We start from the raw sequence: 57538 nt of genomic DNA, 5'->3' as shown, positions 1-57538 counted from the left end.
TCATCAACTCTAATGAAAAAGTTGCAGAAAAGGGACATAAGACTGAAGAAGCTATCAATACCATTGATGAAAAATTGACTCGTTACCTCATTAGTTTATCTGGTGAAGCTTTGAGCCAAAAAGAAAGTGAAGTCTTAACCAATATCCTTGACTCTTCACGAGACTTGGAACGTATCGGAGACCACGCAGAAGCCCTGCTCAATCTTAACGATTACTTGCAACGCAAGAATGTTCAATTCTCTGAGGCTGCCTTAGAAGAACTAGCAGAGATTTATCTTAAAACTAGTGATTTCGTCAAAGATGCTCTTGAGAGTGTTGAAAATAATGATCTTGAACAAGCTCAAGCTCTTATCGAGCGACACGAAGACATCAATAACATGGAACGTGTCCTTCGTAAGACTCACATCAAACGTCTAAATAACGGAGAATGTTCTACCCAAGCAGGTGTCAACTTTATCGATATTATTTCACACTACACTCGTGTATCAGACCACGCTATGAACCTTGCTGAAAAGGTTTTGGCAGAACAAATTTAAAACGAAAAAAATGCTTTGATTCTTTCGAATCAAAGCATTTTAAATAGTTCTCCAATCATAAAGGCAGATGCAGCAGAACCTCTGTACTTGGCTTCTTCTCTTTTGATAAAGCGGGCCAGATTGACCAACTCTGGCGCTGGGGTCTTGGGATTCTTGAGAAGTTCAATAGTGACCAGACCCGATAGCCGTACTGCTAGCAAGCGCTCATTGGTACTGGGCAATTGCTTAGCAGTTTCTAGGAGCGCAGCCACTAGATCTTCACTCAGGTTTTGACGGGCATTATTGTAAAGATCCCGTATCAAGGTTTCTAGGTTTGGTTCTTCCATCCCTATTCCCTCCGTCATTTCTGTTTAATAATTTTTGATTAAATCTACTGTAGAACGATCCAATTTTTTAACCAAGGCTTGTAAGAAAGCTTGTGCTTCAAGGAAATCATCCATTGCATAAAGGGTTTGGTGAGAGTGGATATAACGGGCACAAACACCGATTGTTGTTGATGGTACTCCACCATTTTTCAGATGAGCTGCACCTGCGTCAGTTCCACCTTTTCCACAGTAGTATTGATACTTGATTCCAGCTTCTTCAGCAGTTGTCAAAAGGAAATCCTTCATACCTGGGAGAAGCAAGTGACCTGGATCGTAGAAACGAATCAAGGTTCCATCACCAATCTTACCTTGACCACCATAAACATCACCAGCTGGGGAGCAATCTACAGCAAGGAATGCTTCTGGGTCAAATTTGGTTGTTGAGGTATGGGCACCACGGAGTCCGACTTCTTCTTGGACGTTAGCCCCAAGATAAAGTTCATTTCCTAGTTTTTGACCTGATAAGTTTTCTGCCAATTCACTCACCATGAGAACTCCGTAACGGTTGTCCCATGCTTTTGAGATGATATTTTTTTCGTTAGCTGTTAGGATTGCGCTACTATCTGGAACGATGGTATCTCCTGGGCGGATACCAAAACTTTCGGCCTCAGCCTTATCCGCAAAACCACCATCAAATACGATATCTGAAATAGCTGGCATGGTTGGCCCGCCTGTCCCACGAGTCAAATGCGGAGGTACTGAACCTGAGATGACCGGAATTTCACGTCCTTGGCGCGTAAAGAGTTTAAATCGTTGGCTGCTGACAACCATCGGGTTCCAACCACCGATTTCAACTACTCGGAAGGTTCCATCTGGTTTGATTTCACTTACCATAAAACCAACTTCATCCATGTGAGATGCTACCAAAACACGAGGTGCATCGACTGCTTCTGAATGTTTGATACCAAAAATACCACCTAGGCCATCTGTTACTACTTCATCCACGTGAGGAGTTATCTTCTCACGAAGATAAGCGCGTACAGGTGCTTCATGACCTGAGATAGCAGAAAGTTCTGTTACTTCTTTGATTTTAGAAAATAATGTTGTCATTTCTATCCCTTCTTTCTTTCAACCATTTTACCACTTTTTATAGGAGAAGGGTAGTGAAAATCATCAATCTATAGATCTATCTACACCAAAAAAGAATCACGACTGTGATTCTTTTTATTTTGAATTTCTCTTTAAAGAAAAGTGATCTGGTACGGGGTCCTTACCTATTTCAGACCAAGGATGACATCGTAAAATCCGTGCCAATCCCATCAGAACCCCCTTAAATCCATGTTTTTCAATAGCCTGGATCATGTAGTTTGAACAAGTAGGCTCAAATCTACAAGAAGGTGGGAATGCAGGGGATATAAAGCGTTGGTAAAAGCGCACAGGCGCAATTAAAATTCGTTTCATTATTTGTTAGTTGTTACAGCCATGGTGTGTAGTTGGCTGATTTCTTTTTTGTTAAGACGACGGGATTCACCTGGACGGAGACCTGTCAAGTCTAGGTGTCCAAAACGTGTCCGAGACAACTTATCCACTTGAAGTCCAACTGCTTCAAACATCTTTTTAACCTGGTGGTTACGTCCTTCATGGATGGTCAACTGTACAACCGAACGGTTTTTAACAGGATCTACTTTGAGAATTTCGTAGACGGCCGGCTTAGTCTTCTTGCCATCAATCTCAAGTCCACGGGTCAAGGGGCGAAGGTTTTCCTTGTTAGCAATTCCTTTCACACGCGCAACATAGACCTTATCGATTTCATTACGTGGGTGAATCATCTCGTCTGTAAAGTCACCATCATTTGTCAAAATCAAGACACCTGATGTATCCCAGTCCAAACGTCCTACAGGATAGATACGCTCTTTCACATTAGGCAAAAGATCGACAACCGTCTTACGTCCCTTATCATCTGTTACACTAGAAATCACTCCACGTGGCTTATTGAGCAGATAGTAAACCTTTTCTTCGTTATAGATGGGTTGGCCCTCAACTTCTACCTTATCACCAGACTTAATGGTTGTCGCTAGTTCACGCACTACCTGACCGTTAACAGTCACCAAGCCTTGTTTGATCAACTCTTCTGCTTTTCTCCTACTGGCCACACCTGCGTGGGCAATATATTTATTGATTCTCATCTTCTTCTATCCTTTCACCAAATAATTGGCTTTCTTGTGCTTGAATTTCAAGCTCATCAATCACAGGCAATTCTTCCAAATGGTTAATACCCATGTAATCTAGAAAATAATCCGTCGTTACATAGAGATTAGGGCGTCCAAGTACCTCTTTTTTCCCGTCTTCTCGTATCAAGTCAAAGGCCTGTAACTTTGCCAAAGCTCCACTCGAATTAACCCCACGAATAGCATCAATCTCAATTCTTGTGATAGGTTGCTTATAAGCAATAATGGACAAGGTTTCAAGCGCAGCCCGAGATAGACTCTGGTTAATGGGCGCCTTAGAATATTCTTTTAAAATATCAGCAAATTGAGGCTTGGTCACCAATCTGTAGGCCCCTCCTGTCTCAATTAGTGCCAGACTAGAATCCTGGTCTTTTTCATACTTTTTGGCTAATTTTTCTAAGCTTTGCTGAATTCCTGTTGGCGGAAGTGATAGAAGCTCAGCCAACTGGCGGACTCTAATCCCATCTTCCCCCGCTACAAACAGGAGCGCTTCTATTTTTGCTAAAGTACTCATACTTCCTCTCTATCAAGCCTGACTTTGCTCTACTTGATTTTCCTCATTCTTTTTTATGAGATAGATATCTCCAAAACTCTCTTTTTGAATCAAGAGAATTTCTTGGGTTTTAATCAACTCCAAGGTTGCTAAAAAAAGTGTAATGACCTCTTGTAAATCCTTGGTTTCTTTAAACAAATCCTGCAGACATAGTTGTTGCCCTTCTACCAAGGCTTCCCGAACGATGACCATCATATCCTCAATTTTATACTCATCTCGTAAAATGGTTGTATGGTTTTTCGAGAATTCTTCCTTTTTCTTGGTCAATAAAGTTGAAAAGGCTAAGAAAAGATCGATCGTGGTCTTATCATGCACGAGTTCTGCATCTTCGTAAATTAACTCTGTCGGTGCTTTTGAGTAATATTGAGCTCGTTCTTGGTGCTTGACTTCCAACTGCTCTCCCAAAAGTTTAAACTTACGGTATTCTTCAATCTGAGAAAGAAGATCCTGCTCTAGGTCATCCTCTAAATCAGACACTTCCGCAACCTTTGGCAAGAGCTTACGACTTTTGATCAGCATCAGTTGGCTAGCCATTACCATATATTCACCTGCCACTTCTAAACGCATGGCTTGTAAGGTTGATATGTAGGCTAGATACTGCTCAATAACTTCTGTAATCGGTACATCATAGATATCCATCTGATACTTTGAAACCAAGTGTAAGAGCAAGTCCAAAGGCCCTTCAAAATCTTTTAATTTAATATCCATTATCTATATTTTTCTAAGGTCATAACTGTTTTTAATCCCAATTTTTTGGCGATTTCGTACAAGTCAACCTTCTCTTCAATTTGTCTCAGTATAAACTGTTCTCTCAATCCTTGAGCCGATAAATCTGCAAAGCCTTTTTCCTTTAGAAAGGCTTCTAACTGACGAAAGGCCCATTGACGAGAATATGGCTTACCAGTTTTTTCAAAGAGGTAGGTCTGTCCCATCAAGGGTTCTAACTCTGCAAGTAATTTTGTGGGAAGACTCAAAATTCTTTGCTGAGAGGCTTTATTGATTCTCAACACTTGAAAATCTAGATTCACATCACTTATTTTTATGGCTAGAATTTCACTAGGCAAGAGGCCCAATTCAACTATCAATAAGGCTATTAAACGCCCTTCTGGATAGGTACTTTCTTGCCAGAAAGAACTCAAGTCTAAAAGCTCTGACTGGACTTGTTTTTTCTCAGCCTGTTTCGGCAATTCCAAACGATAAAAGGTGCCAATCTTTCCTTTCTGGTATAAAAAGTAAAGAAATTGATTGCAAGCAGAAACTTTACGCTTTTGGGCACTAATTTTAAAATTTGATAGTTGAGCTTGGTAGATTTTTAAACTTGTCTCAGAAATTCGTTCTCCAATAAGATCTAAAAACTGCTCCAAGTCATATTTATAAGACTGTTTAGAATTACTAGAAAGATTTTGCTTTTCTTCTAAAAATGTTAAAATCCATTCTCTCATTTGCTTCGAATAACATATTCCTTACTAAAATCATGCAGGAGGGCATTGACAGCCTTGAGGATTGACTTTCGCGTGATAATTCCTTGGAAAATACCATCCTTATCAACGACTGGCAGGAAAGACTCATCCACTAGCTTATGCAATACATCCGTCAATGTATAGTCTGGATTAACTACCGCGACATCCTTCTTTGTCATGTGAACAATATCCATATCCGCCATAATTTCCTGACTCAAACCCTGCTCCATTTGATATGCAAAAATATCTCTAAGCCCTATGGTCCCAACAAATTTTTTCTCAGCAGTCACTACTGGAACTCGTGTATAAGTCATCTGGCTAAGGAGGAGAATTGCATGATCTGCATTGTGAGTATCAATGAGCACAGCCAAATTTTCAGCAGGAGTCAAAAAGGTTTCCTCTTGCTCCAGCAAAAAGAGTTCAAATTCTTTGGCAATCATCGAGCAAACTCCTTGGATAAGCCAGGATAAACCTCATGATTACGTGTTAGAAAGTCCACTTTGAAATAGCTGTCATCAATTTCCACACGAGCGTAGAGGCATTCTCTGATGGTTCCACGTGGTTGGCTAATAGAACCTGGATTTAGAAAGAGGGTCTTCCCTTCCATCCAAGCATTTGGCACATGCAAGTGACCATAGAGACAGATATCAGCATCTTCCTCTTGGGCCCAGAAATCTAGTTTTTGGAAATTGAAGTTAATGTCAAATAAGTGTCCGTGAGTCTGGATAATCTTGGTAGGACCCAGTTGAGTCACTAGGCGTTCTGGATAATCTGAATAGAAATCCATGTTTCCTCTAACTACCTGAATCCCTTCCCAGAGTGGTGAATCTGGGCGAAGCTCCGAGTCACCATCGTGAAAAATGGCATCAACTTTCCCAAGATAGCGATCACGTATTTCTTCTACAATCAAGCTATCTCCATGGGAGTCGCTCATTACAATGATGGTTTGCTTTGCCATGATGGAAATACCTCCAAAAGTTTCTTAACGGCTAAGGCACGGTGAGATTGACTATTTTTTTCTTCAAGGGTTAATTCAGCTGATGACTTGCCTGTTTCTCCTACTAGGAAAAGAGGGTCATAGCCAAAACCATTTTCACCCTTAGGTTCAAAGTTAATGTAGCCTGGCCAATCAGCTTCGACCACCAAGCTTTCCTTACCGGGACTAGCTACGACCAAGGTTGTGTGGAATTGCGCTGAACGGTCCTTGAGTTCAAAGACCATGGCCAATTCGTGCAAGAGTTTGGCATTATTTTCTTGGTCACTTGCTCCAACACCTGCGAAACGAGCAGACCAGACCCCTGGCAAGCCACCAAGAACATCAACTTTAAGCCCAGAGTCGTCTGCCAAAACCATCTTACCTGTTAACTGTGAAATGGTTTCTGCCTTCAGACGAGCATTTTCTTCAAAGGTCATGCCTGTTTCAGCTACTTCAGGCAGGTCTGGATAATCATTAAGGTTCTCCACATCATATCCAAGTTTGTCAAAGATAGCACGAAATTCCTTGGTCTTCCCTTCATTACGAGTCGCTATGAGCAAGGTTTCTCTGACTTTGCTAGTTTCAAAGAAGGCTTCAACATCTACTCCTTCTTTAGGTAATTCCACATGCAAGAGTTGCCCATTTTCAACTAAGAGTAAGGCACCTTGGCGTTGAATGACTTCCAAGTTTCGACCGGCTTCTGCATTTAAAATCTCAACGATAAAAGATAGTAAGCGGAAGTTGGAAGACCAGCGCATTACCGTAATCGTGATTGGAAAACCATTTTCCTCATCACGGAAAATGCGAGCCAAATCCATAAAATAGAGATCATGAGGATCTTTTATGAGGCTATAGATTCCACCGTAGACGTCCCAAACACCTACATACCAGTCCTGGTCATCCTTGTATTCATAAATTTTGTTTGTCATAATGTTACATGCTCCACATGAATCTCTTTTTCAAGCCATTCCGCTCCAATTTGGGCAAAACTATGGCTATTTGCAGTCGTATAAAAACGGTGTTGTAGAGGGCCAGCATCCCGGCTACGATTAATCTCGAAATAATTGAGTAAGACAGAGATATCCCGCACGCACTCTGCGCCACTATCAATCAGTTTCACTTCTGGTCCCATCACATTTTGGATAATGGGTCTGAGGAGCGGATAGTGGGTACAGCCCAGAATCAAGCTGTCTACCTTGCCCACTAATGGACGCAAGGTTTCATAAACTACTTTCTTGGTCACACTGGTTGAAAGGGCCCCAGACTCAACCAAGGGAGCAAACTTAGGGCAGGCCAAACTTTCAACTTGCAAATTTGGATCTAGGTCATGAATTTTTTGACGATAGATATCTGATTGTACTGTCATCGGTGTTCCAATCACACCGATTCTCCCACCCTGACTTGCTTTGATAGCAGCTGAAGCGCCCGGTAAAATCACTCCAAGAACAGGAATATCGAGTTTGGATTTAATTTCTTCCCAAACAACTGCTGTTGCAGTATTACAAGCGATGACAATCATCTTGACATCCTTAGTCAAAAGAAAGTTGACCAACTGCCAAGTATATTCACGAATTTGCTCAGCAGGACGAGGCCCGTAAGGCGCTCGTGCCGAATCTCCAATATAGACGATTTCTTCATGAGGAAGCTGGCGCATGAGCTCACGTACAACAGTCAAGCCCCCAACACCCGAATCCAAAAAACCAATTGGTCGATTATCCATACAGTCTTCTTTCTAGTCTTATTTTTCTGATTGATAGTTCATTATCATTACATTTCTTACTGAAATTTCTGACAGACTGGTAAACTCCAGACTATCTCCCTCTTAATCATAATCAAATATCAATAGAATGCAAGGAAAAAGTCTTATCCTTAAATATCAGTTGAACATAGTGAGAAGTCTGGAATTTTCATCCCAGACTTTTCCTATTTATTTCTTTTTATTGTTAGCAAGGGCTGCTTTTTGTTGGCGAATGATTTGGTGGTACACTTGTTGTACCTTAGCTTCGCTTGGCTTTTGACCATTTGCACTCAACAGAGTACGAACTGCTTCTGCATTCAAACGTGGGTTATCCGCAAATTCTTTTTCAATTTGCTTGCGTACCAAGTACATTCCTCCAAGAGCTCCACCTAGAAAAGCTAAAACAATCAAGACAATTGCTAAAATAAGGTCCATAATATTTCTCCTGTTTCTTTTTGAATCTTCTATATTATACCATAAAGTCCCACGCCTGACTAGTTTGATTTACGCTTTCAAAAGGGTAGGGCATTACTCAGATTCTTTTTCAGCTCTGATCTTTTTTAATTCAATAAAATTAAAAAAGAACTAAAATTTGGTAAAATAATTCAGTTTTTCCTAAAAAACCTTGCATTGGATTGATTTATTTGCTATATTAAGATTATACAAAACAAAGGAAACATCTTTCTGCAAGGCTTATTTTTTTACAAGAAAATGTATGCGCTTACAGATTTGAGAAAGGAGTTTTTATGGAGAAGAGCTATTGGGAAAAATCCTGTAAGTATAGCATCCGAAAATTGACCGTTGGAACTGCTTCTGTTCTACTGGGAGCTGTTTTTCTAGCAACACAGAATGTAGCTGCCGATGGCATCGAAGTGAAAGAAAATCAAGCAAGTGTCAGTGAGACTACGATTCAAGTGAATACAAAAGTAGAGGAACCCACTCAAGAGGATAAGGAAAATCAACCAAGCACAGAAAATCAAACTTCTACTGAATTAGCTGGCAAAGAGGTAAAACCTGAAAAGGAAATACCTCAAACACATCATCAATCAGAGACTAACGCTGTAGTTGAACCTTCTGAAAATAAGGAGAGTGAAAAACCAGAACTTCCTATGACTAAGCAAGAAAACTATCAACTTCATTACGACCAACCAACTGCTCCTTCTTATGACGGCTGGGAAAAACAAGCCCTGCCAGTCGGAAATGGAGAAATGGGGGCAAAAGTTTTTGGGCTCATCGGTGAAGAAAGAATCCAATACAATGAAAAAACTCTCTGGTCTGGTGGGCCACAACCGGATAGCACCGACTACAATGGAGGGAACTATCAAGACCGCTATAAGGTCTTAGCAGAAATTCGTAAGGCATTAGAAGAAGGAAACCGCCAAAAAGCAAAACAATTAGCGGAGCGCAACCTAGTCGGACCAAACAATTCTCAGTATGGTCGTTACTTATCTTTTGGTGATATCTTTATGGTCTTTAACAACCAAAAGAAAGGCTTGGAGAATGTTACCGACTATCATCGTGGCTTAGATATTTCTGAGGCCATCTCGACCACTTCTTATACCCAAGACGGTACAAACTTTAAGCGTGAAACCTTCTCTAGCTATCCTGACGATGTTACTGTGACCCACTTGAGTAAAAAAGGTGATAAAACCCTTGATTTTACACTCTGGAATAGTTTGACTGAAGATTTGATTGCGAATGGCGACTACTCCTGGGAATATTCGAATTATAAACAAGGGGCAGTTACGACTGATTCTAATGGTATTTTGCTCAAAGGAACTGTCAAAGACAATGGTCTAAAATTTGCTTCCTATCTTGGAATCAAGACAGACGGACAAGTCACTGCACAAGATGGCTATTTGACTGTCACCGGAGCCAGCTATGCGACCCTTTTACTCAGTGCCAAGACCAACTTTGCTCAAAATCCAAAAACCAATTATCGCAAGGATATTGACCTAGAAAATACTGTTAAGTCTATCGTAGAAGCTGCCAAGGCAAAAGATTATGAAACCCTAAAAAATAATCACATTAAGGATTACCAAAGTCTCTTCAATCGTGTTCAACTAAATCTTGGTGGCAACAAGTCTAGCCAAACTACAAAAGAAGCTCTGCATACCTACAACCCAGAAAAAGGGCAAAAACTAGAAGAACTCTTCTTCCAATACGGACGTTATCTACTCATCAGCTCTTCTCGTGATAAGACAGACGCCCTTCCTGCCAACTTGCAAGGAGTCTGGAATGCAGTAGACAATCCACCTTGGAACTCAGACTACCACCTCAATGTCAACCTTCAGATGAACTATTGGCCTGCTTACATGAACAATCTTGCAGAAACTGCTAAGCCAATGGTCAATTATATTGATGACATGCGCTACTATGGTCGTATCGCTGCTAAAGAATATGCAGGTATCGAATCCAAAGAAGGCCAAGAAAACGGTTGGTTGGTTCATACTCAGGCAACACCATTTGGCTGGACAACTCCAGGTTGGAATTATTACTGGGGTTGGTCTCCTGCTGCCAATGCTTGGATGATGCAGAACGTCTATGACTACTACAAATTCACCAAGGATGAAACCTATCTCAAAGAAAAGATTTATCCAATGCTCAAGGAAACAGCCAAGTTCTGGAATTCCTTCTTGCACTACGACAAATCTAGTGACCGTTGGGTTTCTTCTCCATCCTACTCACCAGAGCATGGAACTATCACGATTGGGAATACCTTTGACCAATCTCTAGTTTGGCAGTTATTCCACGACTATATGGAGGCAGCCAATCACCTGAAGGTCGACCAAGATTTGGTGACAGAAGTGAAGGCTAAATTTGACAAGCTCAAACCACTTCATATCAACCAAGATGGCCGTATCAAGGAATGGTATGAGGAAGACAGTCCTCAATTCACTAATGAAGGCATTGAAAATCATCACCGTCACGTTTCTCATCTGGTTGGGCTCTTCCCAGGAACCTTATTTGGCAAAGATCAGCCTGAATATCTGGAAGCAGCACGCGCAACCCTAAACCATCGTGGAGATGGTGGTACCGGTTGGTCTAAGGCCAATAAAATCAACCTCTGGGCTCGTCTCCTAGATGGAAATCGTGCCCATCGTTTGCTGGCAGAACAACTCAAATCCTCAACTCTAGAAAACCTCTGGGATACGCACGCTCCTTTCCAAATTGATGGGAACTTTGGTGCAACCAGTGGAATGGCAGAAATGCTCCTTCAATCTCACACCGGCTACATTGCCCCATTACCAGCCCTTCCAGATGCATGGAAAGATGGTCAAGTCTCAGGCCTAGTAGCTCGTGGTAACTTTGAAGTCAGCATGAAATGGAAAGAAAAGAATCTTGAAACACTATCCTTCCTTTCTAATGTGGGTGGAGACTTAGTCGTAGACTATCCAAATATCGAAGCTAGCATTGTCAAGGTAAACGGTAAGGAAGTACAAGCTACCCGCATCAAAGACAACCGTATTCAACTTACGACACAAAAGGGCGATGTCATTACCTTTGAAAACTTCCCTGGTCGTATTACTCGTCTGACTGCCCAACGAAAAGATTCAACGACTGCAGAACTCAATTTCAATGCTGTCGAAGGGGCGACTCATTATGTCATCCATCGAGAAAGTAGGGATGAAAATAGTCAAACCTCTACGGTACGTGAGTTTACAACCAATCAAACTCGTTTTATCGACCGTTCTATTGATTCAAGCCACGCTTATACATACACGGTTCAGGCTATTTTAGGAGACCGTTCAACACCTATTTCTGATACGGCTTCAATCTCTGCCTTTAATGAGCTAATGGACGATCGTGATTCTCGCATCCAGTACGGAGCTGCCTTTGGAGATTGGTCTGACTCAGAACTCTTTGGCGGAACTGAAAAATACGCCGATATCTCAAATGGGAATTATTCCGATAAGGATGCAACAGCAACCATTCCTTTCAATGGACCTGGCATTGAAATCTACGGACTCAAGTCTTCTCAATTAGGACTTGCTGAGGTTACAATTGATGGCAAATCTGTTGGTGAGCTTGATTTCTATACGGCTGGAGCTACTGAAAAGGGTGTCCTAATCGGTCGTTATACAAATCTTTCTTCAGGTCCTCACCTCATGACTATCACTGTTAAGCGTGAACATAAGGGACGTGGAAGTGAACGCTCAAAAATTTCCTTAGACTACTTCAAGGTCTTCCCAGGACAAGGAGAAACAGTAGAGAAAATAGATGATCGTGATTCTCGTATCCAGTACGGCTCAGCATTTAAAGACTGGACTGATGCAGAACTCTATGCTTCTACAGAGAAATATGCAGATATTAATGCAGACGATAGTCTCGCTCCTGAAGCAACTGCAAGAATTCCATTCTCTGGTACAGGTATCCGTATCTATGGATTGAAAACATCTGCCCTTGGTAAGGCACTTGTGACTCTCGATGGAAAAGAAATGCCAAGCCTTGACTTTTACACTGCCGGAGCTACCGAAAAAGGAGCATTGATTGGAGAGTTTACTAATCTAGCAGATGGCGACCATGTCCTAACTTTGAAAGTGGACCCAGATTCTCCAGACGGTCGAAAGAAAATCTCTCTTGATTCATTCGATATTCTAAAAGCTCCATCAGTATCATTAGATACACCAAGCCTCGAACCTATAAAGGTAGAAGATAAGACAGTTACCCTAACTTTACCAACTGGTAACTGGGATGCTGTTGCTGTGACATTCCCTGGTGTTACAGATCCCCTACTCCTAAGAAAAGTCGATGAAGATCATCTTGTCACTTCTGGCGAGCAAACTGTATTAAGCATAAAGGATAACAAGGTTCAAATCGACATTCCTGAAACTACGGAACGTAAAACTGGCAATCCAATAGAAGCTTATGCTATCCTAGGAGAAACACGAAGCAGTACGATTGTAACAGTCTTTCCAAAAGGGGAAACTGCGCCTGTAGAAGATCCAGTTGTTACAAGCAAAGGGGACGAGCCTGCTCCAGTAGTAACCATTCCTGAATATACTGATCCAATTGGAACAGTGGGAGAACAAGAAGCTCCTATCGTAGATATTCCTGAATACACTGAACCTATCGGTACTGCAGGAGTACAAGAAGCTCCTATCGTGAACATCCCTGAATACACTGAACCTATCGGTACTGCGAGTGACCAAGCAACTCCTATCGTGGATATTCCTGAATACACTGAGCCTATCGGTACTGCAGGAGAACAAGAAGCTCCTATTGTGGATGTCCCTGAGTACACCGAACCTATCGGTACTGCGAGCGACCAAGCAGCTCCTATTGTGGATGTCCCTGAATACACTGGACCTATCGGTACTGCGAGCGATCAAGCAGCTCCTATTGTAGATATTCCTGAATACACTGAGCCTATCGGTACTGCGAGCGACCAAGCGGCTCCTATCATCTCTCTTCCTGAGTTTAAACTCAAAGTCTTAAAAGACCAGACTACCGGAGTTCAAGTCATCAGTGGAGCAAATGAGCTAGGTGAAGCAAGTTATCTTGAAATCCAGAAAGTAGACAAGCAAGAACTCTTGGGCAAGAAATATGATGCCTACGATATTCAACTCAAGAATGAAAATGGTCAGCCTATCCAACCAAAAGGTGCTGTCCTCGTTCGATTACCAATCTCTGGCGCAGTCCAAGAATTCTATCGCTTCAGTTCAGAAAAAGACTTGAAAGCACAAGATTTCGAGATTCGTGATGGAATGCTTGAGTTTCTCACCATTGATTTGACTACTTATGCTATCGTCTACAAGGCCGAAACCAAACTTGAACAACCAAGTTCAACTCAAGCAGAGCAAGCAAGTCCTTTAGCAAATAGAAATGATTTCGATGTCGAAACTGCTAAATATGATAAGCAACTTCCTGCTACAGGAGAAGAGTCTAGCCCACTCCTCTTTATGGCAAGTCTCAGCTTAGCTTTAACTGCAGCCTTCTTGCTTAAAGGTAAAAAAGAGTGATTCCAATAAATCTATAAAGATTGAGATAAATAGAAAAAGGATGAGTAATTTACTCATCCTTTTGATTCATTTCAGAGTCTTTTAAAATAAACTAAAAAGCCAGTTATAAATCCAGTTAAAAATCGAATATAACAAATTCAAAAGGAGTTCATAAAAAAATAAACAAATATGATACCAAATGAATTCTACAATCATAATCAGTGGCTTGACTAGGATATAAAATAAAATATCCCAAATAAATTTCATTTTTCATCTTCCTTTCTAGGAAGTCCCGCAATCCAAGGCAGAGCAGATATCATTTTATAAGCCGCAAGAAATTTAGCAACCTCTAGGGCTTTTGGCTCAGATTCCTTCTTCTCAGTCAGTACTTCCATTCCTTTTACCCAGAGGCATGTCCCAATAATTCTAGCCATTCCTGTAAAAAAATTTGGTTGGTTGTCCATGTGATTCTCCCGTAGTTGATATCATTTCTAACAGATTAGTTCTTATTGTGTTTAGTATATCAAATTTATATAGATAATCAAGTTTTTATCTGCAAAATAAAAAAAGTTTCACAACCTTTCTAGAATAGCTCTAGCAAGATGATGAAACTTTATTGATTACTTCATATCTTTTTTATAGCGTTCCAATTCTGCTTGGTTAGCCCAAACATAATGTCCTGGACGAATTTCGACCATGGAAGGTTTATCAGTTTCGTAGTCATGTTGATCTGGATCATAGACTTTCAAAACTTTTTTACGTTCCAAAATTGGATCTGGAATCGGTACCGCAGACAAGAGAGCTTGAGTATACGGATGGATTGGATTGTTAAACAATTCTTCCGTTTCCGCGACTTCAACAATGACACCCTTATAAATTACCGCGATACGATCAGAGATAAAACGAACTACTGACAAATCGTGGGCGATAAAGAGATAGGTTAATCCCAATTCTTTTTGGAATTTCTTGAGCAAGTTCAAAACTTGGGCACGAACTGAAACGTCCAAGGCTGAAATCGGCTCATCTGCGATTACAAAGTCAGGTTGCATAACCAAGGCACGAGCGATACCAATACGTTGACGTTGTCCACCTGAAAACTCATGAGGATAACGTGTCAAATGTTCAGCCAAAAGTCCAACTTCACGAATGATCTTTTTAACTTTTTCTTGTCTTTCTTCCTCATCCTTAAATAGATGGAAATTATAAAGACCTTCAGAAATGATATAGTCAACCGTTGCACGCTCATTCAAACTAGCAGCAGGGTCTTGGAAAATCATTTGAATACGACGGATTACTTCAGCTTCTTGAGCTCGTGATTTTTTACCGTTGATCTTTTTACCTTCGAAGAGGATATCCCCTTTACTGGTATTATTCAAACCGATAATTGCTCGACCAATCGTTGTCTTACCACTACCTGACTCACCAACTAGAGAGAAAGTTTCACCTTTGTTGATAAAGAAGTTAGCATTTTTAACGGCTACAAACTTTTTGCTTCCTTCACCGAAGGAAATCTCTAAGTCTTTAATTTCTACTAATTTTTCAGACATTTCCTTCCTCCTAGTTTTCTAGATGAACAAGACCCATTCTCTCACGAATCTTGTCATGTAAATTTGAAATTACTGCTGGTTTTTCAACTTTTGGAGCTCGTTCATCAAGCAACCAAGTTTTAGCCCAATGAGTATCTGACACAGCAAATTGAGGTGCTTTTTCTTCAAAATCAATCTTCATTGCGTAATCTGAACGAAGAGCAAATGCATCTCCCTTCAATTCTGTATAAAGTGATGGAGGTGTTCCCGGAATTGAATACAATTCTCCTTTATCGTCAGCCAACTGTGGCAAACTTGATAAGAGGCTCCATGTGTATGGGTGACGTGGATCGTAGAAGATTTCTTCAACTGTACCATACTCAACGATTTCACCAGCATACATAACCGCAACTTTGTCAGCAATACTTGCTACCACACCAAGGTCGTGTGTGATAAAGATTGTTGTAAAGTGGTATTCATTTTGTAGAGACTTAAGCAAGTCAATAATCTGAGCTTGAATGGTAACATCAAGGGCCGTAGTTGGCTCATCACAGATCAAAACATCTGGGCGACATGCAAGAGCAATAGCGATAACGATACGTTGACGCATCCCTCCAGAATATTGGAATGGATACTCCTCAAAACGCTTTTCAGCATCAGGAATACCAACCTTATTCATGTAGTCAATAGCCATTTCTTTTGCTTCTTTTGCTGTTTTCCCTTGGTGTTTAATGATAACCTCAGTAATTTGGCTTCCGATTGTTTTGATTGGGTCCAAACTAGTCATAGGATCTTGGAAGATAGTTGCAATCTTTGCCCCACGAATTTGTTCCCAATCCTTGTGAGACGAAAGTGCTGTTAGGTCTTGTCCACGGTAATCGATGCTCCCCTGAGCGATACGCCCGTTTTCTTCTAACATTCCTGTAAAAGTTTTTGTCAAAACTGATTTACCCGAACCAGATTCTCCAACCAAGGCAAGAACTTCTCCTTCAATCAACTCAAGAGAAACTCCGCGAATAGCGGTCAAAACTTTGTCACGAACATCAAATTCCACGACAATATCTTGAGCAGATAAAATTACATTTTTATTATTCGTCATTTCTACTCCTATCTATGTGTACGTGGATCACTAGCATCGGCTAGGTTTTGTCCAACAATGAATAGTGATAAGGAAACCAAAACCAAAGTTGTCAATGGAATCCAGAAGAGGTAGGCATTTGTCGTTACGTTCTGAGAATAATCTGAGATCAAACGTCCCAAACTTGGAACTGTAATCGGTAGACCAAGCCCAAAGAATGAAAGGAAAGCTTCATATGAGATAAAGGCTGGCAGCATTTGTGTCAAAGTCGTTACGATAACAGATACCAACTGAGGCATAATGTTTTTCACTACAATCTTAAATGTTGGTGTCCCAAGCGTACGAGAAGCAAGGTTATATTCTAAATCACGATAACGCATGATTTGAATACGGATTGAATAAGCAATACCAATCCATGTAGTTACACTCATGGCAAAAATCAAATTCCAGAAACCTGCTCCGATAGAGTAAGTCAAAACGATAACGATCAATAGCGATGGAATATTGTTGATAACGTTGTAGACTTCCATCATGATACGGTCTACTGATTTTGAAATACCCCAGATTCCACCTACAATCACACCGATAACAAGGTTGATAAAGGTCGCAATTACAGAAATCAAGATAGAGTTACGAGCTCCAAACCAGACACCATCAAAGAGAGATTTCCCGTTACTATCTGTACCGAACCAATATTCACCATTCGGTTTGATATAGCGAGCACTAAAATCATTTACCTTACTTACATCGTTAAAGTCAAAATCTGAGAACATTGGATAGATGAAACTCATCAAAACGATGGCAAACAAGATACCGAGCATGATGACTGTTGATTTTTTCTTCAAAAACTGTCTAAAGACAGAACGCCAGTATGAATAGGCAGGAGTATCAATTGCTTCAGAGGCATAATCATCACGTTTTACAAATTGAAATTTATCATTACTAATTGTAGACATTATTTGCCTCCTTTCTCTGTCAATTTAATACGTGGGTCAATCATAGTCATCCAAATATCCCCTACAAATAATGAGAAGATAGAAATACATGTAAAGATAAAGACAAGACCAACAACCATATTGTTGTTTGATGCTTTTACAGAGTCAATCAGCATTTTACCCATACCAGGGAAAGCGAAGACTGTTTCTGTAAGAGTTGCTCCACTGATAACACCAATAATAGAACCTGGAATACCTGAAACGAGTGGTACCATAGCGTTCTTAAAGATGTGTTTGTTTGAAATTTCTTTCTCAGATAGACCTTTTGCACGTGCAAAACGAACGAAGTCTTGAGATTGTAAGTCAATCATGTAACGACGAATCCAAATTGCCATACCAGGTGCACCCAACAAGCCCAAAATCACTGCAGGTAAAACATATGAACGCCAGTCTCCAGCACCCAAGATAGGGAATGAATCTGGGAATCCAATTGAAGAACCAATCAAACGAATGATGTATACAAGGGCAATCGTTGGAAGAGCAAGTAAGAAGGTCAAAGCTCCTGTAGAGAAACTATCAATCCATGTATTTTTGTAACGAGCCATTGCAGAACCAAGTGGAATTGCAATCGCGTATGAAATAGCAAGACCAATCAAACCTGTGATAGCAGAGCTTGTAATCATTGAAGGATATTGATAATTACTTTCAGTAGCTGTATAAGGATCATCCTTACCATAGTTTGCTACTTCACGTGCATCTGCTTGACTTGGAGATTTGTAGGTTCTTGAGTAAATGTTAACTGATGATGTTTTCTTACCAGTTGGGAATTGAACTTCTGAAGTCTTGGTTTGTCCTTGACCTTGTGTGATAACTTGAAGAACAGGAGTATTGGCATAAGTTGGGTAAGAATCTCCTAAGTTCAAGTTGACAAAGTTTTGGTGAACAAATGGGAATTGACTGTTGAAGTACAAGAGGTATTTATGTTTAGTCCCTGAACCTACTAGAGACCATCCAATAGCCGGATCGTTTTCAAATCGCAAATAACGCTCTAAATTAGGATTTTCCGGGTCTTGAATCTTGTTTGTATGGTCAATGTCAAGCAAGTTTGCATAGAATTTGAACACACGCTCGAAAATAGGGATTTCACGAGTAGCATAGAATTGTCCGCTCTCTGTGAATACACCCAAAGTCCAACCGTTACCAAGTTGTTGGATATATTTTTCGTAGATAGCTTTATTTGTATCGTTTGCATCAACGGTTACAGAAGGGTCAATGCTACTAGCTTTTTCCTGCAACTCTTTCGTATCGTAATATTCGATATACCCCATACGCTCAAAAACGGTATTTTCATAGTTATCACGTTTATCAGCTGTTGTTGCAATTTTATTGTAGTTAGTATCTTGTTTGAAGATCAACTTCCGTGGAACCATCGTATAGATGATTGTGTAAATCAAGGTCGTTACTAAAAAGATAGAAACTAACGACCGCAAGATACGCATAAAAACATATTTTTTCATATTATTTCCTTTAAAATCCCAAAAGAACCTTCTCCTTTTGGAGAGAAAGTTCTGATGAGCATTATTTATTTCACGTGGCTCGCTAATTCTTTTTGAGCTTTTTCGTTTGATTCAGCTTTTTCTTTGAGCCATTTTTCACGAGCTTCTTTGTACTCTTTAGCAGTTACAGTGTTAGCTTGCAATTTAAGATATTTGAAGTAAACATCTGAACCTTTATCACCAGATTGAGTATAAGATGCTGAGAATGGAACAACACGAGAGATAATAGGAGCTGCTCCTGAAGATGCCATTGCAGGAAGGAAGAGTGAGCTATCTGTCAACCAAGCTTGAGCTGCTGCATATTTTTCATAACGAGTCGCAAGATCGCTTGTTTCATTTCCAGCTTCATCAACTAATTTATCATATTCTTTCAAACCAACTTGAGCAACTGCTGGGTTAGATGGATTGTCATATCCCATGTAAGTCTTAGTTGTTTCGCTATTAGTTGTTTTCAAGATATCAAGGTATGTTGATGGGTCTTCATAGTCAGGGTTCCATCCAACTGCACCTGAAAGATCCCAATCCTCTGCAGCTGCGCTAGCTGCGTAGTATGTGATATTGTGTAGTTCGTCTGTAGTGATTTGTTGGATATCAATCACTACATTTTCAGTTCCAAGTGTAGTTTCAACTGATTGCTTGAATGACTGGATACGAGCAATGTAACCTTTAGATGTTTGGTCTACTGGAATATCCAAGTGGATTGGGAATTTCACACCTTCAGCTTCTAGAGCAGTTTTCGCTTTAGCTAATTCAGCTTTAGCCTTATCCGCATTGAAGAGTCCATCTTGACCATCAGCAAGGTTTACATTTTTCCACTCATCACCATAAGTAGCAACTTTTTCAGTTACCATGTCCCCAAATGTTTTACCGTTAGCAGACACAAACTCTGGTTTTACAAAGAGGTTACGAACAGCAAGAGGAGCTCCCTTTTCACCATTAAGTTGAGCAGAGTATGCAGTACGGTCAAATGCAAAGTTCAAAGCTTGACGGAAATCTTTATTAAGAAGGGCTTTCTTAGTAGCAGTCTTTTCTTCGTCAGTAGTTTTTGAAGTGTATTTGTATGATTGACGATCAATATTGATACCCAAACCAGCGATACCTGGACCTTGTGGATTGTAGTAGATATTGTCTTTGTATGTTTCTTCAACTTTTGAGAAGTTTGAGCTGGTTGGGAAAAGACGAGCATAGCTGTAAGCTCCACTTGTAAAGTTACGTTCAAGTGATTCTTGGTCTGAACCATCGTAGTAAGCAAGGGTTACAGTATCCAAATGAACATTATCTTTATCCCAATAGTTTTCATTCTTCACAAATTCGATAGATGACTTAGCAGTCAAACCTCTAAGCAAGAATGGACCATTGTAAAGCAAAGAAGTTGGATCAGTCGCTTTACCGAAGTCTGAACCTTTTGATTTTTCAAATTCTTCGTTCAAAGGCCAAAAGATTGAGTAAGCCATTTTAGTATTCCAATACGGCTCAGGCTTGTTCAAAGTGTATTGGAGAGTATAGTCATCAACTGCTTTAACACCAACTGAAGCAAAATCTTTATTGTTTCCGGCTACATAATCAGCTAGACCTTTAACTGAATTTTCTGCTAGATACATTGCTGCTGATTTGTTATCAGCCGCGTGTTTCAAACCATTTACGAAGTCTTTAGCAGTTACTTCTGCGTACTCTTCACCATCAGAAGTGAACCATTTTACTCCCTTACGAATCTTGTAAGTATAAGTTAAACCATCTTGTGATACAGACCAGTCTTCTGCAACTGCTGGTGTAATGTTCCCATATTTATCATTTGTAAATAGGCCATCAATACCATTTGAAGTAGCCACTTTTGTACTTTGTTTACCAGAGATAAGATAATCCAAAGTTTCTGGATCAGCGGTATATGTATAACCGTAAGCTTTTGGAGCCTCTGCATCATTAGATGATTTTGAAGAACCGCAAGCTGCAAGAACACCTGTAGCAAGTAATGCAACACCGGCTACTGCAAGAATCCGACTTTTTTTCATATTTATAAACTCCTCGTTTTAAATTGTGGATATTGAAAATTATACCACAGTTTTTTTAAAAAGTAAACGAATTTTCAGAATATTTTGTCGCATGTTTTTTTAAACATTTGAATCTTATGTTTTCAGAAAAGAAAACTATTGACGAGAAACAATTTTCAAGGTATAATAATAAAAGTTAAGGCGGTATAGCCAAGTGGTAAGGCACGGCTCTGCAAAAGCTTGATCGTCGGTTCAAATCCGTCTACCGCCTCTATATAAACGAAGACTCCTAACGGAGTCTTTTCTTTTTTACACTTAAAAAGCTTTATCAGTTTTCTCTGATAAAGCTTTTGTTTTATTCAGTTTCTTCTTCTGATTCAAGTTCTTGGATTTGAACCTTAAGCTTGGTGACACGACCATTTTTTACCTTGTCATTTGTCAAGGTGATATGCTTATTTCCACTATCTAACTCATAGCTGAGTTTCTCAGATGTTGGAATAGTTCCCACACCTGTCAAATAATACCCAGCAATGGTATCTACATTGTCACTTTCAAGCTCGACATCAAAATAATCATTGAAATCGTTCAAGTTCATTGTCCCTTGGACAATATGAGTGTCCTCGCCGATAGTATGAACATAGACTTCAGCACGGTCTGTTTCATCATCAATCTCACCAACAATCTCTTCAAGGAGATCCTCAAGTGTTACCAAACCAGCCATTCCTCCGTATTCATCGAGAAGAATAGCCATCTGTCTTTGTGAATTTCTCAATTCTTTTAACAGATCATCCACAAAAATAGTTTCCGGTACAAAGAGAGGTTCCTGTAATATCTTTCTCAATACAATATTATCAAAACCATCGGTAAACCCTGCTTTTAGCAGATTCTTTGTATGAATCAAACCAATGACATTGTCCTTATCGCCGTCATAAACAGGAATTCTAGAAAAGTTTTGTTTTAAGATACTTTCGATAATGGTCTGAGTGTCATCTTGGATATCTACCATAAAGGCATCTGTTCGAGGAACCATGACTTCACGCGCCATAAGCTCATCCAGTGAGAAAATCCCCTGCAACATCTCGATTTCATCAGCATCCAAAGTTTCTTCGCTTTTAGTCAGCATGTACTCAATCTCATCACGAGTCATTTTTTCGTCTGCATCGTCAAATGTCATCGGCGTCAAACGGCTCAAAAGATTGGTTGATGCAGATAGCATCCAAACAAAAGGACTCACAATCTTACCGAGAGCAATAATAAATGGTACAGTTCGGATTGCCAAGGCATCCTTAAGATTTAGAGCAATGCGTTTAGGATAAAGTTCACCAAAAACGATAGAGATATAGGTCAAGAAAGCAAGTGACAGGAAGCTTGCGATTGCGTGCGCAGTTTCGCTATTTCCCATCCATGAGGCTATCAATTGTCCTAGAGAGTCTGCTAGTTTAGCCCCTGACAAGATTGTAATTAAAGTAATACCAACTTGAATGGTTGATAAAAAGTGATTGGGGTTTTCAAGTACCTTTAGCAAACGGATATAGCGTTTATCCCCCTCTTCAGCCTTTTGTTCAACACGTGAGCGACTAAGAGAAACCATAGCCATCTCTGTAGCAGAGAAAAAAGCATTTAAAAAGGTCAAAACAACTAATAATACAAATTGCAGTAACAAATCCTGACTGCTCGGGTCTTCCATTTTCCTTCTCCTAAAAAGTATAATTGTGACTATTATACCATATTTTTCAACTTCTACACATTAAATTGTGATTTCTATAGTAAATCCCCTACCGAAACAATAAGGGACCGACTATCTATTAGTTCTTTGTAACAGTTACTTTTCCTGTTCGGTAATCTAACTGAATTCCCTTTTGAACGTTAGGAACCACGACGTTAAACTCCAATTCACCATCAGATGATTTGGCTTCAATTTGAGATGCAGAAGGAACCAAATCTTCTTCTGTAGCGTAGAGCAATGTGACACGGTAACGCACCCGCTTATTTTGATCCAAAGCCTTTCGAACTAAACTTTCATAGTAGTTTTGTCCAGTCGAATCTTCTGCGCGTGCTTGGTTGGCCCAGGCTGTTTGTACAGCGATATTTTTGGGATTGCTAGTAGATGCATCAAAACCATCTAAACCACCAATCAAGGCATAGCCTAATAAATGTCCTCTATCTACAGCGTGATTATAAGTCCCTTTTAAGTTTTTGACCTGATGCCATCCTGCCGGGGTCCAAGAAGTCGAACCATTCCCGGTTTCTTCACGGTCTTTGTACTGTCTTGTTGCTTTTGACATAAGGGCATTAGCAACAGTTGGGACCGTCTCCCCACCTACAGTTTTTGTCTTGTTATCGGCATAGGGTTTACTTGAAACCTTTGCATCTAAGTTCGTTTTGTTCCCATTTACGATAAAGGCACCTGCTCCATTCCACTCAAGAGTACCCTTTATTTGTTTTTTTACCGAATCATTCAGTACACTCTCGGCCAATTTTTGACTTGGAGTATCAAGCGACTGGGATTTCTGGTTGACCTGTGTTTGCGGTGTAGCATTGGAAGCCTGCATTTCTTTTATGTAGTAACTTCCTGCCGACAAAAGTAGGAAAAGCAGAAGACCTATGAGTGCCTGCCTTGTTTTTTTATTCATCTTTTCTCCTTAGTTTTGTTCTTAGAAAAAGGCTGGTCTCCCAGCCTATTTCCCTGTAAATTTCGCAATTAACTCATGCCACTTTTCTGGAGCTAAAATCGCCCATGGATCTTGGCCCTTGCCTAAGATACCGTAGCCAATCATCAAGCCAATTCCAAGTGCTAAGACACCTAAAAGTAAAACAATGATGACTAAAAGAAATCGACGCAGCACATAAGCTACTTCTTTATTCATCTTCATCAGCTTCCACACTTACCCGTTCAATATTAGCTCCTAACTGAGCTAATTTTTCATGAAAACGATAATAGCCCCTATCCAAATGGACAAGTTTTCCAACAACAGTCTCACCCTCGGCCACTAACCCTGTCAATATCAAGGCTGCACTGGCACGAAGGTCCGTAGACAGCACTTCTGCACCTTGGAGAGGTTGCCCGCCAACGATACGAGCAGTGTCACGGATAATCTCAGAATGCAAGCCCATGCGACGCATTTCCTCTAGATGTTGGAAACGATTCTCAAAGACTGTCTCAACCATAGTTGATTCTCCTTGAGCAACCGTCATAAGAGCAGTAAACTGCGCCTGCATGTCCGTAGGAAACCCTGGATGTGGTAAGGTCTTGACATGAACTGCTTTTAGTTTGTCTCGTTGAGAACGGATGCGGATACCTTCATCTTCGTCGATGACTTCAACACCCATTTCCTGTAATTTCGCCAACAAGGGACGGTTGTGTTCCCAGATAGCATCTTGAATCAGGACATCTCCACCTGTCATTGCAGCAGCAACCATGAATGTCCCTGCTTCGATGCGGTCTTGAACAACGTTATGGGTTGCTCCATGCAAGTTTTCAACACCAGTGATGGTAATGCTCTCTGTTCCCGCACCTTTGACTTTAGCTCCCATTTTATTCAAGAGGACAGCCAAGTCTACAATTTCAGGTTCACGCGCAGCATTTTCGATAACAGTTACGCCATCAGCTAGCGTTGCAGCCATCATCAAGTTTTGGGTTGCCCCAACACTAGGAAAGTCCATATAGATATGGGCTCCATGCAAGCGTTCTGCCTTAGCTTCGATATAGCCAGCTGTTTGGGTGATCTTAGCCCCCATTGCTTCCAAACCTTTAAGGTGAAGATCAATCGGACGACTACCAATCGTACAACCACCTGGCATCGAAACTTTAGCGTGACCAACCCTAGCCAGGATTGGACCCAAGACTACAATAGAAGCACGCATCTTGCTGACATACTTATAGGGAGCTTCTTCTGTGATATCATCTGTCGCATCCACTTCAACAATGTGTGCATCTTGATCAAAATTAACTTTCGCATTTAATCCACGAACTACTTGGTTCATGGTAAAGACATCCGATAGGATAGGAACATTTTTTAAAACTGTTTTTCCTTCGCTTGCTAAAATTGTCGCCGCAAGCAGTGGCAAAACTGCATTTTTCGCGCCCTCAATTGTAACACTTCCGACAAGGCGATTATCGCCACCTCGAACTACAATTTTTTCCATAAATATTTTCCTTTACTTTCGAATTTAGAATAATGTCCGTACGGCTTCTTGCCATAGTTGGTAGAGATTTAGGAAAAAAGAACTGATTAGATACCCTAAACCGATACTACACAATACTACCAAAAGTCGTACCTTCCTCGCATTGTCCTTGGTCACCTTCAAAATTTGATCCCATTTGACTAAATCTTTCAAAAGTTGAAAAACTAGGTAGACAAAAAACATATGACTACTGAGGGTAAAAAACAATTGAATCATCTGCCTATTATACCATCTTCTCTTTTTCTACGCTAGTCTATGGACTTGCACTATATTTTATGGGTTGTTTTTCAAGTAATCAATTGCATCCTGAAGTGTTTTTACAGGAACAATCTTCATGTCTGTTTTAATCATTTCAGCAGCTTCTACAGCCGTGTCATAATTACTTTTAGCATTAGGATTGGCCTTTTTAGCTTCTTCAGTTACTGGATTGTTAGGAGCAAAGAATACAGTAGCTCCTTTTTTTGCAGCAGCAACAACTTTTTTGTCAATTCCACCAATATCACCAACATTTCCATCTCTGTCAATACTTCCTGTACCAGCAATGATACGTCCATTTCGAAGAGTTGAATCTGCAATTTGCGTATAGATGGATAAACTAAACATCATTCCAGCACTCGGACCACCAATGCCAGCAGTTGAAAACTTGATTGGCACATCACTTGACACTTCTGTGCGGTCAATCAAACCGATTCCAATACCGTTTTTCCCATTTTCCAGAGTAATGATTTTTCCTTCAGCAGTTTTGACTTTCCCGTCTTCTTGGTAAGTAACCTTAACCTTGTCGCCTAGAGTTTGAGAATTGACGTAGTCGACCATCTCCTTAGAACTCTCAAAAGTCTTATCATTCACAGCCGTTACAGTGTCAGCGATATTGAGAATACCCTTGAAGGTTGAGTTATCTGTTACGGTCAAAACATAGACTCCTAGGTATTTGAGTTCTATCTCCTTGCCCGCCGCCTTCAGACCTTGATATTTGGCCATGTTCTGCGAAGTTTCCATGTAAAACTGGTTGATTCGCATAAATTCTGCATCTGAAGAACCACCTGTCATTTCTTTTGCACTACGAATATCTGTAAAAGGTGTTAGCCAAGCATAAACTAAGTCCACCATTCTGGCGTGTTTAACTCCTACCGTCACAAATTGGTAAGAACCTTCTTCTTGGTCAGATTGGTTATTGACTTGTAAAACCTTTCGAATATCTTCTGAAGTCCCTGGCACCTCAATGTAATAAGGAAGTGGTACCGTAAAAGCTATAAAAGTGATCATGAGCCCGATGATTAAATATATGGGCCATCTAGTTTTTTTCTTCATTCTTTAACTCCTCCAAGACTACATTTGGTACATACTTGCTAATATCTTGTTCAAACTTCAATAGTTCTCTCACAGCTGAAGAGCTGATATAAACATGCTCTGGGCGACTATGGAGATAGACTGTCTCAATCTCTCCTGCTAATTGATGGTTGTAAAAATCAAAACTGGCTTCATACTGAAGATCCGCAGCATTACGCAAACCACGAACAAGAACATGGACACCCAGTTTTCTCGCAACATCAACGACTAATTCATCATGAGAGGATATAACCTGGACATTTTTTAGGTGTCCCACCGCTTTTTCAACCGTCTCTAGCCGACTTTCTATCGGTAAAAATCCATTTTTGTGTGGATTATAAAAAATCCCTACATACAATTTATCAAAGAGCTTACTTGCTCGCTCAATGAGGTCCAAATGACCATTTGTCATTGGATCAAACGAACCTGTGAATAGCCCAATTTTATCTGACATAAACCGTCACCTTACTAATCCCATATATTTTTTCCTTCCAGATGCCTAAACAGGCGATTTCTTCTGGAAGTTCTACTGATTTATCGGTCTCGCAGACCACCATGACATCTTCTGAGAAAAGATTTCTCTCCGCCATTTTTTCAATGTCGGATACGATTTGCTCCTTGGCATAGGGAGGGTCCAAAAAGATGAGATCAAAGACACCATCCACTTGCTCTAATGCACGACTGGATTCCATTTTCAATAATTGAAATTTAGAGATCTCCTTGGTCATCTGAATGTTTTCTGCCACAATATTCTGTGCTCGGCGATCCTTCTCAACTAGGACAGCGCTGGACATCCCTCTTGAAACTGCTTCAATGGATAAGCCCCCACTACCAGCATAGAGATCTAGTACACGTCCTCCTTCAAAGTAAGGGCCAATCATATTGAAAATAGCTCCGCGGACCTTGTCCGATGTCGGCCTCGTTGTTTTCCCGTCCAAGGTCTTTAAAGGACGTCCTCCGTAGATTCCTGATACGATTTTCATAAGGTATATTATACCAAATTCTGATGAAATAAGAAAATCGAACCTCTCGGTTCGATTGATTAAAGAATATTCTCGTAAGTATCTCTGACTTCTTGTGGCCAAACACTGGTTTGAACTTCACCGATGTGCTTCTTACGAAGTAAGAACATAGCCATACGAGACTGTCCAATTCCTCCACCGATTGTCAAAGGGAAAAGTCCGTTCAAGAGAGCCTTATGCCATTCTAGACTCAAGCGATCTTCATCTCCCGTAATAGCTACCTGACGACGAAGAGTGTCTTCATCGACACGAATCCCCATTGAAGACAATTCAAAGGCTGCACCCAAATTATCATTCCAAACAAGGATATCTCCATTTAGGCCCTTGTAGCCATTTTCAGATTCTGTTGTCCAGTCATCATAGTCCGGTGCACGTCCGTCATGAGGTTTTCCATCTGACAATACACCACCGATACCAATCAAGAAGACCGCACCGAACTCCTTACAGATAGCATTTTCACGTTCTTTTGGAGTTAAGTCTGGGTAACGTTCTACCAGTTCTTCTGTGTGGATAAAAGTAATTTGCTTGGGCAAGATTGACTCAATATCATAGCGGGCTTCGACTGCCAGCTCTGTTAAACGAATAGCCTTATAAATCTTTTCGACCGTTTCTTTAAGGTAGGCAAGATTGCGCTGTCCATTTGGAATAACTTTTTCCCAGTCCCACTGGTCAACATAAACTGAGTGAGTCGCATCTAGTGAGTCTTCGTCTGGACGAAGAGCCTTCATGTGAACAAAGAGACCTTCTCCCTCACCAAAACCAAAACGTGCCAAGGTATGGCGTTTCCACTTAGCAAGTGAATGCACCACTTCATAGGTTTCATTAGGAATCTGCAAAACCTTAACTGAAACTGGATGTTCAATCCCTGAAAGGTTATCCTGCATCCCATCCCCAACCTTACTCAAGATTGGACCCTGCACTTCTACTACTTCTAACTTATCTTTTAAATATTGGGTAAAGGTATTTTTTACAAAGGAAATCTCTTCTTGCTGATGGATAAAACTTTTCTTCATACGTTCCTCCTTTTGAATAATAAAAAGATTATACCTTTTTGTTATTAAAAATGAAAGTAAAAATTAAAAAAGAGCTCATTTGAGCTCTAAAAGTATTAATCGTCTCTTCCAAAGATACGTAGGAAGCTAAGGAAGAGGTTGATAAAGTCGAGGTAGAGGCTAAGTGCTAAAGAAATTGCCCAGCCTGTAGCGACCTGACCATCTGACTCTTCGTAAACATAACGAATTTTTTGATTATCCCAAGCAATGAGACCTGCAAAAACAAGCACCATAACAATACTAATAATGTAATCCATTAGGTCACTATTTAGGAAAATATTGACAACCATAGCGAGTATCAAACCAAATAGGGCTGCAATCAAAGCACGACCAATCCCACTCAAATCTTTTTTGATGACTACTCCTACGATAGCCATCACGAAGAAGAGGGCTGCACTGGAGATAAAGGCTGTCAAAACTGTCCCAGGAAGATAGAGCGACACAATGAAGCTTAGTGAAAAACCATTGACCGCTGAATAGAGCAGGAATATTGGAAAGGTTGCTGGACTATTCTTTATCGCTAAACCACTCGCAAAAATCACTAGAGCTACTTCTACAATTCCTGTGACAATTAACCATATGCGGGCGTTAATCATTAACTGAACAAGAAGATCTTGGAAGGTTGTTAACATCAAGGCTGAAACAATTGCAGATAAGGCAATCCCAATCCCGACAAAAGCATAGACTTTTGCATAAAATTGATTCAGACCAGAACGTTCTTGAATAATTGTTTGATTCATATCTTTTTTCTCCTTATGAAATCTTTTTACTGATTATAACAAAAATAAAACAATTTAACTCAAATAAAACATGAGTATGCCTGCAGCAATGGCAACGTTGAGACTTTCCGCTTGCCCTTTCATGGTAATATGAACCAGTTGATCTGCCTGATTTGTCATGAATGGACTAATGCCTTGACCTTCATTTCCCATAACCAAGACGAAATCTGCTAGCTGAGCAAGCTCACGATAATCTTTAGAGTTTTGGGACAAAGTAGTTGCCAGAATTGGTAAATTGCCCTTTTTAGCCTCTTCAACAAAAGTTTCAATAGGCATCCGATAAATCGGTAAATGAAAATGACTGCCCTGCATGGATCGAAGAGTCTTCAAGCTATAAATATCTGCTGACTTGCTTGAAACAATGACTCCCGAAAAACCTGCCGCATCTGCCGTTCGGATCATTGTGCCAACATTTCCAGGATCCTGCACGTCTTCCAAGAAAAGATATTTCCCTTGGCTCAAATCCGGCAACTGCTCTTCTTCCTTTTGAACAATGGCTACAATGCCCTGAGGAGTTTGTGAATCTGCTAAATCAAGCAAGATTTCTTCGGCCACAAAGACGGTCTGAGGGTAGTCCGTTAATTTTTCACCATATTCTGAAAGGGCAAATATTCTCTCAATCTTTGCACCAGCCTGAACAGCCTCTTCAAACAAATGCCATCCTTCAATTAAATAAGAAGATTTTCGATATTTTTTTTGATGCAATTTCTTGGCATTTTTTACCACAGAATTCGCTTTAGAGGTTATAATAGTCATAGGAGTATTATAACACAATCAAGGAGGTTTGGTATGCAAAAGGTCAAAATGATTGCACAGGGTCGCGTTCAAGGTGTTGGTTTCCGCTGGGGCGTCTACACCCTTGCCCTCGAGCTAGGCGGAATCACTGGTCGTGTCTGGAACAACGATGACGGAACCGTTGAAATTCTTGCCCAAGCAGAGTCTTCAGCTATCATGGCTAAGTTCATCCAAGAAATCCGAAAGGGACCTACTCCCTTCTCAAAAGTAACCTATCTAGATGTTCAATTGAGCAACTTCCCATCCTATTCAGATTTCAAAGTAGCAAATTAGGTCTCTAGAACTATTGTATATTTTCAAAAAAAACAGTAGAATAGAAAGGTATAATTTTTTAAGAAGGAATTAAAACAGTGAAATCAATTAAACGAATCGCCCTCTCTATCATGGGAGTGGCCATGCTATTAGTCTTAACAGGCTGTGTCCAGGTTGATAAAGCAACTGGACAACCAACAGGATTTATCTGGAATACAATCGGAGCACCTATGGCTGAAGCTATCAAGTACTTTGCTACTGATAAAGGGCTTGGCTTCGGGGTCGCTATTATTATCGTAACCATTATCGTCCGCTTGATCATTTTGCCACTTGGTATCTACCAATCATGGAAGGCAACTCTTCACTCTGAAAAGATGAACGCCCTCAAGCATGTTCTTGAGCCACATCAAACTCGTCTCAAAGAAGCAACAACTCAAGAAGAAAAACTGGAAGCCCAACAAGCTCTCTTTGCTGCTCAAAAAGAGCACGGTATCAGCATGTTTGGCGGAGTAGGTTGTTTCCCTCTCCTCATCCAAATGCCTTTCTTCTCAGCGATCTACTTTGCTGCTCAACATACAGAAGGTGTTGCTGAAGCTAGCTTCTTAGGAATCGCACTTGGTTCTCCAAGTTGGATTCTTATCGCCTGTGCAGGTGTTCTCTACTACGTCCAATCGCTCCTTTCACTACACGGAGTTGAAGACGAGACTCAAAGAGAACAACTTAAGAAGATGATTTACATGAGCCCGATGATGATTGTCATGTTCTCAATTTTCTCACCAGCCAGCGTTACGCTTTACTGGGTTGTCGGTGGTTTCATGATGATCCTTCAACAATTCATCGTCAACTACATCATTCGTCCAAAACTTCGTAAAAAAGTACGTGAAGAATATGCCAAGAACCCACCAAAAGCAAGCAAAACTTCAGGTGCTCGTAAAGATGTAACCCCTGAATCAGCTGCAGTTATCTCAACTTCTGCTAAGAAGAAAAATAAAAAACGCAATTCTGGAAAACAACATTCTAGATAAAAAATAAAAGGCTTAGCATTCGAGCTAAGCATTTTTATATCAGAAAAGCCCGATGTTCCCATCAGGCTTCTTTTTATCCATGTACACGTTTCATGTAATCTTGATAGCTTTCTGTATCCATCAATTCCTTAGCATTTTTGACACGATCTGCTGTTGGAGGTTTAACCCCTTCAAGTGAATACGGAATCCCAAGTTCACGCCATTTGAATTCTCCCATAGTGTGGTAGGGTAGGATTTCAAACTTATCAACGTTTTTAAGAGTTTTTACGAACTTACCAAGCTCAATCAAATCTTCATCACGGTCTGTCAATCCTGGCACAAGAACGTGACGAATCCAAACAGGTTTCCCAATATCTGACAAGTACTGAGCACATGCCAAGATATTTTTATTGGTTTGACTGGTTACAATCTTGTGTTGTGCTTCGTTGATTTCCTTGATATCAAGAAGAACCAAGTCTGTCACGGCCATTAACTTATTGAACTTTTCTAGATAGCGTGGTTTATTACGGAATGGAAGGGCACAAGTATCCAAGGTACAGTGGATTCCTTTTTCTTTTGCTTTTGTAAAGAGAGCAATTAGGAAATCAATCTGTAAGAGAGCTTCTCCTCCACTGACTGTGATACCTCCCTTGTCTCCCCAGAAACCACGATAACGAAGCGCTTCTTCTAGAACATCATCTACTGTTCGTACACGAGATTTATTGGTTTCCATCGCCCATGTGTCAGGGTTATGGCAATATTGGCAACGCATCTGACAACCCTGCAAAAAGACAATAAAACGAATCCCAGGACCATCTACCGCCCCAAAACTCTCTGTCGAATGCACCATTCCTGTCACTTGTCCATAGTCAATTGTTTCTTCAGACATCACGTCACCTTCCTTGAAACCGTTTTATAGCTTTATTATATCATGCCTGAAAAGAAAAACCACAGATTTTGTCTATTTTTTAGAAAACAAACTGTTTTTCACTTTCAACTTTCATGATTTTCAAAAATTCTTCTAATCCTTGTCAAAATCGAATCCATAGAGAGTTGCAAAATAGTCCTCAGGTCGCTCTGCTCTACGGATTAGCCGTGCACTACCGTCCTCTGTATAGAGGACCTCTGCTGAACGAAGTTTGGCATTGTACTGGTAGCCCATAGAGAAGCCATGAGCACCTGTATCATGAATGACTAACAAATCACCAATTTCTGTTTGAGGTAGTTCACGATTAACCGCAAATTTGTCGTTGTTTTCACAGAGTGAACCAACAACATCAACGACTTCCGTCTGACCGTCAGGATGCATCATATTGGTGATGTGGTGATAAGCTCCATACATAGCCGGTCTCATAAGATTGACAGCTGATGCATCTACTCCGAGATAAGTTCGGTAGGTTTTCTTTTTATGGGTTACTTTAGTCACTAGAATTCCATGAGGTGCTAACATAAAGCGTCCTAGTTCTGTAAAAATCTTAACTTGGCCAAGACCTGTTGGCGTAAGAACTTCTTCATAAACCTGACGAACACCCTCACCAATTAAAGCAATGTCATTAGGTTCTTGATCCGGACGATAGTTGACACCGATTCCTCCAGAAAGATTGATGAAGTCCAGCGAAATACCTAACTTATCCTTGATTTCTACAGCCAGTTCAAAAAGCTGGCGCGCCAATTCTGGATAATAAAGATGAGTAACAGTATTGGAAGCTAGGAAGGAATGAATCCCAAAAGTTTTTGCTCCCTTTTCTTTCAAGATAGCAAAGGCTTCAAAGAGCTGTTCCTTAGTCATCCCGAACTTAGCTTCACCAGGATTATCCATAATATCCGTTCCTAGTTCAAATACGCCACCAGGATTGTAACGGCAAGAGATAATCTCAGGAATCCCCGCAGCGCGCTCTAAATGGTCGATATCTTCAAAGGCATCCAAGTTGATAGTCGCCCCTAATTCACGGGCATAGGTGTACTCTTGGTCTGGTGTATTGTTAGATGAAAACATCATCTCCGACCCTGTAAACCCAAGTTTATGACTCATTAAGAGTTCTACATAACTAGAACAATCCACTCCACATCCTTCTTCTTGTAGGATTTTCAAGATAGCTGGGGTCGGAGTCGCCTTGACTGCAAAATATTCTTTAAAACCTTTGTTCCAAGAGAAAGCCTCATTAACTGCGCGTGCTTTCTCGCGAATACCTTTTTCATCGTAGAGATGGAATGGAGTTGGAAACTCTTCAACAATCTTTTCTAAGTCTTCACGTTTAATAAATGGCGTCTTCATAAGGCTCCTTCATATTCATTATCAAAGAAAGGCTGGGACGAAAGTTCCAACCTTTAAGCATCTTATTCTCTCTTATTTTTCTGTTTCGAAGATGTTCCCAACTTCAACTTCAATTTGTTGGTTCTTCACATCAATATTGGTAACTTTTAAGAGTGATTTGTAGTCAAACTGCTGTTCACGATCTTCCTGCGCATTATCAGCAAAGACAGCTACACCAGCTAACTCAGAATCAAACTCTGTTAAAAGGCTAATCATACCGTTAATCGTTCCTCCGCCTTTCAAGAAGTCATCAACAATCAGGACACGGCTTCCTGCTTTAAGGCTACGTTTTGAAAGGAACATTTTTTCAATACGGTCGCTAGAACCTGAGACGTAGTTAACACTCACAGTTGAACCTTCTGTGATTTTCAAGTCACGACGGACAATGACAAAAGGTACGTTGAGAACATTTGCCACTGCATTTGCAAGCGGAACCCCTTTGGTCGCTACCGTCATAACAGCATCAATCTTTTGGTCCATAAAGCTCTTAGCAATAATGCGACCGATATTTTTCAAAATAGCTGGTGTGCTAAGAAGATCAGACAAATAAATGTAGCCACCTGGCAGAATGCGGTCGCTCTCTGAAAGTTTATCGCGAAGCTCTTGGATGATTGTTTTGGACTCAAGGGTAGAGATAGAAGGTGTGAAAATAACCCCACCACCAGCACCTGTCACCGTTTGAATATGACCAATTTCAATTTCTTCAAAGGCGCGCTTAATAATGACAATATCTTCTGAAATAGAAGATTTGGCAGATTCATACTTTTCCGCAAAGGTATTGAGACTGGTTAATTTGTATGGATTGTTAATCAAATAATTGGAAATAACAACCATCCGATCACTTCTTCTTAATTTCATTAGTTATTCACCATTCTTTTTAATTAGTCTTTTTCTCATTATAACACACTAAAGCAAAAAAACGAACTTTATTGTCTAAATAAAGCTCATTTTTTTAGTTTCTAGTCTAATTTTGGCTTGTAGAAGGAACGATTGTCCATTGCAAAGACTTTATTGGTCATTTCACCCTCATCAACAAGAGCCAGAGCTGTTGACATCATCATCATACTCGCATCTAAATTATCAATCATATGAATAATTTCAGCTTCCATCACACGAGGACGAACAGGACTACCATACTCGAGTAATCCATGGTGGCTGAGAATCACATGGCGCAGAAGCACCACTTCTTCTCGAGTATCATCAATACCAAGTTCCATAACTGCTTTGGTAATCTCGCTATCAATCAAGGCGATATGGCCGATAAGATTTCCTCTCACTGTATACTCTGTCTGGTCCGGACCTGTTAACTCAATAACCTTAGCCAGGTCATGAAGCATAATTCCCGCATAGAGCAAGCTCTTATTGAGTTGTGGGTACACATCAGCAATTGCCTCTGCTAAACGAACCATAGTCGCTGTATGATAAGCAAGCCCTGTTTCAAAGGCATGGTGGTTGGTTTTTGCAGCTGGATAGGAATAAAATTCTTTATCATATTTGGTATAGAGGGCCCGAACGATTCGTTGCCAGATGGGATTTTCAATCTTGAAAATCATCTGTGCCATGTACTCACGGATTTCTTTAACATCCACTGGTGATTTGACCTTGAAGTCTGCTGGGTCATTGGGTTCGCCAGGCTGAGGTAAGCGAAGGGTGATTTGATTTACCTGTGGAGTGTTGTTGTAAACTTCACGACGCCCTTGCATGTGGACAACTTTTCCTGCAGTAAAGGCCTCAACGTTATGAGGTTGAGCATCCCAAAGCTTTCCTTCAATTTCCCCACTATCATCTTGGAAGGTGAAAGCTAGGTAATTTTTCCCAGCACGCGTCTGTCTCAGATCGGCTGATTTGATCAGGTAAAAGCCCTCGAACAGTTCATCTTTTTTCATGTGACTAATCTTCATATTCTTCCTCATCTTCTTGGAACTGGAGCAAATCAAGCATAGGCTCACCTTCTGACAATTCAATATGTCGGAGAGTTCGCTCAATAGCTGAAGTACGTCGGTTTAACAATTCATCAATATTACCAGTGGCATGTTGGAGGTGTTTTTGCGCTTTAACAAGAATGCCACCAAACTTGCCAAATTCGGTTTTGACGTTGGCTAGAGTTTGACTAATATGGTCGGCACTCTTTTGGATATTCAGAGTTTTGAAGCCAACAGATAGGGAGTTCAGAAGGGCTGACAAGGTACTTGGTCCAGCTACGATAATCTGCTCCTCCCGTCTCAAACCATCAAAGAAAATCGGATTTCTAACGATTTCTGAGTAAAGACCTTCTGTCGGAACAAACAGAACTCCAAAATTGGTCGTCCTTGGCGGTGCTATGTACTTGTTCTTGATATCTTTGGCAAAACGCTTAACGCTTGTTTGGAGTGATTTGCGACAATTTTCGATTTCATCCTTATCACCTGCTTCATAGGCTTCTTCCAGACGGTAATAATCTGCCAGTGGAAACTTAGAATCAATCGGTAGATAGACATATTCCTGGTCACCTTGTCCAGGTAACTTGATGGCGTATTCCACACGTTCACTAGAGTTTTCAACCGTTGCAAATTCTCGTTCATACTGGGCAGGTGTCATGATATCTTCAATAATCTGTCCCAGTTGTAATTCTCCTAGAATTCCTCGAGTTTTTGTACCAGATAAGACCTTATTAAGAGCGCCGACATCACGGGCAACCGTTTGCATTTCTCCAAGGCCGCGATTGACAGATTCCAATTGCTTGGAAACTGTCTCGAAAGACGCTTGCAAGCGTGTCTGCAAGGTCTTTTCTAACTTTTCCTCGACCGTTTGGCGCATCTGCTCTAAACGTTGCTCATTTGACTCCTGCAAGGCCTGTAGTCGTTGGTCGGTCTTATCTCTGGTTTGGAGAAGGTTTTCATTCATCTCCTGTCGAACCTGAGTCAGACCTTGGTGCAATTCGATTCGCACCTCCTGCAAACGGTCGCTAACAGCCACTTCTAGATTTTTTTGGTCCAGCTGGCTTGCTTGTCGCGCTTGTTCAAATCGATAATCCAACTGATCTGAAAGGTTATCTGCCTGGTCTTCTAAACTCTTGGTCAGGTATTTCTCCTGCCTATCCTGCCTTTGCCAAATAAGAAAGAGGCCGGCTAGGTTAGCAATTAGTAACAGTAGTAATATAATCTCCATCCTATCTCCTGTCCTTGCTATGCAGTACAACCACATAGCCATCTGGGCAAGTCACCGAAACTTCCCTATCTATATATTCGTTAGAAGCGTAAACTTTCTTAAAGAAAAAATTCTTCTCTGTCAGTTCATACTTGGCACCAAGAATAGTCAACTGGGTATCCCGAACCGGCATAAAGGCCAGATAATCGTAGTCCGAACGTGGCTCTAGTTGACTGGTACCTTCTGGACAATAGGCAATCAAGTTTTGCCCATCCTCAATCTCTATTTGACGCATATAGGGTGCCAATTTAGGATTGCTAGGCAGAAAGACATTAGCCAGCATATGGTCGATGCGACCACCTAGGGCACCAAAAATGGTCACCTGAGCCTGAGGATTTTTTTCAAAAATCGTTAAAAGTGCTAGTTCCAGATCGGTATCATTCTTCTCTGGCTGAGCTTGGACAAAGTGTTGGGCACGTTCTTGAATCAACTGACGTTCTTCTACAGTCACAGAATCAAAATCCCCAACTGCTAAAGCAAGAGCAAGTTCTTCTTCCAATATCCAGAGTGAGCCTCGATCTACACCGACAAAACAGTCAAAATCTGTCCGGTAGTGACCGCGGTCTCCCCCTGCAAAAACTGCAGCTTTAGCCCAGTTGATTTCTGAGGGCTTGCACTCGTTCATTGACATCTCCCTTAAAGACATAAGATCCCGCTACAAAAACTGTAGCGCCAGCTTCTTTGGCTTGAGCAATGGTTTGGTCATCAATACCACCATCGACTTCGATTTCAAAGTTCAAGCCTTTTTCCTCACGAAGGGCAACCAACTCACGAATCTTATCCATGGTTTCAGGTAGAAAGGCTTGACCACCAAAACCAGGATTAACCGTCATGACTAATACTTGATCAACTAGGTGAAGAACATGCTTGATAGCCTCAACAGGTGTTCCAGGGTTAATGACAACCGAAGGTTTGACACCAAGAGAACGAATTTTTTGAAGGGCTCCATGGATATGAGGTGTTGCTTCTGCATGGATGCTGATGATGTCTGCACCTGCACGCGCAAAGTCTTCTAAATGATGTTCGGGATTTGATACCATCAAATGGCAATCAAAGACCATCTTGCTATGAGGACGAAGACTTTCGACTACACCTGCACCAAAGCTGATCTGAGGTACAAAGTGACCATCCATGATATCGATATGGGCGTATTCTGCCCCAGTTGCTTCTAGGCGTTTAATTTCACATTCAAAGTTGGCATAATCTGCTGCCAGAATTGACGGAGCAATCTTGTATTGAGACATAAGCTTCTCCTTATTTTGGAATTTTTTTGCTGACTTTTTTATAGGTTTCTCTGCGATTTTCAATCTCACTGAGGAATTGTAGATAGTTGTCGAAACGGAAGTTTGCAATGATGCCCTCTTCTACTGCTGGTTTCACTGCACAAGATGGTTCATGGGTATGCGTACATGTACGGAACTTACAGTCGCGACTGACTCTAGCAATCTCTGGAAAGGCCTGGTTCAGCTCTTCAGCACTTGATACTTCATAATCTAGCGACGAAAAACCTGGTGTATCTGCGATTTTGCCTCCATTTAGGTTGTAAAAACTAACAGCTCGAGTAGTATGGCGACCACGACCCAGACTATCTGAGATTTCTCCCGTCTCTAGATTGAGGTCAGGTGCAATTTTATTAAGGAGGGTTGACTTTCCAACACCTGTCTGCCCCATAAAGACTGTCACTTTGTCTGTCAACAAGGGCAAGAGTTCCTCTTTACTAGTCACAAAATCGTAACCAATAGAACGATAGGTTTGCTCGTAAAAGTCCAGTTCTCCCCCATCTTCCAGTAAGTCCATCTTGGAAATATAGACGATAGGATGAATGCCCTTGTGCTCTAAAAGAACCAAGAAGCGATCCAACAAGTTGCTGTTAAAATCAGGTTCTTTAACGGACATAATGACAACGGCTTGGTCAATATTGACAATGGGTGGACGAACCAGACTATTTTTTCGTTCGTGAATTTTGAGGATATAACCTTCGGAATTTTCCTCCGCAGAAAAATCTACCCAATCTCCAACATAGGGTGTATGGCCTTTTTTACGAAAATTCCCACGCGCGCGTGTTTGATAAACATGGCCATCACTCTCCACATAATAGAAACCCGCCAAAGCTTTAATGATTTGTCCCTGCATCTTAGAGTCCTTGTCCTTTAAGTGCATCTGCTAAACTAGCAAATTCCGCCAAGCCCAGAGCTTCTCCACGTACAGATGGTGACAAGTCTGCTTGGTCCAAAGCCTTGGTCAATTTATCCTTGACTTCTTCAGACTTCCCAAAGTAACCTGTCAAGTTATTCCACAAGGTCTTACGACGATGGGTGAAACTAGCCTTGGAAACTTTAAAGAAGAAGTTCTCATCTTTTACTGCTACCGCAGGTTCCGGACGACGTACCATTTTCAGAATAGCTGAATCTACATTTGGCGCTGGCACAAATACTGTACGAGGCACGATAAAGGCAACCTTGGCAGTCATATAATACTGAACTGCAATTGACAAGCTACCGTAAGCCTTGGTATTTGGTTGAGCAGAGATACGATCTGCCACTTCTTTTTGCATCATGACCACAAACTCACTAAAAGGAATGCCACTTTCAATCAAGTGCATGAGAATAGGAGTTGTGATATAGTAGGGCAAGTTTGCCACTACCTTAATTGGTAAATCAGGATTTTTGAAATTTTGGATATGCTGCGCCAAATCAACCTTGAGAATATCCTCATTGACTACGGTCACATTGTCAAAATCACGCAGGGTATCTGCTAGAATTGGCACCAAACGGTGGTCAATCTCAAAGGCCATAACTTCAGCCGCACGCTCAGCCAAAAATTCCGTCAAGGCACCAATTCCTGGACCAATTTCAATAACATTGACCTGGTCATCAACTTCAGCCGTATCCACAATTTTTTGAAGGATATTGGTATCGGTCAAAAAATTTTGCCCGAAGGATTTTTTAAAGGTAAAACCGTGACGCTCCAGTACTGCCTTGGTCACGCTATAATCTGCAATTCTCATTTATTCTCTTTTCTAACTATTGAAAGGTTTTCTAATCTTGAGCTCTTCCTTCTTGTTCCTCACTAAGCTTCTGCATGTCTCTAAAAGCTGTTAGGCTAACATAGGCACCTGCTTCATAGTATTCCGTTGGGTTTATGGCATAGTCAAAGCCTTCAATCATGCCTCCAGCTTCTTCAATCATGCCATTCCACTTTTCGTCAAAGACCATTCGCAGACGTTTCCAATCAGTAAAGACTGGAACAGAGTTTCGACCATTTTTTCCTTCTTTGACTGGAATGTTAAAACTGGAATCTTTTTCCAAAACAAAGGAGTTCCCTTCCTGACTCTCTCCCTTAAATTCCGAAGCTGCATCTAAAGGCAATAGGAATTTTGCTTTAGGCATAGCTTCCGAAAAGAACTTATAATAGAGTTTATAAAGTAATTCTTGCTCTTCCGTAATCGGATAATCTAGTTGCCCCATCAAGAGCATCCATCTTACCAGGTCAGGATTCATGACAGGCACTTGTATTTCTGGTAAATCAGAAAAATCTGGTTTTTGAACCAAGGCAGAGGCACTGATGCTGACTTCCTTGGAATTAAAGATTGCTCCCAAGGCACCATTTAGGTAAAAGGCTGTCCCTAGGAAATTTTCAATCCCTTTTTTATCTTCCGTATTTTCAATCAGTTTTACGACTGAGTTTGGTCGACTATCAATGGTTTCCTTGAATTGGCGATACCAAGATGGTGTCAAAAGCATGATCATGGGATCAGTACAGAGATACCCTTCTTCTCCTCTGTCATAGGTCGTTGAGAAAAGATAGGGTTCGCCTGTTTTTTCTGAATAAACTGCATAAACTGCATCTGCTTCTAAGAGCTTATCTTTAACGATTTCCGCTAGACGTTCCAACTTACGAGTGTTGGATTGATAGCTTTCTTCACTTTCAGTTTCCTGATTTTGACGGCATTTCCATAAAAAGAGACGTAAAATCTCTACGCTGTCATCAAGGGTAGCTGCCAAATAGTCTTCATTTGTTAACTGACCCTCTTGGATGGCTACAAAAGCACGATAAAGAGCATCTGAATAGCTAGATAATTTTTGTTCTTCCTCAACACCTGAACTAAAGAGCACACTTCCTTTTTTCAGTTTATCCAAAGAAGGAATCCTATCAACCACTAGATGGGCAAGAACTTCATCAGTTAGACTATCTGCATCTTTGTTTTGACTGCTGAGTTTTTTAACCTCTACAGTACCAAGACTTTCCATTCCTTGGTCGGGATTACAAAACTGCAACTGATTTCCAACCTTGATACTGCCTTCTAGACTCCCAACAATCAATAATTGGTTGGTTTCCTTCATCGGGAACAAATCTAGAACACCTACGCAAGCATTGCCTTTCGCCTCTTCTGCTTCCTTATTGGATTCAGTTGTTTCAGTAGGTTTTGTTGCTTCTGTCTTTTTTAAAAAATCAAAGATTCCCATAACTTTTCCTCATCACCTCCACTTAGCACAATTTCTATGGAGTCACTTTTCTAATGCTTGCTACCAAGCCTGATTAAACCGGATATGATTACTTCTATTGTATCATATTCCCTTCACATTTTGGGGGAGTTTCTCAATTCTCATATGATTTCATAGCTTCTTCAACTTCAGCTAGACTGATCCCAAATAACTCTAAACGTTTAAGGAGTTGTTTCCCATTGGAATAACCGATACGAAGACTTTCTCCTAGATATTCTCTGCGTTTTCGGCTATCTGATCCGGCTAGAAAACCAAGGCGAATCAAGTCACTACGGCTAATATCAAAGTCGCTTTCTGCTTCAAACTGCTCAGTTACTTGTTCTAGTGCTGTCTTCAAGTCTTCATAGTTAGCATGCTCAATTCCTAGAGAACGTCCCTTGGTCTTAGATTTTGGCACTGCCTCATCACGTTTGAGAAAGGCGTGCTGAACTGTCGGAATGGCCGTCATAATCATCCGACGAATGCGTTCCCCGTTAAAATCGGGATCTGTAAAGACAATCACCCCATGACGCTCATGTAGACGTTGGATTCGTTCAAGATCTTGTTCATTGATAGCAGAACCACGAGTCTCATAAGTCTCAACATCAAAGTAGCGTTTTAAATTAGCCGTATCATCACGCCCTTCGACTACGACGATTTGGGAAATTTTCTCTTTCATGATTTACTTTCCAATCCAAAGATGCCTTCTGCATTAGCACTTGTCACAGCTGCCAATTCTTCTGTCGTCATACCACGCAAGTCCGCAATAAAGTCTACTACATAGCGCGTGTAAGCTGTCTTGTTTTCACGACCACGCTTGGGTACTGGGGCTAAATAAGGTGCATCCGTTTCTACCAAAATCTTATCCAAAGGTAACTCTTTGGCCGCTTCCTGAATATCTGTCGCCTTCTTAAAAGTCACCACTCCAGAAAAGGAAATAGTCATCCCAAGATCTACAAACTTCTCCGCCCAATCCAAAGAACCTGAGAAGGAGTGCATAATACCGCCACGGGGACCAACTCCCTCGCTCTTGATAATCTCATAGGTGTCTTCTAGCGCATCACGGGTATGAACCACAAAAGGCAAGTCCAGTTCCTTAGATAGCTGAATCTGACGACGGAAAACTTGTTCCTGTACTTCTTTAGGGGCTGTCATCCAGTGATAGTCCAAACCAATCTCACCCAAGGCAACAACTTTAGAATGTTTTAGTTTTTCTAGCAAGTAATTCTCAATATCCTCTGTATAGGTTCCTGCCTCTGTAGGATGCCAACCAATAGTCGCATAGAGTTGATCATACTTATCTGCTAGTTCTAAGGCACGCTCAATGGTCGGTTTGTCAAAACCAACAATATTCATCCGAGTTACACCCATTTCAGCAGCCAAGGCTAATTCTTCAGCTTCCCTTCCTGCAAAATCTTCTATATTTAAATGTGTATGAGTATCAAAAATCATTTATATTCCCTCGTTTTTCTACCTTCTATTATACCAAAAAAACTAGTCTCATCCTTATAGGAAAAAATATTTTGAAATCATTCATTTTTTCTTGACGGTATTTTTTCATAGCAGTATAATAACTCTTGTTGAAATTTTTCAGAAAAGGAAAGAAAATGTTTACAAAACTAAAATATACCTTTATTGGTCGTCCCCTTAAGTCCTTAACTGAAGGCGAGGGAGGACTACTTGGAAAAACACAGGCACTTGCAATGCTTTCAAGTGATGCCCTATCTTCTATCGCTTATGGACCTGAACAGGTCGTTCTCGTCTTGACTAGTCTTTCTCCGCTTGCTATCTGGTGGAGTCTCCCTATTGGCATTTTTGTCCTCTTACTATTAGCTAGCCTGACCATTTCTTATAGACAAATCATCCATGCCTACCCTCAAGGTGGAGGTGCCTATATGGTTACTCGAGAAAACCTCTCCCCTGAGTTAGGTTTGATTGCTGGGGGAAGTCTGCTTGTTGACTATATGCTAACAGTAGCCGTATCAGTGGCAGCAGGCGCTGACGCTATCACTGCTGCACTTCCTGCCCTCCATCCTTACAATCTCCACATCTCCATTTTTCTAGTATGTTTGCTCATGCTTTTAAATCTAAGAGGTTTGAAGGAATCCGCAAGCTCTCTGATGATCCCAGTCTATCTCTTTATCTTTAGTACGGTCTTCCTCTTATTGTTTGGTATCTTCCAACTGTTGACAGGTTCTCTCAGCTATCATGCAACTTCTGCAATTGGTCAAACTGTCCCAAGTCTGTCAATTGTCCTAATTTTAAGAGCCTTTACCAGCGGTTCGGCCTCACTAACTGGAGTCGAAGCTATCTCAAACGCTGTTCCGTTTTTCAAAACTCCCAAAGAGAAGAACGCTGCCCAGACACTAACCATCATGTCACTTATCCTTGGATTTCTATTTGCAGGGATTACCTTCTTAAACTACTGGATGGGGATTACACCTCAACACGGAGAAACAATCCTCTCACAAATGGCTAAAGGGATTTTAGGGGATTCAGCTCTCGGTCAGATTGTCTATTATCTCTTCCAATTCTCAACTGCCCTAATTCTAGCCGTTGCTGCAAATACTGGTTTTTCTGCCTTTCCAATGTTGGCTTACAATATGGCTAAGAACAAGTACATGCCCCATCTCTTTATGGAAAAGGGAGACCGCCTGGGTTATTCAAACGGTATTTTAACCTTAGCTTTTGGTGCTATAATCCTTCTGCTTATTTTCAACGGAAATACAGAACGCTTGATTCCTCTCTACACTATCGGAGTTTTTGTTCCTTTTGCCCTTTCTCAAACAGGCATGATTCGCCACTGGAAAAAAGAAAAAGGCTCTCATTTCTTAAAATCTGCCTTTGCAAATATCCTCGGTGCCATCATTTGTTACGCCATCGTTCTTATTCTACTCCTCTTCAGGCTTGGAGATATCTGGCCATTCTTCCCAATTATCCTGGTCCTAACCTTCCTCTTTTTGTCCATCCACAGTCATTACCAAAAAGTGGCGAAACAACTTCGACTTTATGAAGGAATTCAAAAGAAAACCTACGACGGCAATGTCGTCCTTGTCTTAGTGGGAAATGTTACCCGAGTCAGTGTTGGAGCGATTAATTACGCTCAAAGCATCGGAGATGAAGTTTTGGCCATGCACATTTCCACCAAGGAAACTGAGGAAAAAGACCAAGAAATCCTCCAAGAATTTGCCGACTACTTCCCAAATATCACTCTAAAAAACATTAATACCAGCTATCGCGATATCATCACACCTACAGTTCGATATGTTCGAAAAATCTCTCAAGAAGCCAAGAAAAAGAACTACACAGTTACAGTTCTAGTACCCCAATTTATTCCTAACAAACCTTGGCAAAATATCCTCCACAATCAAATGAGCCTTAAATTAAAATATGCTCTCAGATGGCACGAAGATGTCGTCGTTGCTAGCTACTCTTATCATTTGAAAGAATAAAGAAAAGCTCAAAATCAGAGAAAGCACCTCCTGATTTTGAGCTTTTTCTATATGTGATTTTTTCAAGACGTCTTGTAAAATGTTTATTCTCAATCAATAACTTTAGAAAATTCTATCTTTTAGATAAAAGAAAAATCAGTAGGCTCGAGTTCCTACTGACTTCTTTGTTTCATTTGTTTGGATTATGCAGCCAAAACTTTGCGTCCTTTACGACGACGAGCTGCCAATACGCGACGACCGTTTTTAGTTGACATACGGTTACGGAATCCGTGTTTGCGCGCACGACGAAGTTTACTTGGTTGATAAGTACGTTTCACGATGAATACCTCCTCATAGATTTTGTATTCGTTTAGCCGGCTATAAAGTGATCAGTTACTAAACATACTTTACTATTCTATCTGATTCTTACGTATTTGTCAATAGCTCTGACAAATGTTTCCAGCTTTTTTGCTATGAAAGCCTTATCTACGATACTGCTTCAAGAAGCGAGTCATTTTTTCCTGTATTTGGGCCAACTCATCGACACGTGGTAGATAAACGATACGGAAGTGATCTGGTTCTTTCCAGTTAAAACCACGTCCATGTACCAAAAGCACTTTTTCTTGTTTCAAGAAATTAAGGACAAATTGTTCATCGTCATCGATACGGTACATATTGCGGTCGATTTTAGGGAAGATATAAAGACCCGCTTTTGGCTTAACCGCTGATAAACCAGGGATATCTTGAATAGCATTATAAATAAAGTTTCTTTGTTCATAGATACGACCACCAGGAAGAAGCAACTCATCCACTGACTGGTGACCACCTAGTGACGTTTGAACTACCTGCTGGGCAAGCACATTCGAACAAAGTCGCATGTTTGAAAGCATGTTGAGACCTTCAATGTAGCCCTTTACATGATGTTTAGGTCCAGACAAGACCATCCAACCAACACGGAACCCAGCGATACGGTGAGATTTAGACAGACCATTCATGCTGACACAGAAAAGGTCTGGAGCCAAACTTGCGACTGGTGTGTGGACATTGCCATCCATAACCATACGGTCGTAAATTTCATCCGCAAAGATAATCAAGTCATTTTGACGAGCAATCTCGATGATATCTAGTAAGAGTTCTTTAGGATAGAGAGCCCCCGTTGGGTTATTCGGATTGATCAAAACAATAGCCTTGGTATTTGAACTAATCTTAGACTTGATATCATCTAGGTCTGGATACCATTCCGCTTCTTCATCACAGACGTAGTGAACGGCATTTCCCCCAGCCAAGCTGACAGCAGCAGTCCAAAGTGGATAATCAGGCATAGGAACCAAGACTTCATCGCCGTTGTCCAAGAGACCTTGCATAGACATAACGATTAGCTCACTAACCCCATTTCCAAGGTAGATATCATCAATATCCACATTGGGGAATTTCTTTAGTTGGCAATACTGCATGATGGCCTTACGAGCTGAAAAGATACCTTTTGAATCTGAATAGCCTTCACTATCACGGGCATTCATAATCAAGTCATGAATCACCTCATCTGGTGCTGTAAAGCCAAACTCAGCTGGGTTCCCTGTATTCAAACGAAGAATTTTTTCTCCATTTGCGCGCATGCGCATAGCTTCTTCCAAAACTGGACCACGGATATCATAAGCCACATGCTCTAATTTTATTGATTTGTTAAATTCTTTCATTCGAGTTCCTCTATTCATCAGGATAGTTAATATTATACCACTCCAAAACGAAATCGTAAATTTCTCAGTACTATTCCACAAAAAAACCTTGCTTAACGCAAGGTAACAGGACAAATCCGATTTCTTTCTATTTTTGGAGAAGAAAGAGTAGATATACTTCTCTAAAAAGCTGGACAAATTGGACCAAAATCTTTGTAGAGAAACTCTGGTGATCGAAAACAAAGTCATTGTAAGGGATGGTAACTGCATGAACAAAAGAATTTCTGCTTCTATTCAGCAAAACGCAAAGAAAAAATAAGTAGACTGACCAACATTAGGAATAATGTTAGACTAAGCCGAGTCTAGTTGTAAAAATACCATCTCACTAACTTATTTCCTTGCCCTGTCAATTCATATTATACACTAAAATATTTGCATTTTCAAACAAGCATACATATAAAAAGAGCTTAATATTTAAGCTCTTTTTATATGTATGCTATTTCGCAATTTCTGCCAACATTTTCTCAATGTGTTGGATGGATTTTTCACGTCCAAGCAAGTAGATGGTATCTGGCAATTCAGGACCATGCATTTCACCTGAAACGGCGATACGGATTGGCATGAAGAGATTTTTCCCCTTGATACCAGTTTCCTTTTGGACTGCTTTGATTTGTGGGAAGATATTTTCTACCACAAACTCATCGTCTGACATGGCTTCGAGTTTGGCTTTAAAGGCTTCAAGTACAGTCGGAACAGTTTCACCAGCCATGACTTCTCGCTCAGCTTCTGTCAATTCTGGGAAGTCTGAGAAGAAAAGGTCTGTCAATGGAACAATTTCGTCCACTGACTTCATTTGTGGTTTGTAGAGCTCTACCAATTTCTCAGCCTTGTCTGTCAAACGTCCCGCTTCTTCGAGGAATGGTTTGGCCATTTCAAAGATAGTCTCAAGATCCGCATTCTTAATGTACTCATTGCTCATCCAGTCCATTTTCTTCTGGTCGAAGGCTGCTGGAGACTTGCTGAGACGGTTTTCATCAAAGAGGTTAATGAGTTCTTGACGAGAGAAGATTTCGTCTTCTCCACCAGGATTCCATCCAAGAAGGGCGATGAAGTTAAAGACTGCTTCTGGAAGGTACCCTTTCTTACGGTAATCTTCGATAAATTGAAGAGTGTTGGTGTCGCGTTTAGACAACTTCTTACCAGTTTCAGAGTTGATGATTAAGGTCATGTGACCGAATTCTGGTGCTTCCCATCCAAGTGCTTCATAGACCATGAGCTGTTTTGGTGTATTGGCAATGTGGTCATCTCCACGGATAACGTGAGAAATTTGCATGTCGTGGTCATCAATGACAACGGCAAAATTGTAAGTTGGGTAACCATCTTTCTTTTGGATAACCCAGTCCCCACCGATATTGCCACCTTCAAATTCGATATTACCTTTGACCATATCATGCCACTTGTAAATACCAGACTCATTAACAGCCAAACGAACCGTTGGGATGATGCCTGCCGCTTCACGTTCAGCGATATAAGCTGCTTTTTCTTCTTCGCTCATGCCAAGGTATTCGTTAATGTAACGAGGTGTTTCACCTGCTGCTTCTTGACGTTCACGTTCTGCTGCTAATTCTTCTTCTGTAACGTAAGATTTGTAGGCTTTTCCTTCAGCTAAGAGTTGGTCGATATATTTTTGATAGAGTTCCAAACGCTCAGACTGGCGGTAGTTTTCATGAGTCTCTGGACTTTCATCCCAGTCCATGCCTAACCAACGAAGGTTTTCAAGCTGTGAACGTTCTCCGTCTTCGACATGACGTTTGCGGTCAGTATCTTCGATACGGATGATAAAAATTCCACCATGGTGGCGTGCATACAAATAGTTAAACAATGCTGTACGGGCATTCCCGATGTGTAATAGTCCTGTTGGACTTGGTGCATAACGCACACGAATATCTTTTGACATATCTTCTCCTATAAAGTCTCTAGGCATCTGCCTTTTCGCTCTCTATATTATATCACAAGTCTCGCTAGAGTCCAATTTCTCTTCTCGAGAAAAAGCAAAAAGAGTGGTAAAACCACTCTTTTTTATTCTATTATAGACGAGCGTTGAGTTCTGCTCCAAGTTCTTCAAATCCTGGTTTACCAAGAAGGGCAAACATATTTTTCTTGTAGGCTTCAACACCTGGTTGGTCAAATGGGTTGATAGCATTCAAGTAACCTGAAAGGGCGATGGCCAATTCGAAGAAGTAGATGGCATAACCAAGAGTGAAGGCGTCTTGTTCAGGAAGAGTTACGTACATGTTTGGCACGTCACCATCTGTGTGGGCAAGAAGAACACCGTCAGTTGCTTTTTTGTTCACGAAGTCAACATCTTTTCCTTGAAGGTATCCAAGTCCGTCAAGGTCTTCTTCCAAAGTAGGGATAATCACGTTCTTACGTGGTTTGTCAACACGGACAACTGTTTCAAACATGATACGAGTTCCTTCTTGGATAAATTGACCCAATGAGTGCAAGTCTGTTGAGAAGTTAGCTGAAGTAGGGTAGATCCCTTTTTGGTCTTTCCCTTCTGACTCACCAGCCAATTGTTTCCACCATTCTGAGAAGTATTGAAGGGATGGCTCGTAGTTGACCAAGATTTCAGTTGCATAACCTTTACGGTAAAGGATGTTACGAACAGCTGCATATTGGTAAGCTTCGTTTTCAGAGATTTTATCTGAAGTATAGTCTTTACGAGCTGCGTTAGCACCTTCCATAAGGGCTTTGATGTCTGCACCTGATGCAGCGATTGGAAGCAATCCAACTGCAGTCAAGACTGAGAAACGTCCACCAATGTCATCTGGAACAACAAATGTTTCCCAACCGTTAGCATCTGCTTCAACCTTAACAGCACCTTTTTGGCGATCAGTTGTTGCGTAGATACGTTTGTTAGCTTCTTCTTGACCGTATTTCTTAACCAAAAGTTCTTTGAAGACACGGAAAGCGATAGCTGGTTCAGTTGTTGTTCCTGATTTAGAAATCACGTTTACTGAGAAGTCTTTATCTGAAACGTACTCTACCAAGTCAGCAAGGTAAGTAGATGAGATTGAGTTTCCAGCGTAAAGGATTTGTGGTGCTTTACGTTCTTCTTTTGTTTGCAAGTTTGCAAAGTGGTGGTTCAAGAAGTCAATGGCAGCTTTTGCCCCAAGGTATGATCCACCGATACCGATAACCACCAAAACATCGCTGTCTGATTTGATTTGTTCAGCAGCTTTCAAGATGCGGTCAAATTCTTCACGGTCGTAGTTTTCAGGAAGGTCCAACCAACCCAAGAAGTCGCTCCCAGCACCAGTTCCTTTACGGATTAATTCGTCTGCTGCTGTAACTTGTGCTTGCATGTACTCCACTTCATGTGGTGCAACAAATTTGTCTAATACTTTTGAATAATCAAATTTAATATGTGACATAGTATTCCTCCAAAATTTCTTCTTTTCTATCATAACGCTTACTAACAATTTTTTCAAGTTTTTATACTAAAAATTTCCAATTTTTATCACAATTCAAACGTTTGCGTAAAAACACGATTCTATAAAGATTCGTAAATAATGAATAAAAAAACGACTAAGATTCTAGTCGTTATAATTCATTCAATAAATACTCAAATAATTCTAAGTTGCCATCTTCTTCATTGACCAAGAATTCTGGATGCCACTGGAGACCAATAATACGGTGTTCATCGATAGATTCGATTGCCTCAATCGTTTGGTCGCGAGGATCTACTGCTGTTACGCGAAAATTAGGTGCCAAGTCTTTAATGCTCTGACGATGCACTGAGTTAACCTGACTTTCTTTACCAAATAATTTAGACACTACACTGCCATCCACTGTCTCAATAGAATGTGAAGTTCCAAAAGGTAGACCTTGCCAATGACCTTCAATATCCTGATTGAGTGTCCCACCAAAGGCAACATTGACAAGCTGAACGCCACGGCAAATGGCTAAGATTGGCTTGTTCTGACGCAAGGCTTCTTGTAGAAGAGCTAGCTCAAACTCGTCGCGAGTTAGGTTATAGTCATCGCTATCAATTATTTTTTCCTCACCATAAAACTGAGGATGGACATTTTGCCCTCCAGTCAAGATAAGCTTGTCTATCATTTCTACATAGTCGTGCACAACTGACTCATCACCAACCGGAATGACCAAAGGAAGTCCGCCAACCTGACGAATACTCTCAGCAAATTTACAAGAGACTGATGAATGAATATTTTTTCCTTCTGCGTCTACAGGACATAGGTTTGCCGCTACTCCAACAACTGTTCTTGCCATCACTGATTTCCTTTCCTTTTCTATTGATAATCTTATCTTATCATCCTTGCCCACTCCTGTCTAATATGTATTTTTTAAGTCCGTGATAAAATTTTTTTATCAGAAAAAGTTGCCCAAAATTAGGACAACTTTTTTGCTTATACTCAATGAAAATCAAAGAGCAAACTAGGAAGCTAGTCGCAGGTTGCTCAAAACACAGTTTTGAGGTTGTGGATAGAACTGACGAAGTCAGTAACACATATACGGCAAGGGGACGCCGACGTGGTTTGAAGAGATGTTCGAAGAGTATTATTCAAAGACAAATTGATTATGGTACAGTTCGGAGTAAAAGCCTCCAAGCTTGAGTAATTCGTGATGATTTCCTTGTTCGATAACCTCACCATCCTTAAGGACAATAATCTGATCGGCATTGAGAATAGTTTTCAAGCGATGGGCAATCACAAAACTAGTTCTTCCTGCTACAATTGCCTCCATGGCATTTTGAATCTTGTTCTCTGTTACAGTATCCACGTTTGATGTTGCCTCATCCAAAATTAAGACCTGGGGATCTGTCATCAAGGTACGAGCAATAGAAATCAACTGCTTCTGACCGGTTGAGAATACGCTCTGATCATCATTAATCAGAGTATCATACTTTTCTGGCAGGCTTTCGATATATTCATGGATGTGTGTAGCCTTAGCTGCTGCTTCGACCATTTCTTGACTAGCATCAGGGACACCAAAGCGAATATTGTCACGAATAGTTCCGCTAAACAAAACAGAATCCTGTAGAACAATTCCCACCTTGCTTCGCAAACTATCCAAATCAAATTCTCGGATATCTCTGCCATCAAAGCTGATACTACCTGCATCCACATCATAAAAACGATTGATTAAGTTCATGATGGTCGTTTTTCCTGACCCTGTTGGACCAACAACCGCAATCATTTTCCCTTTTTGAGCTGAAATGCTAACATCTTTCAAAATGGGTTTTCCTGGCAGGTAGGAGAAGTCCACGTTACGAATCTCCACACCTTCTTTTAATTCGTTAACGACTGGAGCATCTTGAGGACGAATTTCTTCTTCTGCATCAAACATTTCTTGGATACGTTCTGCACCTGTAAAGGCCAGTTGCAAACTTCCCCAGCTCGCTGCCAATTGGATAATGGGTTGGTAATATTGCTGAGAAAACTGGGTAAACATGACAATCAAACCCAGAGCAGTTGCTGTCTCGATGTTCTGATCATTCAGTAAGACAGCTGAACCGACAAAAATAACAATAGCTGTATTGACCAAGCTCATTCCGTTCATGACAGGAAAGAGAATTCCTGAAAACATTCTTCCCTTAAAGGTTGCTTTTCGAACACGCTCGTTTTGCTCGACAAAACCAGCGATTACATCTTCTTGAATGCCTTGAACAATAACGGCTTTCTGACCCGAAATACTCTCATCCATATAAGCATTGAGCTTCCCAACTTCCTTTTGTTGGAGGTTGGTGTATTTTCTTGCCAATTTTAAAATGACAATCAACATGATGACAGCTATCGGAGTGCTAGCAATCGTAATCAAAGCCAAGGTCACATTTTTTGCGAACATGACAATCAGCAAGCCAATATAAAGGGCAATATTGGTCATCACAGACACCAGACTTTCGTTGAAAGCCTGTAGAATGTTATCCAAATCACTGGTAAAACGCGACAGGATATCACCATCTTGATGGCGGTCAAAGAAGGAAACCGTCAAGCGAGAAAGCTTGCCAAAAAGTCCCTTACGCATCTCATTTGTCGATTCGGCAATAATACGGCTCATCAAAACCATATAGATAAGACTCGACACCACGAGCACAATCAAAATATAAGCAAGATTAATCAAGAGTCCTAATAGACTTTGCCAAACCATATCTGGATTTCCGTGTTGATAAGCTATAACCAAATTAGCCAGTTCTGTGACTGTTTGACCTGCAAATACTGGAAAGAGGGCTTGTGCAATCGTTGCAATGATAATCATAGCAATAACAACGACAAAGGATATCTTATAAACTTTAAAATAGTTCCAAAAGAATTCAAATGTCTTCATCCTACTCCTCCTTTCCTTTTTGCGTCTCGTAAATTTCACGATAAACTGGGTTTGATGCAACCAAGTCAGCATGCTTACCTTGACCAATCAAGCGACCTTGGTCAAGCACTAAAATTTTATCCGCATGCACAACAGAGCTAATCTTTTGCGCGATGATAATCGTAGTCGTCCCCTTCAAATCCTTGTTAAGGGCTTCTTGTACCAAACGTTCTGATTTAGCATCAAGGGCGGAGGTTGAATCATCAAAAATCAATATCTTAGGATTGCTGACAATCCCACGCGCAATAGACATCCTTTGTTTTTGTCCACCAGAAAAGTTGGTCCCACGTTCTTCAACCGGACTCTCAAAGGCCAAGTCCATGCGGCTAATAAATTCACTAGCTTGGGCGATACGAGCTGCACGTTCCAGTTCTGAAACTGTCGCATCTCCCTTTCCTTGTCTGAGATTATCTGCGATAGTACCACTAAAGAGAATAGCTCTTTGTAAGACGATCGAAACTGTCTTGCGAAGCGTCCCTTCGCTAACTGTACGAATATCCTTTCCACCAATTTTGATAGAGCCTTTCTGGGGATCAAACAGTCGTGGAATCAACTGAGCCAAGGTCGATTTGCCTGCACCGGTTGCACCGACAACCCCAACCATCTCGCCAGGCGCGATATCAAAGGAAACATCTTTTAGGATAGGCTCCTCATCATTTGGATAGGTGAAGGTTACATGTTCAAAGCTGAGACTTCCTTCCAATTCTTCATCTTTCACATCCGCAAAGGTCATAGCCGGCTCTGTATCAAGGATTTCACGGATACGACGGAGGGAAATCATGGCACGAGTGACTGAATTCCCTAAAAATCCAACCATGACGATAGTAAAGATAATCTGACTCAGGTAGTTTACAAAGGAAGCAATGGAGCCAACAACTGATGGATCTGACTCTGCCATACCGGCTACAAGCCAGATTGAAAGGAAGACAGCCCCATATGAAATCAGCATCATGACAGGTTGAACGATAGAAAAGGCGTAACCGATATAAAGGTTTTCTCCTAGCAATTCATCTGACACTTGCGTAAACTTAGCAAACTGATCTTTTTCTAGAACAAAAGACTTAACTACGCGCACACCACGTAAATTTTCTTTAGCAATGGCATTAATACGCTCTAGCAAGGTCTGGAATTTTGCAAATCGAGGCCCCATCATTCCCATCATAAGACCTGTCATGGCGACGATCAAAACGACCATAAGAACCAGCACCCACCACAAAGAAGGCAGGGTAGCAATGGCTAATATAAAGGAACCAATAAATAAAATCGGTAGTCGAAAGAGGATTTGGAAGGTCATCATAACGACGTTTTGAATCTGATTGATATCGTTAGTCATACGCACAACTAGGTTCCCTGCATTAAACTTCTCAATATTGGCGTATGAAAAAGTTTGAATCTTACGAAAGGCATCTTCACGTAAGTCAGACGAAACTCCTTGAGCAATGTAAGCTGCTAACACTACATTGATCCCACCTGCAACCAAACCAATCAAGGCAACAAGAATTAACCAAAAACCGATAGTATAAATAGCTTCATGATCACCTGTTAGTAGGGCCTCTAAAACCTCCTGCAAATAACGTGGTTGCAAGAGCGAACTCGTTACCATTAGACCTGTCATGACCAAGGAAGCTAGCGCCTGCCATTTATAGGCTTTTATTTTCTGAAGCAGCATATTTCCCCCTTATAAGATAGACAAAAGGGAACGACAGCTCTGTCAGTCCCTTCTTATGCTTTCATGTTGATGCTATTCTAACAAAAAAGAATGCTATTGTCAAAGCACTCAGCTATCAGAAGCTTGTGCAATCATGACATTAGCATTCTATTAATCCTTTAAAAATTTTTCTAATTTAGTACTGAACGTTATTGTTCTGAACTATCTTGTTCGTCTAGTTGAGCTCGTCCAATTTCACGGTAACTACGATCCCCAACAACCTGGACTGAGAACTGACCATCTTCATACTCGATGATCGTCACACTTCCATTATCAAGACCATGCGGATGCATTCCGTTAATTAAATAAACAATGGTTCCAATAGTCATTCCATGGCTGACTACCAGGGCATTCCCTCCCCCATTAGCTTCCATTTCCTTAGCAATGGCTTCAAAGCCTTCCCAAATACGACCACTTAGTTTTTCCCAGCCTTCAGCCCAGCCTGCTGTATCCACTTCTACCAATCCTTCAGCTAGCTCCGCATAGGACAAACGATGCACATGATCGACATTAAAAATACGAGGAATGATGCCCATAAATAGGTCCCCATCATAAGCACCATCAAAGCTACCAAAGCACCACTCACGGATTCGCTTATCCATACGATAAGGAATTTGTCCTGTCAAACCTAGTTCCTCAAGGATAATGCCCATAGTCTGGATGGTACGGCCTGAGTCACTCGAATAAGCACGCTCAAACATTAAACCAGACTCACGCAAACCAATTCCCAACTCATGAATGCCTCGTTCACCTTCAGCTGTTAAGGGAGTATCACTCCAACCTTGAGCACGCCCAATCGTATTAAACATTGTTTTCCCATGACGCACTAGATACAATTTTACACTTGCCATTTTTGGTCCTCCATATGTATCTATTATAGCATGATTTCAGGTAAAAACCTCGGCCAAACTATTCTGTACCATTCCTATCAGGGGCTAATTGGGGAGACATCGTCGTCTCTTTTTTAACCGGTCCTTCTTTTTTCTCCTCACTTCCTTCTTTGGACTTATTTTCTGTCTTCTTCGTCTTTTCGACAATCTTTTTCGAAGATGGAAAGTGAAATTCAAATTGATGTTTTCCAGTATCGACAGTCGTTGTAAATCCCTTTTCGTCACTACGATAACTTGCCTTCCCTAGATCAAATGACTGCTGACCACTATCAGAACTAGCTTTTTCATAGGTTCTCTTAGCCATCGCATAAGCCACAAGCTTCTCTTTATTTAAGGCGTAATCCTGATGATGAGCTACTTGCCGATTCAGATAAAACTGCAACAAGAGACTAAAAATTCCAGCAATAGTAATCGCGTAAAGAAGAACTCCTGCTCTAACTTTTTTCTTTTTCCACACGGTAGACAAACTCCCTCTCTAGCCCTTTTTCAAACTGAAAATGAAAATGTAACTCCTGCCCTTTTTCTTGAATGCGAGCAGATTTCAGACTGTAGACCATAGGCTGGTATCCTCGGCCACTGGCATCTGTTTTCCGGAAATCATTTGTCCTTGATTTACCCATGGAAATAGATTTACCTTCCTGTTTGAGATAAAGTCTATCATTCTCCACTTTTTCAAATTGCGCTCGATTCAACTCCGCTTCCAGCTGATCCACAAATAAAAGCCATTCTTTTTGCTCACTTCTCTGCTGATAGCGAACTTCTGAAACCAAGAGTTGACTCATAGCTTGAAAGAGGAGCAAGCTACCACTAATAACGAGAAGGACAACCAAGGATTCTAAAAGTGTAAAAGCTCTGACACTACTTGTCTTGAATCGCCAGTATTTTTTCAGTTCCATGATACACCTCCAACCCCTTCTCACTTGAGACGATATCAACTCTAACTCCGTTGACAGTCAACTGCTTTTGTCCAGTCTGCAACGCCATACGAGCCACTCGCAAAACTTCTTCCTGTTTTAGAAGTTCTACTTCTCTTTTTCTACTTTCTTGAATTTGTCCCAGCAAGAGGGTGGCTATACTGGCAAAAATGGCTAGTGAAATCACTGCTTCCAGTAAAATAATCGCCTTAATTTTTTGCTTCTTGAATACGTTTAATCTTTCCATTTCCTAGATATAGTTGGTAGCGAACCACTTCTTTCCTTGTTTGAAATCTCACGCTAGCTAGAGACGAATTCCCTCCAGCCTTATCAAAGGTAATTGACTGATTAGACTGCAATTGAATGCCTTTAGGGATGGCTAATTTCTGATAGCCATTCCCAATACTTCTCTCTTCTAGCATTAAGTTCATCTTTTGCTGACTAGCCAGACTTCGCTTCTGGGTTTCTCGATAAAGCTCCTCAAACTCCATAAAGAAAATTTGCTCTTCCACAGCTACAAAAGTTGATTGAACTGAACTTGACAAACCCAAGGCTAACAGGCTGACTATTCCTAAGACCAATAAACTTTCTAGCATGGTAAAGGCCCTAATCTGCAACTGACTGACTCTTATTTTGCTTGGCATGATACTCTTTATAGGCTTTTACTTGCTCAGCAGTAATGCGTCCATCTGCCTGTAATTTACCTAGACTAGCATCTTCATTTTTATCCAGACTATAGAGTTCAGCCTGACTTTCTACCACCTTGACAACAGCTGCTTTCCCCTTATCATTGACTGCATCCTTTTGCTTAGTTAAGTTTGGCACAAACAGTAAGAGTAGGACGCTAATGATAAGCAACACCACTAACATTTCAATCAAGGATAGTAAAATTATTTATTAAAAAACTCTTTCAGAGCAAACAAAAAAGACCGCCAGCTATTGCCAGCGGTCAAGTGTAATTAAATTCTGAAAGCCTTTCTATGCTTTATTTTTATTTTGCTGTAATGAGCCCGTCAGGCTCTACGTTGAATGCTTCTTTTTCAGCCATGCGACCGTCAGGAAGTAGCAAGTACCAGCCGTTGTTATATTTAACAAAGCAATCTGACTTCATGTCGCCATTTTTTCCATCAAGGTAATACCACTTGTCGTAGTATTTAACCCAGCCGGTTTGCATTGAACCATCACGATTGAAGTAGTACCATTTATTGTTGATTTTCCTCCAGCTCGTCACCATGTATCCATCTTCTTCAAAGTAGTACCATTTTCCGTCTGTGTGGAATACCCAGTCGGATTTCACGCAATATCC

General features: G+C 40.8%; 60 protein-coding genes and 1 tRNA gene (2 of these 61 cut by a window edge). 6 read left to right on the top strand and 55 right to left on the bottom strand.

Annotated elements, in window-relative coordinates; translation table 11 throughout:
* Positions 1-536 carry the end of a Na/Pi cotransporter family protein gene (locus ACXYSM_RS00740; RefSeq protein WP_458633988.1) on the top strand. 1096 nt of this gene lie to the left of the window's left edge, so the window shows 536 of its 1632 coding nt (coding positions 1097-1632); the start codon falls outside the window, past its left edge; it ends in the stop codon at positions 534-536.
* Positions 537-565: 29 nt separating this feature from the next.
* On the opposite strand, the gene ACXYSM_RS00735 is transcribed toward ACXYSM_RS00740, so the two are convergent.
* From ACXYSM_RS00735 to ACXYSM_RS00680, 12 genes are all read right to left on the bottom strand, one after another.
* Entirely contained in the window at positions 566-862 is a 297-nt protein-coding gene (locus ACXYSM_RS00735; protein WP_414271830.1) for a bacteriocin immunity protein, read from the bottom strand.
* A gap of 24 nt (positions 863-886) precedes the next feature.
* On the bottom strand, positions 887-1951 hold the full coding sequence (pepA, locus tag ACXYSM_RS00730) for a glutamyl aminopeptidase (protein WP_458633987.1): 1065 nt from the start codon (positions 1949-1951) through the stop codon (positions 887-889).
* Between the two features lie 114 nt (positions 1952-2065).
* Positions 2066-2302 (bottom strand): membrane protein insertion efficiency factor YidD, encoded by a 237-nt coding sequence (gene yidD / locus ACXYSM_RS00725; protein ID WP_025170542.1) that lies wholly within the window; start codon positions 2300-2302, stop codon positions 2066-2068.
* A complete protein-coding gene (locus ACXYSM_RS00720) occupies positions 2302-3027 on the bottom strand; it encodes a pseudouridine synthase (protein ID WP_004251725.1) in 726 nt (241 codons plus the stop codon). Before ACXYSM_RS00720 ends, yidD begins: the two co-directional genes overlap by 1 nt.
* On the bottom strand, positions 3014-3583 hold the full coding sequence (gene scpB, locus ACXYSM_RS00715; protein ID WP_458633986.1) for an SMC-Scp complex subunit ScpB: 570 nt from the start codon (positions 3581-3583) through the stop codon (positions 3014-3016). The genes ACXYSM_RS00720 and scpB overlap by 14 nt, the downstream gene beginning before the upstream one ends.
* A 12-nt stretch (positions 3584-3595) precedes the next feature.
* Entirely contained in the window at positions 3596-4330 is a 735-nt protein-coding gene (locus ACXYSM_RS00710) for a segregation/condensation protein A (RefSeq protein ID WP_263394054.1), read from the bottom strand.
* On the bottom strand, positions 4330-5064 hold the full coding sequence (xerD, locus tag ACXYSM_RS00705; RefSeq protein WP_458633985.1) for a site-specific tyrosine recombinase XerD: 735 nt from the start codon (positions 5062-5064) through the stop codon (positions 4330-4332). The genes ACXYSM_RS00710 and xerD overlap by 1 nt, the downstream gene beginning before the upstream one ends.
* Complete coding sequence (gene cbpB / locus ACXYSM_RS00700; protein ID WP_458633984.1) at positions 5061-5522, bottom strand: cyclic-di-AMP-binding protein CbpB; 462 nt, start codon at positions 5520-5522, stop codon at positions 5061-5063. Before cbpB ends, xerD begins: the two co-directional genes overlap by 4 nt.
* Entirely contained in the window at positions 5519-6040 is a 522-nt protein-coding gene (locus tag ACXYSM_RS00695) for a metallophosphoesterase (protein WP_004251713.1), read from the bottom strand. Before ACXYSM_RS00695 ends, cbpB begins: the two co-directional genes overlap by 4 nt.
* Positions 6016-6987 (bottom strand): nucleoside-triphosphate diphosphatase, encoded by a 972-nt coding sequence (locus ACXYSM_RS00690; RefSeq protein WP_458633983.1) that lies wholly within the window; start codon positions 6985-6987, stop codon positions 6016-6018. Before ACXYSM_RS00690 ends, ACXYSM_RS00695 begins: the two co-directional genes overlap by 25 nt.
* Positions 6984-7778: a glutamate racemase gene (gene racE / locus ACXYSM_RS00685; RefSeq protein WP_004251710.1), complete on the bottom strand. Its 795-nt coding sequence runs from the start codon at positions 7776-7778 to the stop codon at positions 6984-6986. Before racE ends, ACXYSM_RS00690 begins: the two co-directional genes overlap by 4 nt.
* 207 nt (positions 7779-7985) lie before the next feature.
* Positions 7986-8231, bottom strand: a complete 246-nt coding sequence (locus ACXYSM_RS00680) for a YneF family protein (RefSeq protein WP_004251708.1) — start codon at positions 8229-8231, stop codon at positions 7986-7988.
* 311 nt (positions 8232-8542) lie between these two features.
* Between ACXYSM_RS00680 and ACXYSM_RS00675 the strand changes: the two genes are divergently transcribed.
* Entirely contained in the window at positions 8543-13759 is a 5217-nt protein-coding gene (locus ACXYSM_RS00675; protein ID WP_458633982.1) for an SIALI-17 repeat-containing surface protein, read from the top strand.
* Between the two features lie 242 nt (positions 13760-14001).
* Here the strand turns inward: ACXYSM_RS00675 and ACXYSM_RS00670 are convergent, their stop codons facing one another.
* The 6 genes from ACXYSM_RS00670 to ACXYSM_RS00645 form a co-directional block, all read right to left on the bottom strand.
* The gene (locus ACXYSM_RS00670; RefSeq protein ID WP_458633981.1) at positions 14002-14202 is read right to left on the bottom strand and encodes a mechanosensitive ion channel protein MscL; all 201 of its coding nucleotides are present in this window, start codon (positions 14200-14202) and stop codon (positions 14002-14004) included.
* 156 nt (positions 14203-14358) lie between these two features.
* On the bottom strand, positions 14359-15285 hold the full coding sequence (locus ACXYSM_RS00665) for an ATP-binding cassette domain-containing protein (protein WP_458633980.1): 927 nt from the start codon (positions 15283-15285) through the stop codon (positions 14359-14361).
* Between the two features lie 10 nt (positions 15286-15295).
* Positions 15296-16363, bottom strand: coding sequence for an ABC transporter ATP-binding protein (locus ACXYSM_RS00660; RefSeq protein ID WP_447264092.1), 1068 nt, complete (start codon positions 16361-16363; stop codon positions 15296-15298).
* An 8-nt stretch (positions 16364-16371) separates the two neighbouring features.
* Positions 16372-17298, bottom strand: coding sequence for an oligopeptide ABC transporter permease OppC (oppC, locus tag ACXYSM_RS00655; protein ID WP_458633979.1), 927 nt, complete (start codon positions 17296-17298; stop codon positions 16372-16374).
* Positions 17298-18794: an ABC transporter permease gene (locus tag ACXYSM_RS00650; RefSeq protein WP_414265212.1), complete on the bottom strand. Its 1497-nt coding sequence runs from the start codon at positions 18792-18794 to the stop codon at positions 17298-17300. The genes oppC and ACXYSM_RS00650 overlap by 1 nt, the downstream gene beginning before the upstream one ends.
* Before the next feature lie 65 nt (positions 18795-18859).
* Entirely contained in the window at positions 18860-20842 is a 1983-nt protein-coding gene (locus ACXYSM_RS00645) for a peptide ABC transporter substrate-binding protein (RefSeq protein ID WP_006152175.1), read from the bottom strand.
* A gap of 179 nt (positions 20843-21021) precedes the next feature.
* Between ACXYSM_RS00645 and ACXYSM_RS00640 the strand changes: the two genes are divergently transcribed.
* A tRNA-Cys gene (locus ACXYSM_RS00640) sits at positions 21022-21092 on the top strand.
* A gap of 84 nt (positions 21093-21176) precedes the next feature.
* Here the strand turns inward: ACXYSM_RS00640 and ACXYSM_RS00635 are convergent.
* The 11 genes from ACXYSM_RS00635 to ACXYSM_RS00585 form a co-directional block, all read right to left on the bottom strand.
* Complete coding sequence (locus ACXYSM_RS00635; RefSeq protein WP_320694116.1) at positions 21177-22508, bottom strand: hemolysin family protein; 1332 nt, start codon at positions 22506-22508, stop codon at positions 21177-21179.
* Positions 22509-22626: 118 nt separating this feature from the next.
* Positions 22627-23454, bottom strand: coding sequence for a DNA/RNA non-specific endonuclease (locus tag ACXYSM_RS00630; RefSeq protein WP_458633978.1), 828 nt, complete (start codon positions 23452-23454; stop codon positions 22627-22629).
* 45 nt (positions 23455-23499) lie between these two features.
* A complete protein-coding gene (locus tag ACXYSM_RS00625; RefSeq protein ID WP_371500040.1) occupies positions 23500-23694 on the bottom strand; it encodes a DNA-directed RNA polymerase subunit beta in 195 nt (64 codons plus the stop codon).
* The gene (gene murA / locus ACXYSM_RS00620; protein ID WP_036752246.1) at positions 23681-24967 is read right to left on the bottom strand and encodes a UDP-N-acetylglucosamine 1-carboxyvinyltransferase; all 1287 of its coding nucleotides are present in this window, start codon (positions 24965-24967) and stop codon (positions 23681-23683) included. The genes ACXYSM_RS00625 and murA overlap by 14 nt, the downstream gene beginning before the upstream one ends.
* A 24-nt stretch (positions 24968-24991) precedes the next feature.
* On the bottom strand, positions 24992-25222 hold the full coding sequence (locus ACXYSM_RS00615) for a DUF1146 family protein (RefSeq protein WP_033587493.1): 231 nt from the start codon (positions 25220-25222) through the stop codon (positions 24992-24994).
* A gap of 57 nt (positions 25223-25279) precedes the next feature.
* On the bottom strand, positions 25280-26317 hold the full coding sequence (locus ACXYSM_RS00610) for a SepM family pheromone-processing serine protease (RefSeq protein ID WP_458633977.1): 1038 nt from the start codon (positions 26315-26317) through the stop codon (positions 25280-25282).
* Positions 26301-26789: a pantetheine-phosphate adenylyltransferase gene (gene coaD / locus ACXYSM_RS00605; protein WP_281137653.1), complete on the bottom strand. Its 489-nt coding sequence runs from the start codon at positions 26787-26789 to the stop codon at positions 26301-26303. Before coaD ends, ACXYSM_RS00610 begins: the two co-directional genes overlap by 17 nt.
* On the bottom strand, positions 26779-27318 hold the full coding sequence (gene rsmD / locus ACXYSM_RS00600) for a 16S rRNA (guanine(966)-N(2))-methyltransferase RsmD (RefSeq protein ID WP_281137652.1): 540 nt from the start codon (positions 27316-27318) through the stop codon (positions 26779-26781). Before rsmD ends, coaD begins: the two co-directional genes overlap by 11 nt.
* A 59-nt stretch (positions 27319-27377) precedes the next feature.
* A complete protein-coding gene (asnA, locus tag ACXYSM_RS00595) occupies positions 27378-28370 on the bottom strand; it encodes an aspartate--ammonia ligase (protein WP_006147837.1) in 993 nt (330 codons plus the stop codon).
* Between the two features lie 95 nt (positions 28371-28465).
* Entirely contained in the window at positions 28466-29149 is a 684-nt protein-coding gene (locus tag ACXYSM_RS00590; protein ID WP_458633976.1) for a Bax inhibitor-1/YccA family protein, read from the bottom strand.
* A gap of 54 nt (positions 29150-29203) precedes the next feature.
* Positions 29204-29944, bottom strand: a complete 741-nt coding sequence (locus tag ACXYSM_RS00585; RefSeq protein WP_458633975.1) for a TrmH family RNA methyltransferase — start codon at positions 29942-29944, stop codon at positions 29204-29206.
* A gap of 33 nt (positions 29945-29977) precedes the next feature.
* On the opposite strand from ACXYSM_RS00585, the gene ACXYSM_RS00580 reads away from it, so the two are divergent.
* Positions 29978-30256 carry an acylphosphatase gene (locus ACXYSM_RS00580; protein WP_001174501.1) on the top strand — a complete coding sequence of 93 codons (279 nt, stop codon included), beginning with the start codon at positions 29978-29980 and terminating at the stop codon, positions 30254-30256.
* A 77-nt stretch (positions 30257-30333) separates the two neighbouring features.
* A complete protein-coding gene (gene yidC, locus ACXYSM_RS00575) occupies positions 30334-31260 on the top strand; it encodes a membrane protein insertase YidC (protein WP_049494514.1) in 927 nt (308 codons plus the stop codon).
* Positions 31261-31333: 73 nt separating this feature from the next.
* On the opposite strand, the gene pflA is transcribed toward yidC, so the two are convergent.
* The 12 genes from pflA to ACXYSM_RS00515 all read right to left on the bottom strand — a co-directional run bounded on the left by pflA (position 31334) and on the right by ACXYSM_RS00515 (position 42675).
* Complete coding sequence (gene pflA, locus ACXYSM_RS00570; RefSeq protein ID WP_004251620.1) at positions 31334-32128, bottom strand: pyruvate formate-lyase-activating protein; 795 nt, start codon at positions 32126-32128, stop codon at positions 31334-31336.
* A gap of 132 nt (positions 32129-32260) precedes the next feature.
* Positions 32261-33514, bottom strand: coding sequence for a diaminopimelate decarboxylase (locus ACXYSM_RS00565; RefSeq protein WP_458633974.1), 1254 nt, complete (start codon positions 33512-33514; stop codon positions 32261-32263).
* A 72-nt stretch (positions 33515-33586) separates the two neighbouring features.
* A complete protein-coding gene (gene purR, locus ACXYSM_RS00560; protein ID WP_006147832.1) occupies positions 33587-34411 on the bottom strand; it encodes a pur operon repressor in 825 nt (274 codons plus the stop codon).
* 101 nt (positions 34412-34512) lie between these two features.
* Positions 34513-35454 carry a 3'-5' exoribonuclease YhaM family protein gene (locus tag ACXYSM_RS00555; RefSeq protein ID WP_006152067.1) on the bottom strand — a complete coding sequence of 314 codons (942 nt, stop codon included), beginning with the start codon at positions 35452-35454 and terminating at the stop codon, positions 34513-34515.
* Complete coding sequence (locus tag ACXYSM_RS00550; protein ID WP_458633973.1) at positions 35444-36700, bottom strand: DNA recombination protein RmuC; 1257 nt, start codon at positions 36698-36700, stop codon at positions 35444-35446. The genes ACXYSM_RS00555 and ACXYSM_RS00550 overlap by 11 nt, the downstream gene beginning before the upstream one ends.
* Position 36701: 1 nt before the next feature.
* Positions 36702-37364 (bottom strand): thiamine diphosphokinase, encoded by a 663-nt coding sequence (locus ACXYSM_RS00545; protein ID WP_458633972.1) that lies wholly within the window; start codon positions 37362-37364, stop codon positions 36702-36704.
* Positions 37327-37983: a ribulose-phosphate 3-epimerase gene (rpe, locus tag ACXYSM_RS00540; protein ID WP_414309998.1), complete on the bottom strand. Its 657-nt coding sequence runs from the start codon at positions 37981-37983 to the stop codon at positions 37327-37329. Before rpe ends, ACXYSM_RS00545 begins: the two co-directional genes overlap by 38 nt.
* Before the next feature lie 10 nt (positions 37984-37993).
* A complete protein-coding gene (gene rsgA, locus ACXYSM_RS00535) occupies positions 37994-38872 on the bottom strand; it encodes a ribosome small subunit-dependent GTPase A (RefSeq protein ID WP_458634690.1) in 879 nt (292 codons plus the stop codon).
* A gap of 1 nt (position 38873) precedes the next feature.
* Positions 38874-39746 carry a 16S rRNA (adenine(1518)-N(6)/adenine(1519)-N(6))-dimethyltransferase RsmA gene (rsmA, locus tag ACXYSM_RS00530; protein ID WP_458633971.1) on the bottom strand — a complete coding sequence of 291 codons (873 nt, stop codon included), beginning with the start codon at positions 39744-39746 and terminating at the stop codon, positions 38874-38876.
* A gap of 31 nt (positions 39747-39777) precedes the next feature.
* A complete protein-coding gene (locus ACXYSM_RS00525) occupies positions 39778-41205 on the bottom strand; it encodes an SseB family protein (RefSeq protein ID WP_458633970.1) in 1428 nt (475 codons plus the stop codon).
* Between the two features lie 133 nt (positions 41206-41338).
* A complete protein-coding gene (gene rnmV, locus ACXYSM_RS00520; RefSeq protein ID WP_458633969.1) occupies positions 41339-41902 on the bottom strand; it encodes a ribonuclease M5 in 564 nt (187 codons plus the stop codon).
* Positions 41899-42675, bottom strand: a complete 777-nt coding sequence (locus tag ACXYSM_RS00515) for a TatD family hydrolase (protein ID WP_458633968.1) — start codon at positions 42673-42675, stop codon at positions 41899-41901. The genes rnmV and ACXYSM_RS00515 overlap by 4 nt, the downstream gene beginning before the upstream one ends.
* Before the next feature lie 155 nt (positions 42676-42830).
* On the opposite strand from ACXYSM_RS00515, the gene ACXYSM_RS00510 reads away from it, so the two are divergent.
* Entirely contained in the window at positions 42831-44675 is a 1845-nt protein-coding gene (locus ACXYSM_RS00510; RefSeq protein ID WP_458633967.1) for an APC family permease, read from the top strand.
* A gap of 182 nt (positions 44676-44857) precedes the next feature.
* On the opposite strand, the gene rpmH is transcribed toward ACXYSM_RS00510, so the two are convergent.
* From rpmH to ACXYSM_RS00440, 14 genes are all read right to left on the bottom strand, one after another.
* Positions 44858-44992, bottom strand: coding sequence for a 50S ribosomal protein L34 (gene rpmH / locus ACXYSM_RS00505; protein WP_000831905.1), 135 nt, complete (start codon positions 44990-44992; stop codon positions 44858-44860).
* A 144-nt stretch (positions 44993-45136) separates the two neighbouring features.
* Positions 45137-46351, bottom strand: coding sequence for a pyridoxal phosphate-dependent aminotransferase (locus tag ACXYSM_RS00500; RefSeq protein WP_004251584.1), 1215 nt, complete (start codon positions 46349-46351; stop codon positions 45137-45139).
* Positions 46352-46826: 475 nt separating this feature from the next.
* On the bottom strand, positions 46827-48287 hold the full coding sequence (gene gltX, locus ACXYSM_RS00495; protein WP_458633966.1) for a glutamate--tRNA ligase: 1461 nt from the start codon (positions 48285-48287) through the stop codon (positions 46827-46829).
* Positions 48288-48417: 130 nt separating this feature from the next.
* Complete coding sequence (locus tag ACXYSM_RS00490; RefSeq protein WP_458633965.1) at positions 48418-49767, bottom strand: glucose-6-phosphate isomerase; 1350 nt, start codon at positions 49765-49767, stop codon at positions 48418-48420.
* Positions 49768-49936: 169 nt separating this feature from the next.
* A complete protein-coding gene (locus tag ACXYSM_RS00485; protein WP_458633964.1) occupies positions 49937-50626 on the bottom strand; it encodes a gamma-glutamyl-gamma-aminobutyrate hydrolase family protein in 690 nt (229 codons plus the stop codon).
* Positions 50627-50914: 288 nt separating this feature from the next.
* Positions 50915-52681, bottom strand: coding sequence for an ABC transporter ATP-binding protein (locus ACXYSM_RS00480; protein WP_458633963.1), 1767 nt, complete (start codon positions 52679-52681; stop codon positions 50915-50917).
* A 1-nt stretch (position 52682) separates the two neighbouring features.
* Positions 52683-54389: an ABC transporter ATP-binding protein gene (locus ACXYSM_RS00475; protein WP_458633962.1), complete on the bottom strand. Its 1707-nt coding sequence runs from the start codon at positions 54387-54389 to the stop codon at positions 52683-52685.
* A 188-nt stretch (positions 54390-54577) separates the two neighbouring features.
* Positions 54578-55279, bottom strand: coding sequence for a histidine phosphatase family protein (locus tag ACXYSM_RS00470; RefSeq protein WP_458633961.1), 702 nt, complete (start codon positions 55277-55279; stop codon positions 54578-54580).
* Between the two features lie 58 nt (positions 55280-55337).
* Complete coding sequence (gene comGG / locus ACXYSM_RS00465) at positions 55338-55775, bottom strand: competence type IV pilus minor pilin ComGG (protein WP_458633960.1); 438 nt, start codon at positions 55773-55775, stop codon at positions 55338-55340.
* Entirely contained in the window at positions 55753-56214 is a 462-nt protein-coding gene (gene comGF / locus ACXYSM_RS00460) for a competence type IV pilus minor pilin ComGF (protein ID WP_458633959.1), read from the bottom strand. The genes comGG and comGF overlap by 23 nt, the downstream gene beginning before the upstream one ends.
* Positions 56177-56479, bottom strand: coding sequence for a competence type IV pilus minor pilin ComGE (gene comGE, locus ACXYSM_RS00455; RefSeq protein WP_458633958.1), 303 nt, complete (start codon positions 56477-56479; stop codon positions 56177-56179). Before comGE ends, comGF begins: the two co-directional genes overlap by 38 nt.
* Positions 56442-56876: a competence type IV pilus minor pilin ComGD gene (gene comGD / locus ACXYSM_RS00450; RefSeq protein WP_458633957.1), complete on the bottom strand. Its 435-nt coding sequence runs from the start codon at positions 56874-56876 to the stop codon at positions 56442-56444. Before comGD ends, comGE begins: the two co-directional genes overlap by 38 nt.
* Positions 56839-57102: a competence type IV pilus major pilin ComGC gene (gene comGC, locus ACXYSM_RS00445; protein WP_458634689.1), complete on the bottom strand. Its 264-nt coding sequence runs from the start codon at positions 57100-57102 to the stop codon at positions 56839-56841. Before comGC ends, comGD begins: the two co-directional genes overlap by 38 nt.
* A gap of 121 nt (positions 57103-57223) precedes the next feature.
* Positions 57224-57538 carry the final stretch of a peptidoglycan amidohydrolase family protein gene (locus ACXYSM_RS00440; protein ID WP_458633956.1) on the bottom strand. Its footprint extends 573 nt past the window's final position, so only the last 315 of its 888 coding nucleotides appear in the window; its start codon lies beyond the right edge, outside the window — the gene reads right to left on this strand; it ends in the stop codon at positions 57224-57226.

The organism is Streptococcus sp. V940 (assembly GCF_054353495.1).
This window is presented reverse-complemented; position numbering and strand designations above follow the sequence as displayed.

Excerpts from the sequence above, each read along its gene's own strand:
- ACXYSM_RS00735 (WP_414271830.1), bottom strand. The coding sequence starts at position 862 with ATGGAAGAACCAAACCTAGAAACCTTGATACGGGATCTTTACAATAAT.
- pepA (WP_458633987.1), bottom strand. The coding sequence starts at position 1,951 with ATGACAACATTATTTTCTAAAATCAAAGAAGTAACAGAACTTTCTGCT.
- yidD (WP_025170542.1), bottom strand. The coding sequence starts at position 2,302 with ATGAAACGAATTTTAATTGCGCCTGTGCGCTTTTACCAACGCTTTATA.
- ACXYSM_RS00720 (WP_004251725.1), bottom strand. The coding sequence starts at position 3,027 with ATGAGAATCAATAAATATATTGCCCACGCAGGTGTGGCCAGTAGGAGA.
- scpB (WP_458633986.1), bottom strand. The coding sequence starts at position 3,583 with ATGAGTACTTTAGCAAAAATAGAAGCGCTCCTGTTTGTAGCGGGGGAA.
- ACXYSM_RS00710 (WP_263394054.1), bottom strand. The coding sequence starts at position 4,330 with ATGGATATTAAATTAAAAGATTTTGAAGGGCCTTTGGACTTGCTCTTA.
- xerD (WP_458633985.1), bottom strand. The coding sequence starts at position 5,064 with ATGAGAGAATGGATTTTAACATTTTTAGAAGAAAAGCAAAATCTTTCT.
- cbpB (WP_458633984.1), bottom strand. The coding sequence starts at position 5,522 with ATGATTGCCAAAGAATTTGAACTCTTTTTGCTGGAGCAAGAGGAAACC.
- ACXYSM_RS00695 (WP_004251713.1), bottom strand. The coding sequence starts at position 6,040 with ATGGCAAAGCAAACCATCATTGTAATGAGCGACTCCCATGGAGATAGC.
- ACXYSM_RS00690 (WP_458633983.1), bottom strand. The coding sequence starts at position 6,987 with ATGACAAACAAAATTTATGAATACAAGGATGACCAGGACTGGTATGTA.
- racE (WP_004251710.1), bottom strand. The coding sequence starts at position 7,778 with ATGGATAATCGACCAATTGGTTTTTTGGATTCGGGTGTTGGGGGCTTG.
- ACXYSM_RS00680 (WP_004251708.1), bottom strand. The coding sequence starts at position 8,231 with ATGGACCTTATTTTAGCAATTGTCTTGATTGTTTTAGCTTTTCTAGGT.
- ACXYSM_RS00675 (WP_458633982.1), top strand. The coding sequence starts at position 8,543 with ATGGAGAAGAGCTATTGGGAAAAATCCTGTAAGTATAGCATCCGAAAA.
- ACXYSM_RS00670 (WP_458633981.1), bottom strand. The coding sequence starts at position 14,202 with ATGGACAACCAACCAAATTTTTTTACAGGAATGGCTAGAATTATTGGG.
- ACXYSM_RS00665 (WP_458633980.1), bottom strand. The coding sequence starts at position 15,285 with ATGTCTGAAAAATTAGTAGAAATTAAAGACTTAGAGATTTCCTTCGGT.
- ACXYSM_RS00660 (WP_447264092.1), bottom strand. The coding sequence starts at position 16,363 with ATGACGAATAATAAAAATGTAATTTTATCTGCTCAAGATATTGTCGTG.
- oppC (WP_458633979.1), bottom strand. The coding sequence starts at position 17,298 with ATGTCTACAATTAGTAATGATAAATTTCAATTTGTAAAACGTGATGAT.
- ACXYSM_RS00650 (WP_414265212.1), bottom strand. The coding sequence starts at position 18,794 with ATGAAAAAATATGTTTTTATGCGTATCTTGCGGTCGTTAGTTTCTATC.
- ACXYSM_RS00645 (WP_006152175.1), bottom strand. The coding sequence starts at position 20,842 with ATGAAAAAAAGTCGGATTCTTGCAGTAGCCGGTGTTGCATTACTTGCT.
- ACXYSM_RS00635 (WP_320694116.1), bottom strand. The coding sequence starts at position 22,508 with ATGGAAGACCCGAGCAGTCAGGATTTGTTACTGCAATTTGTATTATTA.
- ACXYSM_RS00630 (WP_458633978.1), bottom strand. The coding sequence starts at position 23,454 with ATGAATAAAAAAACAAGGCAGGCACTCATAGGTCTTCTGCTTTTCCTA.
- ACXYSM_RS00625 (WP_371500040.1), bottom strand. The coding sequence starts at position 23,694 with ATGAAGATGAATAAAGAAGTAGCTTATGTGCTGCGTCGATTTCTTTTA.
- murA (WP_036752246.1), bottom strand. The coding sequence starts at position 24,967 with ATGGAAAAAATTGTAGTTCGAGGTGGCGATAATCGCCTTGTCGGAAGT.
- ACXYSM_RS00615 (WP_033587493.1), bottom strand. The coding sequence starts at position 25,222 with ATGATTCAATTGTTTTTTACCCTCAGTAGTCATATGTTTTTTGTCTAC.
- ACXYSM_RS00610 (WP_458633977.1), bottom strand. The coding sequence starts at position 26,317 with ATGAAGAAAAAAACTAGATGGCCCATATATTTAATCATCGGGCTCATG.
- coaD (WP_281137653.1), bottom strand. The coding sequence starts at position 26,789 with ATGTCAGATAAAATTGGGCTATTCACAGGTTCGTTTGATCCAATGACA.
- rsmD (WP_281137652.1), bottom strand. The coding sequence starts at position 27,318 with ATGAAAATCGTATCAGGAATCTACGGAGGACGTCCTTTAAAGACCTTG.
- asnA (WP_006147837.1), bottom strand. The coding sequence starts at position 28,370 with ATGAAGAAAAGTTTTATCCATCAGCAAGAAGAGATTTCCTTTGTAAAA.
- ACXYSM_RS00590 (WP_458633976.1), bottom strand. The coding sequence starts at position 29,149 with ATGAATCAAACAATTATTCAAGAACGTTCTGGTCTGAATCAATTTTAT.
- ACXYSM_RS00585 (WP_458633975.1), bottom strand. The coding sequence starts at position 29,944 with ATGACTATTATAACCTCTAAAGCGAATTCTGTGGTAAAAAATGCCAAG.
- ACXYSM_RS00580 (WP_001174501.1), top strand. The coding sequence starts at position 29,978 with ATGCAAAAGGTCAAAATGATTGCACAGGGTCGCGTTCAAGGTGTTGGT.
- pflA (WP_004251620.1), bottom strand. The coding sequence starts at position 32,128 with ATGTCTGAAGAAACAATTGACTATGGACAAGTGACAGGAATGGTGCAT.
- ACXYSM_RS00565 (WP_458633974.1), bottom strand. The coding sequence starts at position 33,514 with ATGAAGACGCCATTTATTAAACGTGAAGACTTAGAAAAGATTGTTGAA.
- purR (WP_006147832.1), bottom strand. The coding sequence starts at position 34,411 with ATGAAATTAAGAAGAAGTGATCGGATGGTTGTTATTTCCAATTATTTG.
- ACXYSM_RS00555 (WP_006152067.1), bottom strand. The coding sequence starts at position 35,454 with ATGAAGATTAGTCACATGAAAAAAGATGAACTGTTCGAGGGCTTTTAC.
- ACXYSM_RS00550 (WP_458633973.1), bottom strand. The coding sequence starts at position 36,700 with ATGGAGATTATATTACTACTGTTACTAATTGCTAACCTAGCCGGCCTC.
- ACXYSM_RS00545 (WP_458633972.1), bottom strand. The coding sequence starts at position 37,364 with ATGAACGAGTGCAAGCCCTCAGAAATCAACTGGGCTAAAGCTGCAGTT.
- rpe (WP_414309998.1), bottom strand. The coding sequence starts at position 37,983 with ATGTCTCAATACAAGATTGCTCCGTCAATTCTGGCAGCAGATTATGCC.
- rsgA (WP_458634690.1), bottom strand. The coding sequence starts at position 38,872 with ATGCAGGGACAAATCATTAAAGCTTTGGCGGGTTTCTATTATGTGGAG.
- rsmA (WP_458633971.1), bottom strand. The coding sequence starts at position 39,746 with ATGAGAATTGCAGATTATAGCGTGACCAAGGCAGTACTGGAGCGTCAC.
- ACXYSM_RS00525 (WP_458633970.1), bottom strand. The coding sequence starts at position 41,205 with ATGGGAATCTTTGATTTTTTAAAAAAGACAGAAGCAACAAAACCTACT.
- rnmV (WP_458633969.1), bottom strand. The coding sequence starts at position 41,902 with ATGAAAGAGAAAATTTCCCAAATCGTCGTAGTCGAAGGGCGTGATGAT.
- ACXYSM_RS00515 (WP_458633968.1), bottom strand. The coding sequence starts at position 42,675 with ATGATTTTTGATACTCATACACATTTAAATATAGAAGATTTTGCAGGA.
- ACXYSM_RS00510 (WP_458633967.1), top strand. The coding sequence starts at position 42,831 with ATGTTTACAAAACTAAAATATACCTTTATTGGTCGTCCCCTTAAGTCC.
- ACXYSM_RS00500 (WP_004251584.1), bottom strand. The coding sequence starts at position 46,351 with ATGAAAGAATTTAACAAATCAATAAAATTAGAGCATGTGGCTTATGAT.
- gltX (WP_458633966.1), bottom strand. The coding sequence starts at position 48,287 with ATGTCAAAAGATATTCGTGTGCGTTATGCACCAAGTCCAACAGGACTA.
- ACXYSM_RS00490 (WP_458633965.1), bottom strand. The coding sequence starts at position 49,767 with ATGTCACATATTAAATTTGATTATTCAAAAGTATTAGACAAATTTGTT.
- ACXYSM_RS00485 (WP_458633964.1), bottom strand. The coding sequence starts at position 50,626 with ATGGCAAGAACAGTTGTTGGAGTAGCGGCAAACCTATGTCCTGTAGAC.
- ACXYSM_RS00480 (WP_458633963.1), bottom strand. The coding sequence starts at position 52,681 with ATGAAGACATTTGAATTCTTTTGGAACTATTTTAAAGTTTATAAGATA.
- ACXYSM_RS00475 (WP_458633962.1), bottom strand. The coding sequence starts at position 54,389 with ATGCTGCTTCAGAAAATAAAAGCCTATAAATGGCAGGCGCTAGCTTCC.
- ACXYSM_RS00470 (WP_458633961.1), bottom strand. The coding sequence starts at position 55,279 with ATGGCAAGTGTAAAATTGTATCTAGTGCGTCATGGGAAAACAATGTTT.
- comGF (WP_458633959.1), bottom strand. The coding sequence starts at position 56,214 with ATGGAACTGAAAAAATACTGGCGATTCAAGACAAGTAGTGTCAGAGCT.
- comGE (WP_458633958.1), bottom strand. The coding sequence starts at position 56,479 with ATGGAAAGATTAAACGTATTCAAGAAGCAAAAAATTAAGGCGATTATT.
- comGD (WP_458633957.1), bottom strand. The coding sequence starts at position 56,876 with ATGCCAAGCAAAATAAGAGTCAGTCAGTTGCAGATTAGGGCCTTTACC.
- comGC (WP_458634689.1), bottom strand. The coding sequence starts at position 57,102 with ATGTTAGTGGTGTTGCTTATCATTAGCGTCCTACTCTTACTGTTTGTG.